At 64.7% G+C, this 56,401-nt stretch carries 52 protein-coding genes (1 of these 52 running past the window's edge); 32 read left to right on the forward strand and 20 right to left on the reverse strand.

Annotated elements, in window-relative coordinates:
- The first annotated feature begins 205 nt into the window (after nt 1–205).
- From E8F06_RS28485 to E8F06_RS28510, 6 genes are all read left to right on the forward strand, one after another.
- Nucleotides 206–1,357 (forward strand): ABC transporter substrate-binding protein, encoded by a 1,152-nt coding sequence (locus E8F06_RS28485; RefSeq protein WP_280372501.1) that lies wholly within the window; start codon nt 206–208, stop codon nt 1,355–1,357.
- Between the two features lie 119 nt (nt 1,358–1,476).
- Nucleotides 1,477–2,514, forward strand: a complete 1,038-nt coding sequence (locus tag E8F06_RS28490; RefSeq protein WP_280372502.1) for a branched-chain amino acid ABC transporter permease — start codon at nt 1,477–1,479, stop codon at nt 2,512–2,514.
- A complete protein-coding gene (locus E8F06_RS28495) occupies nt 2,511–4,310 on the forward strand; it encodes a branched-chain amino acid ABC transporter ATP-binding protein/permease (protein ID WP_280372503.1) in 1,800 nt (599 codons plus the stop codon). Before E8F06_RS28490 ends, E8F06_RS28495 begins: the two co-directional genes overlap by 4 nt.
- Entirely contained in the window at nt 4,310–5,101 is a 792-nt protein-coding gene (locus tag E8F06_RS28500) for an ABC transporter ATP-binding protein (protein ID WP_280372504.1), read from the forward strand. Before E8F06_RS28495 ends, E8F06_RS28500 begins: the two co-directional genes overlap by 1 nt.
- Before the next feature lie 49 nt (nt 5,102–5,150).
- A complete protein-coding gene (locus E8F06_RS28505; protein ID WP_280372505.1) occupies nt 5,151–6,701 on the forward strand; it encodes a methyl-accepting chemotaxis protein in 1,551 nt (516 codons plus the stop codon).
- Between the two features lie 131 nt (nt 6,702–6,832).
- Nucleotides 6,833–7,309 (forward strand): MarR family transcriptional regulator, encoded by a 477-nt coding sequence (locus tag E8F06_RS28510; RefSeq protein ID WP_077523620.1) that lies wholly within the window; start codon nt 6,833–6,835, stop codon nt 7,307–7,309.
- 136 nt (nt 7,310–7,445) lie between these two features.
- Here E8F06_RS28510 and E8F06_RS28515 read toward each other — a convergent pair whose 3' ends face one another.
- The 5 genes from E8F06_RS28515 to zwf all read right to left on the reverse strand — a co-directional run bounded on the left by E8F06_RS28515 (nt 7,446) and on the right by zwf (nt 13,167).
- The gene (locus E8F06_RS28515) at nt 7,446–8,264 is read right to left on the reverse strand and encodes a shikimate 5-dehydrogenase (protein WP_280372506.1); all 819 of its coding nucleotides are present in this window, start codon (nt 8,262–8,264) and stop codon (nt 7,446–7,448) included.
- Nucleotides 8,265–8,391: 127 nt separating this feature from the next.
- Nucleotides 8,392–10,014 (reverse strand): NADP-dependent glyceraldehyde-3-phosphate dehydrogenase, encoded by a 1,623-nt coding sequence (locus E8F06_RS28520; protein ID WP_280372507.1) that lies wholly within the window; start codon nt 10,012–10,014, stop codon nt 8,392–8,394.
- A 277-nt stretch (nt 10,015–10,291) separates the two neighbouring features.
- Nucleotides 10,292–10,981: a bifunctional 4-hydroxy-2-oxoglutarate aldolase/2-dehydro-3-deoxy-phosphogluconate aldolase gene (locus E8F06_RS28525; protein WP_280372508.1), complete on the reverse strand. Its 690-nt coding sequence runs from the start codon at nt 10,979–10,981 to the stop codon at nt 10,292–10,294.
- Nucleotides 10,982–10,997: 16 nt separating this feature from the next.
- The gene (pgl, locus tag E8F06_RS28530) at nt 10,998–11,711 is read right to left on the reverse strand and encodes a 6-phosphogluconolactonase (RefSeq protein ID WP_280372509.1); all 714 of its coding nucleotides are present in this window, start codon (nt 11,709–11,711) and stop codon (nt 10,998–11,000) included.
- Nucleotides 11,698–13,167: a glucose-6-phosphate dehydrogenase gene (gene zwf, locus E8F06_RS28535; protein WP_280372510.1), complete on the reverse strand. Its 1,470-nt coding sequence runs from the start codon at nt 13,165–13,167 to the stop codon at nt 11,698–11,700. The genes pgl and zwf overlap by 14 nt, the downstream gene beginning before the upstream one ends.
- A 182-nt stretch (nt 13,168–13,349) precedes the next feature.
- Here zwf and E8F06_RS28540 point away from each other — a divergent pair, with 182 nt between their 5' ends.
- Complete coding sequence (locus E8F06_RS28540; protein ID WP_190827877.1) at nt 13,350–14,210, forward strand: MurR/RpiR family transcriptional regulator; 861 nt, start codon at nt 13,350–13,352, stop codon at nt 14,208–14,210.
- Nucleotides 14,211–14,320: 110 nt separating this feature from the next.
- Here the strand turns inward: E8F06_RS28540 and E8F06_RS28545 are convergent, their stop codons facing one another.
- From E8F06_RS28545 to edd, 10 genes are all read right to left on the reverse strand, one after another.
- Nucleotides 14,321–15,208, reverse strand: a complete 888-nt coding sequence (locus E8F06_RS28545) for a D-hexose-6-phosphate mutarotase (RefSeq protein ID WP_280372511.1) — start codon at nt 15,206–15,208, stop codon at nt 14,321–14,323.
- Entirely contained in the window at nt 15,208–16,341 is a 1,134-nt protein-coding gene (locus E8F06_RS28550) for a carbohydrate porin (protein ID WP_280372642.1), read from the reverse strand. The genes E8F06_RS28545 and E8F06_RS28550 overlap by 1 nt, the downstream gene beginning before the upstream one ends.
- Before the next feature lie 210 nt (nt 16,342–16,551).
- Entirely contained in the window at nt 16,552–17,700 is a 1,149-nt protein-coding gene (gene ugpC, locus E8F06_RS28555) for a sn-glycerol-3-phosphate ABC transporter ATP-binding protein UgpC (protein ID WP_280372512.1), read from the reverse strand.
- 23 nt (nt 17,701–17,723) lie between these two features.
- Nucleotides 17,724–18,569, reverse strand: coding sequence for a carbohydrate ABC transporter permease (locus E8F06_RS28560; RefSeq protein WP_280372513.1), 846 nt, complete (start codon nt 18,567–18,569; stop codon nt 17,724–17,726).
- Nucleotides 18,562–19,470 (reverse strand): sugar ABC transporter permease, encoded by a 909-nt coding sequence (locus E8F06_RS28565; RefSeq protein ID WP_280372514.1) that lies wholly within the window; start codon nt 19,468–19,470, stop codon nt 18,562–18,564. The genes E8F06_RS28560 and E8F06_RS28565 overlap by 8 nt, the downstream gene beginning before the upstream one ends.
- A gap of 150 nt (nt 19,471–19,620) precedes the next feature.
- Nucleotides 19,621–20,874, reverse strand: a complete 1,254-nt coding sequence (locus E8F06_RS28570) for an ABC transporter substrate-binding protein (RefSeq protein WP_280372515.1) — start codon at nt 20,872–20,874, stop codon at nt 19,621–19,623.
- A gap of 278 nt (nt 20,875–21,152) precedes the next feature.
- Entirely contained in the window at nt 21,153–22,592 is a 1,440-nt protein-coding gene (locus E8F06_RS28575; protein WP_280372516.1) for an ATP-binding protein, read from the reverse strand.
- Nucleotides 22,585–23,316 (reverse strand): response regulator, encoded by a 732-nt coding sequence (locus E8F06_RS28580; RefSeq protein ID WP_280372517.1) that lies wholly within the window; start codon nt 23,314–23,316, stop codon nt 22,585–22,587. The genes E8F06_RS28575 and E8F06_RS28580 overlap by 8 nt, the downstream gene beginning before the upstream one ends.
- A 133-nt stretch (nt 23,317–23,449) precedes the next feature.
- Nucleotides 23,450–24,403: a glucokinase gene (locus tag E8F06_RS28585; protein ID WP_280372518.1), complete on the reverse strand. Its 954-nt coding sequence runs from the start codon at nt 24,401–24,403 to the stop codon at nt 23,450–23,452.
- Nucleotides 24,400–26,226: a phosphogluconate dehydratase gene (edd, locus tag E8F06_RS28590; protein ID WP_280372519.1), complete on the reverse strand. Its 1,827-nt coding sequence runs from the start codon at nt 26,224–26,226 to the stop codon at nt 24,400–24,402. Before edd ends, E8F06_RS28585 begins: the two co-directional genes overlap by 4 nt.
- Before the next feature lie 362 nt (nt 26,227–26,588).
- Between edd and E8F06_RS28595 the strand changes: the two genes are divergently transcribed.
- The 3 genes from E8F06_RS28595 to E8F06_RS28605 all read left to right on the forward strand — a co-directional run bounded on the left by E8F06_RS28595 (nt 26,589) and on the right by E8F06_RS28605 (nt 27,735).
- Entirely contained in the window at nt 26,589–26,717 is a 129-nt protein-coding gene (locus E8F06_RS28595; RefSeq protein ID WP_256873349.1) for a hypothetical protein, read from the forward strand.
- 63 nt (nt 26,718–26,780) lie between these two features.
- Nucleotides 26,781–27,206, forward strand: a complete 426-nt coding sequence (locus E8F06_RS28600) for an organic hydroperoxide resistance protein (protein WP_151132280.1) — start codon at nt 26,781–26,783, stop codon at nt 27,204–27,206.
- Between the two features lie 211 nt (nt 27,207–27,417).
- Complete coding sequence (locus E8F06_RS28605) at nt 27,418–27,735, forward strand: heavy metal-binding domain-containing protein (RefSeq protein WP_280372520.1); 318 nt, start codon at nt 27,418–27,420, stop codon at nt 27,733–27,735.
- A gap of 1 nt (nt 27,736) precedes the next feature.
- Here E8F06_RS28605 and E8F06_RS28610 read toward each other — a convergent pair whose 3' ends face one another.
- The 3 genes from E8F06_RS28610 to E8F06_RS28620 all read right to left on the reverse strand — a co-directional run bounded on the left by E8F06_RS28610 (nt 27,737) and on the right by E8F06_RS28620 (nt 31,624).
- Entirely contained in the window at nt 27,737–29,209 is a 1,473-nt protein-coding gene (locus E8F06_RS28610; protein ID WP_280372521.1) for a lytic transglycosylase F, read from the reverse strand.
- 33 nt (nt 29,210–29,242) lie between these two features.
- Nucleotides 29,243–30,067, reverse strand: coding sequence for a polyphosphate kinase 2 (gene ppk2 / locus E8F06_RS28615; RefSeq protein WP_280372522.1), 825 nt, complete (start codon nt 30,065–30,067; stop codon nt 29,243–29,245).
- A 159-nt stretch (nt 30,068–30,226) separates the two neighbouring features.
- The gene (locus E8F06_RS28620; RefSeq protein ID WP_280372523.1) at nt 30,227–31,624 is read right to left on the reverse strand and encodes a cytosine permease; all 1,398 of its coding nucleotides are present in this window, start codon (nt 31,622–31,624) and stop codon (nt 30,227–30,229) included.
- A 349-nt stretch (nt 31,625–31,973) separates the two neighbouring features.
- Between E8F06_RS28620 and E8F06_RS28625 the strand changes: the two genes are divergently transcribed.
- From E8F06_RS28625 to E8F06_RS28680, 12 genes are all read left to right on the forward strand, one after another.
- Nucleotides 31,974–32,459 carry a flavin reductase family protein gene (locus E8F06_RS28625; protein WP_179059335.1) on the forward strand — a complete coding sequence of 162 codons (486 nt, stop codon included), beginning with the start codon at nt 31,974–31,976 and terminating at the stop codon, nt 32,457–32,459.
- A 703-nt stretch (nt 32,460–33,162) separates the two neighbouring features.
- Entirely contained in the window at nt 33,163–34,206 is a 1,044-nt protein-coding gene (locus tag E8F06_RS28630; RefSeq protein ID WP_280372524.1) for an LLM class flavin-dependent oxidoreductase, read from the forward strand.
- A 68-nt stretch (nt 34,207–34,274) separates the two neighbouring features.
- The gene (locus tag E8F06_RS28635; protein WP_280372525.1) at nt 34,275–34,433 is read left to right on the forward strand and encodes a hypothetical protein; all 159 of its coding nucleotides are present in this window, start codon (nt 34,275–34,277) and stop codon (nt 34,431–34,433) included.
- 125 nt (nt 34,434–34,558) lie between these two features.
- The gene (locus tag E8F06_RS28640; RefSeq protein WP_280372526.1) at nt 34,559–35,245 is read left to right on the forward strand and encodes an isochorismatase family cysteine hydrolase; all 687 of its coding nucleotides are present in this window, start codon (nt 34,559–34,561) and stop codon (nt 35,243–35,245) included.
- Nucleotides 35,246–35,250: 5 nt separating this feature from the next.
- Nucleotides 35,251–36,606, forward strand: coding sequence for a cytosine permease (locus E8F06_RS28645; protein WP_280372527.1), 1,356 nt, complete (start codon nt 35,251–35,253; stop codon nt 36,604–36,606).
- 462 nt (nt 36,607–37,068) lie between these two features.
- Complete coding sequence (locus E8F06_RS28650) at nt 37,069–37,659, forward strand: amino acid synthesis family protein (protein WP_280372528.1); 591 nt, start codon at nt 37,069–37,071, stop codon at nt 37,657–37,659.
- 26 nt (nt 37,660–37,685) lie between these two features.
- Nucleotides 37,686–38,519: an alpha/beta fold hydrolase gene (locus E8F06_RS28655; RefSeq protein ID WP_280372529.1), complete on the forward strand. Its 834-nt coding sequence runs from the start codon at nt 37,686–37,688 to the stop codon at nt 38,517–38,519.
- Entirely contained in the window at nt 38,516–39,997 is a 1,482-nt protein-coding gene (locus tag E8F06_RS28660) for an aldehyde dehydrogenase (RefSeq protein ID WP_280372530.1), read from the forward strand. The genes E8F06_RS28655 and E8F06_RS28660 overlap by 4 nt, the downstream gene beginning before the upstream one ends.
- Nucleotides 39,998–40,009: 12 nt before the next feature.
- A complete protein-coding gene (locus E8F06_RS28665) occupies nt 40,010–40,495 on the forward strand; it encodes a flavin reductase family protein (RefSeq protein WP_280372531.1) in 486 nt (161 codons plus the stop codon).
- Between the two features lie 112 nt (nt 40,496–40,607).
- Nucleotides 40,608–40,997: a carboxymuconolactone decarboxylase family protein gene (locus tag E8F06_RS28670; RefSeq protein WP_280372532.1), complete on the forward strand. Its 390-nt coding sequence runs from the start codon at nt 40,608–40,610 to the stop codon at nt 40,995–40,997.
- A gap of 81 nt (nt 40,998–41,078) precedes the next feature.
- The gene (locus E8F06_RS28675) at nt 41,079–41,831 is read left to right on the forward strand and encodes a GntR family transcriptional regulator (protein WP_280372533.1); all 753 of its coding nucleotides are present in this window, start codon (nt 41,079–41,081) and stop codon (nt 41,829–41,831) included.
- A 4-nt stretch (nt 41,832–41,835) separates the two neighbouring features.
- The gene (locus E8F06_RS28680) at nt 41,836–42,399 is read left to right on the forward strand and encodes an NUDIX hydrolase (protein WP_280372534.1); all 564 of its coding nucleotides are present in this window, start codon (nt 41,836–41,838) and stop codon (nt 42,397–42,399) included.
- Nucleotides 42,400–42,491: 92 nt separating this feature from the next.
- Here the strand turns inward: E8F06_RS28680 and E8F06_RS28685 are convergent, their stop codons facing one another.
- The gene (locus E8F06_RS28685) at nt 42,492–42,785 is read right to left on the reverse strand and encodes a DUF1330 domain-containing protein (RefSeq protein WP_280372535.1); all 294 of its coding nucleotides are present in this window, start codon (nt 42,783–42,785) and stop codon (nt 42,492–42,494) included.
- Nucleotides 42,786–42,865: 80 nt separating this feature from the next.
- On the opposite strand from E8F06_RS28685, the gene ribBA reads away from it, so the two are divergent.
- The 7 genes from ribBA to E8F06_RS28720 all read left to right on the forward strand — a co-directional run bounded on the left by ribBA (nt 42,866) and on the right by E8F06_RS28720 (nt 52,880).
- Nucleotides 42,866–43,975 (forward strand): bifunctional 3,4-dihydroxy-2-butanone-4-phosphate synthase/GTP cyclohydrolase II, encoded by a 1,110-nt coding sequence (ribBA, locus tag E8F06_RS28690; RefSeq protein WP_280372536.1) that lies wholly within the window; start codon nt 42,866–42,868, stop codon nt 43,973–43,975.
- A 656-nt stretch (nt 43,976–44,631) separates the two neighbouring features.
- Complete coding sequence (locus E8F06_RS28695) at nt 44,632–45,657, forward strand: polyamine ABC transporter substrate-binding protein (protein WP_280372537.1); 1,026 nt, start codon at nt 44,632–44,634, stop codon at nt 45,655–45,657.
- On the forward strand, nt 45,642–46,601 hold the full coding sequence (locus E8F06_RS28700) for an ABC transporter permease (RefSeq protein WP_280372538.1): 960 nt from the start codon (nt 45,642–45,644) through the stop codon (nt 46,599–46,601). Before E8F06_RS28695 ends, E8F06_RS28700 begins: the two co-directional genes overlap by 16 nt.
- Nucleotides 46,602–46,604: 3 nt before the next feature.
- Nucleotides 46,605–47,414: an ABC transporter permease gene (locus tag E8F06_RS28705; protein WP_280372539.1), complete on the forward strand. Its 810-nt coding sequence runs from the start codon at nt 46,605–46,607 to the stop codon at nt 47,412–47,414.
- Between the two features lie 17 nt (nt 47,415–47,431).
- The gene (locus E8F06_RS28710) at nt 47,432–48,580 is read left to right on the forward strand and encodes an ABC transporter ATP-binding protein (RefSeq protein WP_280372540.1); all 1,149 of its coding nucleotides are present in this window, start codon (nt 47,432–47,434) and stop codon (nt 48,578–48,580) included.
- A 550-nt stretch (nt 48,581–49,130) separates the two neighbouring features.
- A complete protein-coding gene (locus E8F06_RS28715) occupies nt 49,131–51,860 on the forward strand; it encodes a multicopper oxidase domain-containing protein (RefSeq protein ID WP_280372643.1) in 2,730 nt (909 codons plus the stop codon).
- Between the two features lie 48 nt (nt 51,861–51,908).
- Nucleotides 51,909–52,880: an SCO family protein gene (locus E8F06_RS28720; RefSeq protein WP_280372541.1), complete on the forward strand. Its 972-nt coding sequence runs from the start codon at nt 51,909–51,911 to the stop codon at nt 52,878–52,880.
- A 604-nt stretch (nt 52,881–53,484) separates the two neighbouring features.
- Here the strand turns inward: E8F06_RS28720 and E8F06_RS28725 are convergent.
- Entirely contained in the window at nt 53,485–54,453 is a 969-nt protein-coding gene (locus E8F06_RS28725; protein ID WP_280372542.1) for a LysR family transcriptional regulator, read from the reverse strand.
- Between the two features lie 158 nt (nt 54,454–54,611).
- On the opposite strand from E8F06_RS28725, the gene E8F06_RS28730 reads away from it, so the two are divergent.
- From E8F06_RS28730 to E8F06_RS28740, 3 genes are all read left to right on the forward strand, one after another.
- Entirely contained in the window at nt 54,612–55,256 is a 645-nt protein-coding gene (locus E8F06_RS28730) for a hydrolase (protein WP_280372543.1), read from the forward strand.
- 65 nt (nt 55,257–55,321) lie between these two features.
- Nucleotides 55,322–55,879 (forward strand): antibiotic biosynthesis monooxygenase, encoded by a 558-nt coding sequence (locus E8F06_RS28735; RefSeq protein ID WP_280372544.1) that lies wholly within the window; start codon nt 55,322–55,324, stop codon nt 55,877–55,879.
- Between the two features lie 154 nt (nt 55,880–56,033).
- On the forward strand, nt 56,034–56,401 hold the start of the coding sequence (locus E8F06_RS28740) for an amidohydrolase (protein WP_280372644.1). It continues 1,471 nt past the right edge of the window; only the first 368 of its 1,839 coding nucleotides appear in the window; it begins with the start codon at nt 56,034–56,036; its stop codon lies beyond the right edge, outside the window.

The following is a 56,401-nucleotide window of genomic DNA, read 5'->3' on the forward strand; positions in this document are numbered from 1 at the left end:
CGGCACTGCACCGCCATGGCGCAGGTTTTTCTGGCACGGGAGCTGCAATTTCGCTTCCCGCCGAGCGGGATACCCGCCGGTAGCGCCACAAGGCGCCAGAACAACAAAAGGGCGGCAAGCCATCCGCACATCCATGCCCTTCGGGACCTGGAGCACCCTGCGGACCACTGCCCCTCGAATAGCCTTGCAACCCTCGGAGAACGTCATGCTCTTCAAACAAGCCATGTCCACCCTGCTTCTCAGCGCCGCCGTCCTGGCCAATGTCCAGGCCGAAGTGAAAGTCGGTGTCATTACCTCCTCCACCGGGCCCCTCGCCCTGGTCGGGCTTCCCCAGAAGAACTCGACGCCGCTGCTGCCTACCCAGGCCGGCGACCAGAAGGTCACCTACATCCCCCTGGATGACGGCAGCGATCCCACCGCTACCGTGAAGGCGCTGAAGAAACTGATCAGCGAAGAAAACGTCGATGCCATCATCGGCCCAAGCGGCTCGCCCAACGCCATGGGCGTGATCCAGTTCGTCGCCGAAGCCGGTGTGCCGCTGCTGGCGCCGGTAGGTACCGCTTCGGTGGTGCTGCCGATGAACGAGCAGAAGAAGTGGGTGTTCAAGACCACCCAGAACGATGACCTGATCGCCAAGGCCCTGGTGGAGGACATGGGCGCACGCGGCGTGAAGACCCTGGGCTTCATCGGCACCGCCGATCCTTACGGCGAGAACTGGTCCAAGGTGATGGGCGCGCTGGCCGCCGAGCACGGCATCAAGTTGGTGGCCAACGAGCGCTTCCAGCGCCAGGACACCTCCGTCACCGGTCAGAGCCTGAAACTACTGGCCTCTCGCCCTGACGCCGTACTGGTCGCCGCGCCGGGTAGTGCTGCGGTGCTACCGCAGACCACCCTGTTCGACCAGGGCTATCGTGGCCAGATGTACCAGACCCACGGTGCCGCCCTGCCGGACTTCCTCAAGCTCGGTGGCAAGAAGGTGGAAGGCACCATCCTCGCCGCCAGCCTGATGCTGGTGCTGGACGAGATCCCCGACAACCATCCCTCCAAGCAGGTCGCCGGTGAGTACGTGGCCGCCTACGAGAAGTTGAACGGCAGCAAGCCGGCCACCTTCGGCGCCAATACCTACGACGCCGGCCTGCTGCTGCAGAAGGCCATTCCGCAAGCTGCCGCCAAGGCCCAGCCGGGCACCCCGGAGTTCCGCGCCGCCCTGCGTGACGCACTGGAGGCGAGCCACGAGCTGCCCGCCACCCAGGGCGTCTACAACATGACCCCGGAAGACCACAGCGGTTTCGACGAACGCGGCCGTGAGCTGATCCAGGTGAAGAACGGCACCTGGACCCTGCTCGGCCGCAACTGATCGCCGTATGCCCCGCGCCGCTCCGTAGGGTGGCGCTTCAGCCCACCTCCGCCTGGTGGGCTGAAGCCCACCCTACCGGGCCTGCCGGGGTTATCCACCCCGCAACATGAGTTCCCACCATGAATCTCCAGATAGCCCTGCTGCTCGGCCAGGACGGCATCACCAACGGCGCCATCTATGCGCTGCTGGCCCTGTCGCTCCTGCTGGTCTTCACCGTCACGCGCATCCTGCTGATCCCCCAGGGTGAGTTCGTTACCTACGGCGCCCTGGCCATGGCCAGCCTGCAGGCCGGTCAGCCCACTGCGCTGGTGTGGCTGCTGCTCGGCCTGACCTTGGCGGACTGCGCCATGGACCTGTTTGACGCGACCCGCGCCAGCCGCGGCTTCCGCTTCCCGAAACGGATAATTCCCAAGCTCGTCTATGCCCTGGCCATGGTCGGCCTGGTCCGCAACCTGCCACTGGCCGAACTGCCCATGGCGATCCAGGCACTGCTCACGCTGGCTCTGGTCGTACCTCTCGGCCCGCAGCTCTATCGCCTGGTGTTCCAGCCGATTGCCTCGGCGAGTTCGCTGGTGCTGCTGATCGTCTCCATCGCCGTGCACGTGGCCATGGTCGGCATCGGCCTGCTGATGTTCGGCCCCGAAGGCGCGCGCACGGCGCCCTTCTCCGAAGCCGGCCTCACCCTCGGCCCCGTGACCTTCAACAGCCAGACCCTGTGGGTGATAGCCGTGTCCCTCGCGCTGATCATCAGCCTGTTCCTGTTCTTCGAACGCAGCCTCTACGGCAAGGCCCTGCGCGCCACGGCGGTGAACCGCCTGGGTGCGCGACTGATGGGCATCTCGCCGACGCTCGCGGGCAAGGCCACCTTCGCCCTGGCCACTTTCATCGGCGCACTGTCGGGCATCCTCATCGCCCCCATCACCACCCTCTACTTCGACTCGGGCTTCGTCATCAGCCTCAAGGGTTTCGTCGGCGCCATCATCGGCGGCCTGGTGAGCTACCCGGTGGCCGCCCTCGGCGCGCTGGGCGTGGGCCTGATCGAGGCGTTCTCGATGTTCTGGGCCAGCACCTACAAGGAAATCATCGTCTTCACGCTGATCATCCCCTTCCTGCTCTGGCGCTCCCTCACCAGCCGTCACGTGGAGGACGATGAATGAAACCGCGTTACCTGATCCTCGCCCTGGTGGCCGTGCTCGGCGTTGCGCCGCTGGTGCTGCCGCCCTACTACGTCACCCTGCTCAACTACATCGGCCTCTACACGCTGGTGGTGCTCGGCCTGGTGCTGCTCACCGGCGTCGGCGGCATGACCAGCTTCGGCCAGGCCGCCTTCGTTGGCCTGGGCGCCTACACCAGTGCCTACCTGACCACGGTGCAGGACCTGCCGGGCTGGCTGGCCTGGGCCAGCGCATCGCCCTGGCTCACCCTGCTGGTGGGCCTGGTGCTCACCGGTGCGGTGGCCCTGCTGCTGGGCGCGCTGACCCTGAAGCTTTCCGGGCATTACCTGCCGCTCGGCACCATCGCCTGGGGCCTGTCGCTGTACTACCTGTTCGGCACCGTCGAATCCCTCGGTGGCCACACCGGTGTCAGCGGCCTGCCGTCCATCTCCCTGTTCGGCTGGGAGCTGAACAAGGGCGAGGAGATCTATTACCTGATCTGGGCCGTGATGCTCTGCGCCATGCTGATCACCCAGAACCTCCTGGACTCCCGCGAAGGCCGCGCCATCCGTGCCCTCAAGGGCGGCCAGCTGATGGCCGAATCCATGGGTGTGAACACCTTCCGCGCAAAGATGGTGATCTTCCTCATCTCCGCCCTGTTCGCCGCCGTCTCCGGCTGGCTCTACGCCCACACCCAGCGCTTCGTGAACCCCACCCCCTTCGGCCTGCACATGGGCATCGATTACCTGTTCATGGCGCTGATCGGCGGCGTGGCCAGTGTCTGGGGTGCGCTGCTCGGCGCCGGCGTGCTGACCATGCTCAAGCAGTGGCTGCAGGACCTGCTGCCGCAGCTGCTGGGCAGCACCGGCAACTACGAGGTGATCGTTTTCGGCATCGTCATTGTGCTGCTGATGCAGCGCGCGCCGGGCGGTCTCTGGCCGCTGCTGCTGCGCCTGGTGCCGGATGCCTGGAAACCGCGCAAAGCCGCCCGCGATCTGGACGACGCAGCCGAACTGCCGCGCCGCGAGCTACCGACAGCCGGCGAAGTGCTGCTGGAAGCCCGCAACGTCACCCGACGTTTCGGTGGCCTGGTGGCCAACAACGAGATGAACCTGGATGTGCGCGCCGGGGAAATCCTCGCCCTGATCGGCCCTAACGGTGCCGGCAAGAGCACCCTGTTCAACCAGCTGTCGGGCGTGGACACCCCCACCTCGGGCGACGTGCTGTTCCGTGGCCAGCGCATCAACGGTATCCCGTCGCGCGCGATCGCCCGCATGGGCATGAGCCGCACCTTCCAGCATGTGAAGCTGCTGCCGGAAATGAGCGTGCTGGAGAACGTCGCCATCGGCGCGCACCTGCGTGGCCACAAGGGCGTGCTCAGTGCAGCCCTGCGCCTGGACCGCAGCGAGGAGGCCGAACTGCTCGCCGAAGCCCGCCGCCAGCTGGAACGGGTCGGCCTGGGTGACTACCTGCACGTGGAGGCCGGCAGCCTGGCCCTGGGTCAGCAGCGCATCCTCGAAATCGCCCGCGCCCTGTGCGCCAACCCCTGCCTGCTGCTGCTCGACGAGCCGGCCGCCGGCCTGCGCCACAAGGAGAAGGAAGCCCTCGGCGTGCTTCTCAGCCGTCTGCGCAGCGAGGGCATGGCGATCCTCCTGGTGGAACACGACATGGATTTCGTCATGGGCCTGGTGGACCGGGTCGTGGTGATGGAATTCGGCCAGCGCATCGCCTACGGCCTGCCAGCCGACGTACAGAAAGACCCGGCGGTGCTGGAAGCCTATCTCGGAGGTGCTGAGTGATGAACATGCCGATTCAAGACCTGAAGCAACCGGAAAACCTCGCCACCAACCCGGTGCTGGAAGTCAGGGACCTGAGCGTCGCCTACGGCAAGGTGGAAGCCCTGTCCAACGCCAGCCTGCGGGTCGGCCAGGGGCAGATCGTCACCGTGATCGGCCCCAACGGCGCCGGAAAGACCACCCTGCTCTCCGCCATCATGGGCGTGCTCGGCTCCCGTGGCCGGGTCGCCTTCGACGGCAGCCTGGAGGCGGTGCCGGAAGTGGAAGTGATGGTGTCGCGCGGACTCGGCCTGGTGCCGGAGAAGCGCGAGCTGTTCGGCAGCATGACGGTGGCCGACAACCTGCTGCTGGGCGCCTTCCAGCGCCACCGCAGCGGCAAGCGCGACCATGGCGAAACGCTGAAGGAGGTCTACGACCTGTTCCCGCGCCTGTGGGAACGCCGCGACCAGCTGGCCGCCACCCTCTCCGGTGGCGAGCGGCAGATGCTCGCCGTGGGTCGCGCGCTGATGGCCAAGCCCAAGCTGCTGATGCTCGACGAACCCAGCCTGGGCCTTGCGCCGCTGATCACCCGCGAGATCTTCCGCATCATCACCACCCTGCGCCAGCAGGGGGTTTCCATCCTGCTGGTGGAACAGAACGCCCGCGCCGCCCTGCGTGTGGCCGACTACGCCTACGTGCTGGAGACCGGCCAGATCGCCATGCAGGGCCCCGCCGCGCAACTGGCCGATGACCCGCGCGTGATCGAGGCCTACCTGGGCCTGGCCAGCAAGCACCAGGAGATGCTCGCCAGCTGACGATGCTTAGGCCCGGCCGCAAGGCCGGGCCCCGTCCACGGAGGACAACATGGAACCATCCCCCGCCCCGGTTTTCGCGGAACCCCCGATTTCCCGCCTCGATCCGGAAGGCCGCCTGCTGCACTGCAACGACGCCTACCTGGACATGTGCGGCTACCGCCGCGAGGCGTTGCTGCATCAGCCCTTCAGCAGCATCAACCACCCCGGCATGCCCGCCGTGGTCATCGAACGCATGTGGCGGACCCTGCGCGCCGGCATGCCGTGGAACGGTCCGCTGATGGGCCGCCATCAGGAAGGCGGTGTGTTCTGGAGCGACCTCTACGTGGTGCCGCTGTTCGAGGGCGGCCAGCTGGTAGCGCTCGGCACCGTCTATCACCCCATGGACCGCGCCAGCTGCCTGCGCGCCGACGCCCTTTATGCGCGCCTGCGCCAGGGCAAGCCGGCCGAGCCCACCGCGACACGGGCGCTGCGCCTGCTGGGCGAACACAGTGTCGCCGCACTGACTGCCCTGGGGCTGGCCGGCGCGACCCTGGCCGGACAACTGGATGCCGGGCTCAGCCTGGCCCTGCTCGGTGGGCTTGGTGCCATCAGCCTGCAGGCCGCCCATGTGCGCCAACGCGGCGTGACCCAGGGCCTGGCGAGTTATCCACAGGTCTATAGCGACCCGCTGCTGGCACCGGCCTACAGCCCGCGCGGCGGTGCTGATGCCCTGCTGGACATGGCCATGGGCAACCTGCAACTGCGTCTGCGCACGGTGATGGCGCGCATCCATATCAACGGCGACATCCTGCGCAGCCGCGCCGGAGAGTCCTCGGTCCTGGTGGCCAGCGAGGCCGGTCAACTGGAGCGCCAGCTGGAAGAAACCGAGCAGTCGGCGGCGGCCATCCAGCAGATGAGCAGCACCATCCAGGAGCTGTCGCGCAACCTCCAGCACAGCGCCGGCGCCACCCAGGCAGTGGACGACCTGGCCCGCGACGGCGAGCGACTGGCCAGCCAGAGCCAGGTGTCGATGCAGGCATTGCGCGGAGCGGTGGAAGACATCGGCCAGGCCGTCGGCCAGCTCGCCGAGTCCATCGATTCCATCAGCGGCATTGCCGACGTGATCCAGAGCATCGCCGAGCAGACCAACCTGCTGGCGCTCAACGCCGCCATCGAGGCCGCCCGCGCCGGCGAGTCCGGCCGGGGCTTCGCGGTGGTGGCGGACGAGGTGCGCACCCTCGCCTCGCGCACCCGCGATTCCACCGAGCAGATCCAGCAGTCCATCGAGCGCTTGCGCAGCGGCAGCGCCCAGGCCCTGGCCACCGCGCAACGGGGTGAACAGGCGGCGCAGCAATCGAGCACGGATGTGGAGCAGGTGCGCGATGCCCTGCGGCGAATCAGCGGCGAGGTCGGCCAGATCAGCGGCATGAGCCTGCAGATGGCCACCGCCATCGAGGAACAGGGCCAGGTGGCCGAGGAGATCAGCCGGCAGATCGCACGGATCGCCGGACTCGCCGAACAGAGCGCCGGCCAGGCCCAGCGCAGCACCCAGATCGGCGAGGAACTGCACCAACTGGCCCACTCCCAGCTCGACCTGGCCCAGCGATTCCTGCACGGCTGAACACGACCGGCTGCCCTCTCGGGAGCCGGCGTTTCCTGATTGGGGTCAAGGTAGCGCCATACGGCTGTCGACAGCCCACGCGCAACGCCCTATAACTCTCCCCCTGTCAGCACGAACCTTGCCCCACTCGCATGAGCACCCCGAAAAAGCGCCTCAACCGATACAACCCCGCCAGCGACGATTTCAAGAAGGAGGAATTCCCCTTCTACTGGATCGCCCGCGTCTATGGCCGCTACAACATGGCCATGGAAAAAACCCTGAAGAAGATCGACCTGGACATCCCGCGCTGGCGCATCCTCTTCATCCTCAAGGAGAACGGCCAGTCGAGCATCTCGGAGATCTCCGAGCACGCCATCGCCAAGCTCTCCACCGTCACCAAGATCGTCTACCGCATGAAAGATGACGGCCTGGTGGACACCGCCCCCTGCAGCAACGACGGCCGCGTCACCCAGGTGACCATCACCGAGAAGGGCCGGCACATGGTGGAAGAGATCCAGGTGAACACCGCGCACATCTTCACCAACAGCTTCAAGGACCTCACCGAAGCCCAGATCGCCAAGCTCAACGGCACGCTGGAAAAGATCTACGCGAATTTGCCGGAGGGTTGATTCCTCCCTTGGCGCACTTCCTGTAGGGGCGAATTCATTCGCCAAGGGGCACGCAGTGCCCCCCCATTGAACCTTGAAGGGCAGACCTTCGGCCTGCTTGGCGATTGAAATCGCCCCTACAAGGTTTGATGCGATCTCAGCGCCGCGCGAACGCCGCCGCCTTCTCGATCAACTCCGCCTCCGGCCGCACGCCGGTGTAGAGCACGAACTGCTCCACCGCCTGCAACACGATCACCTCGGCACCAGTGATCACCGGCTTGCCCAGCTCGCGGGCGAGGCGGATCAGTGGGGTTTCCACCGGCAGCGCCACCACATCGAAAATCCAGTCGGCCGCTTCCACCTGCTCGCGGGTGAAAGCCAGGGCGTCGGCTTCCGGGCCGCCTTCCATGCCCAGCGGGGTGACGTTGACCAGCATCTGTGGTTTCTCGTCGCCCAACTCCGCCCGCCACAGATATCCACAGCCACGAGCCAGCGCCGGGCCGGTTTCCGGGTTGCGGGCGACTATCGTGGCGTGGCGGAAACCACTGTCGCGAAAGGCACTGGCCACGGCCTTGGCCATGCCGCCGCTGCCCCGCACGGCGAAGTGAATGTCGCTCGGCACTGCGTGGCTCGCCAGCAGACTGGCCACGGCGCTGTAATCGGTGTTGTAGCCCTTCAGCCGGCCGTTGTCGGCGACGATGGTGTTCACCGAGTCGATGGCCGAAGCCGAGGCGTCCAGCTCATCCAGCAATGGGATGCAGGCCTCCTTGAACGGCATGGAAACCGCACTACCGCGAATGCCCAGGGCGCGAATGCCGCCGATGGCCGCCGGCAAGTCGGTGGTGGTGAAGGCCTTGTAGACGAAGTCCAGGTCGAGGGCTTCGTAGAGGTAGTTGTGAAAGCGCGTGCCGAAATTGCCGGGGCGACCGGACAGCGACATGCAGAGCCGGGTGTCGCGGCTGATGGGGCGAGGCATTGGAATCTCCGTTTGGCAGCGAGGCCTTTGCTTTCCTGTGGGGGCGAATTCATTCGCTATGCAGACCGCAGGTCTGCATAGCGAATGAATTCGCCCCCACAAGGACAGGCATGGCTCGCGCGGGTCCTCAGAAAATGTAATCCGTGGTCAGGAAGTTCGATTCGCGATTGCGGATGATCTCGCTGACCAGCTCCTTGTTGTCTTCCTGGAACTTGGTCGCCACCAGGGTACGGATGGAGAACACCCGCAGGGCGTCATGTACCGACAGCGTCCCTTCGGCCGAGTTCTTGCGGCCGTTGAACGGGAAGGTGTCCGGGCCGCGCTGGCACTGGGCGTTGATGTTGATGCGCCCCACCTGATTGGCGAAGGCATCCACCAGCCGGCCGACCTGGGCCGAGTCGTTGCCGAACAAGCTGAGCTGCTGGCCGTAGTCGGAATGCAGCACGTAGTCGATCACCTCCTCCACCTCGCGATACGGCACCACCGGAATCAGCGGACCGAACTGCTCTTCGTTGTAGAGGCGCATCGCCGGGCTCACCGGGCTCAGCACAGCGGGATAGAAAAAGCTCTGCCGGTGACTGCCGCCGCCCGCATTGACCACTTTGGCGCCCTTGGCCACGGCGTCTTCCAGCAGCGCATTGAGGTAATCGACCTTGCCCGGCTCAGGCAGGGGCGTAAGGGCCACGCCGTCCTCCCAGGGCATTCCGGGCTTGAGCGCGGCCAGCTTGGCGCAGAACTTGTCGAGGAAGGGTTCGAGCACGTCCTCATGGACGAAGAGGATCTTCAGCGCAGTGCAGCGCTGGCCGTTGAACGACAGGGCGCCGGTGATGGCTTCGCTCACCGCGTTGTCCAGGTCCACCTTGGGCAGGACGATGCCGGGGTTCTTGGCGTCCAGGCCCAGCGCCGCGCGCAGGCGGTGCGGGCGCGGGTGCAGCTTCTTCAGGTCGGCGGCGCCGGAGTGGGTGCCGATGAAGGCGAACACATCCACCTTGCCGCTGGCCATGATGGCGCTGACGGTCTCGCGGCCACGGCCGTAGATGACGTTGATGACGCCAGCCGGGAAGCTGTCGCGGAAGGCTTCCAGTAGCGGCCGGATCAGCAGCACACCGAACTTGGCCGGCTTGAAGACCACGGTGTTGCCCATGATCAGCGCCGGGATCAGGGTGGTGAAGGTTTCGTTCAGCGGGTAGTTGTAAGGCCCCATGCACAGCGCCACGCCCAGTGGCACGCGGCGGATCTGGCCGAGGGTGCCCTGCTCCAGCTCGAAACGGCTGGAGCGGCGATCCAGCTCCTTGAGCGCTTCGATGGTGTCGACGATGTAGTCGCAGGTGCGGTCGAACTCCTTCTCGGAATCCTTGAGGTTCTTGCCGATCTCCCACATCAGCAGCCTGACCACCGCCTCGCGCTGCTCGCGCATGCGGGCGAGGAACTTTTCCACATGCTGGATGCGCTCGGCCACGCGCATGGTCGGCCAGGCACCCTGCCCGTGGTCGTAGGCGGCGACGGCGGCGTCCAAGGCCGCCAACGCGGCATCGGCATCCAGCAGCGGCGTGCTGCCCAGCACCACCTGTTCATCGCCCTTCTCGCCCGCCAGAAACACCGGACTGCGCACGGCCGCCAGCGGGCCCTGCCAACTCAGCAGTTCGCCATTCACCAGGTACTCGCGCTGCTCGATGGGCGCGCCGGGGCGGTAACGCTCGGGAATCTGGTCGGCAGTGGGGAACAGGGCTTCGAGGTTGTTGTTGGTCATTGCGCTTTCCTCAGGATCGGGACCACTGAAAGTCGGTTTTAACGCGGTTTCGTTACTTGGTAAATCGTTTCAGCAAACCGTTTGGCGGAATCTACTTCGCAACCGGGTGCGATATGGGAATGGGCTACGCAGTTACTGGGGTGGGCATGAACCCTGTGGGGGCGAATTCATTCGCAATGGGGCACGCAGTGTCCCCAGGGAGGTTTGAAGGGCAGGCCTGAGGCCTGCATAGCGATTGAAATCGCCCCCACAAAAAGCAGAACGCTCTCTGCCTACATCAGTGCAACAGCTCCAACGCCGCTGCCGTGGCTTCCTGGATGCGCTGCCAGTCGCCGTTGCGGATCCATTCCTTGTCCATCATCCAGGTGCCGCCCACGCACATCACGTTGGGCAGGGCCATGTAGTCGCGCAGGTTGTCGGGATTGACCCCGCCGGTCGGGCAGAAGCGGATGCCCGGGAAAGGGCCACCGAAGGCCTTGAGGGCCTTGATGCCGCCGCAGACTTCCGCCGGGAACAGCTTGAAGCGGCGATAGCCCAGGGCGTAGCCCAGCATGATTTCCGAGGCGCTGCTGATGCCCGGCAGCAACGGCAACGGGCTGTAGACGCCGGCCCGCAGCAGTTCGGCGGTGCAGCCGGGGGTGACGATGAATTGCGAACCGGCGGCTTCGGCCTCGGCGAGCATCCACTCGTCGAGCACGGTGCCGGCGCCGACGCACAGCTCCGGGCGCTGCTCACGCAGGGTGCGGATCGCGGCCAGGCCGTGTTCGGAGCGCAGAGTGATTTCCAGGGTGCGCAGGCCACCGGCGGCCAGGGCATCGGCCAGCGGCAGGGCGTCCTGCTCGCGCTCGATGGTGATCACCGGAAGGATGCGTGCCGCACCGCAGAGAATGTCGATCAGGGCAGCCTTGTCGGCCATGCTCGGCACGGCTTCGCGACTGGTGGCCCGATTGGTGGGGAGGCTGGTCATGGGCGTTCCTTCGGGCTCAGGGGCACCAGTGGATTTCCAGGGGATGGCGGAGGAAAGCGCGGATCGGCATGGCCGACACGTCTTCTCCCGCCAGGGCGGCGGCCAGGGTGGCCAGCTTGGCCTGGCCTTGCACGGCCAGCAGGGTCAGCTGCGCACTGGCCAGCAGCGGCAAGGTCAGGGTGAGGCGCTGGCGCGGCACGCTGGGGGCCTGCATCGGCAGGCAGCGGCGTTCGCAGTCGGAACTCAGCGCCTGTTCGAGGTTCGGGCTGCCGGGGAACAGCGAAGCGGTGTGGCCGTCCTCGCCCATGCCCAGCACCAGCACGTCGATAGCGCCCAGTTCGGCCAGGGCCACATGGGCCAGGCGGGCAGCCTCATCCAGGCTCGGCGCGCTGTGGTAGAGGCCGAGGAAGCGCGCGCTGGCGGCCTCGCCCTTCAACAGATGGTGGCGCACCAGGCCTTCATTGCTGTCGGCGTGGCGGACCGGCACGAAGCGTTCGTCGGCCAGGCTGATGGTGACCCTCGACCAGTCCAGGGTCTGCCCGCAAAGGCGCTCGAAGAAGGTGATCGGGCTGCGCCCGCCGGACACCACCAGCACGGCCGAACCGCGGGCCTCGATGGCCGCGCGCAGGGCGTTGGCAACGGTGATGGCCAGTTCACCGGCCAGTTGTTCGGGGCTACTGAGGCTGAGCCCAGTGACCTGCGTCGGCAGGTCCAGATTAAAGATCGCCATACCAGCTCCTGCCATCACGGGTGATCAATGCAATGGAGGCCGTCGGCCCCCAGGTTCCCGCCGCGTAGGGTCTGGGCGCGTCGCCCTGCTGCCGCCACCCGGCGATCAGCTGGTCGCACCATTTCCAGGCGTATTCGATTTCGTCCTTGCGCACGAAGAGATTCTGGTTGCCCTTCATCACTTCCAGCAGCAGACGCTCGTAGGCGTCTGGAATCCGCGCGCTGCGATAGGTGTTGGAAAAGCTCAGCTGCAGCGGATCGCTGCGCAGCTGCATGCCCTTGTCCAGGCCCTGTTCCTTGGTCATCACCTGCAGGGAAATGCCTTCGTCCGGCTGGAGACGGATGACCAGGCGATTGCTGATCAACGGCCGCTGCTCGGGGGCGAAGATGTAGTGCGGCGGTTCCTTGAAGTGTATGACGATCTGCGAGAGCTTCTGCGGCATGCGCTTACCGGTACGCAGGTAGAAGGGCACGCCGGACCAGCGCCAGTTGCGGATCTCCGCACGCAGGGCGACGAAGGTCTCGGTGTCGCTGTGGGTATTGGCGTGTTCTTCCTCCAGGTAGCCGGCCACCGTCTTGCCGAGGATGTTGCCGGCCACGTACTGGCCACGCACCACCTGCTGCCCGAGATGTTCCGGGGCGATGGGCGCCAGGGCTTTCAGCACTTTCACCTTTTCGTCACGGATGCTGTCGGCGGAGAGGTCGCTGGGCGGGTCCATGGCGATCAGGCAGAGCAGTTGCAGCAGGTGGTTCTGGATCATGTCGCGCAGTTGGCCGGCCTGGTCGAAATAGCCCCAGCGGCCCTCAATGCCCACCTGCTCGGCCACGGTGATTTCCACGTGGGAGATGTGGTGCTGGTTCCACTGCGTCTCGAACAGGCTGTTGGCGAAGCGCAGGGCAATCAGGTTCTGCACCGTCTCCTTGCCCAGGTAGTGGTCGATCCGGTAGGTGCGGTTCTCCGGGAAGTGCGCCGCCACCGCTTCGTTCACCGCGCGGGAGGAATCCAGGTCATGGCCGATGGGTTTTTCCAGCACCACACGGGTGCGCTCGGCCAGTCCCGTGGCCGCGAGCCCCTCGCAGATGGCACCGTACACGGCGGCCGGCGTGGCGAAGTAGGCGATTAGCCTGGCCACCGGCCCCAGCTTGTCGGCCAGGGCCGGGTAGGCATTGGCGTCGAGGAAGTCCATGGCGAGGTAGTCGAGCCGGGCCAGGAAGCGCTGCCTGGCGCCCTCTTCCACCTCACCGGCCGGCACGTAGCGGCGCAGGTGCTCGCCGATCTCGGCGATATGGGTGGCGGGCTCGCCGCTTTCGCGGCCCAGGGCGAGGATGCGCGTATCGGCGGCCAGCAGGCCGGCACGGTCCAGTTGATAGAGCGCGGGGAACAGCTTGCGCAGTGCCAGGTCACCGAGGCCGCCGAACAGGGCCAGGGTGCAGGGTTCGACAGGTTGTGAGGCCATGATATTTGTTCTTCTATCAAACATAAGCTTATGAATACACCCAGTTAGTCGTTACAGCAAGACAAAATGTAGTAATAAAACTACATTTACCAACATACGAGATTACGGTGGCCCAGCCTGGGTGCGCTCAGTACGATAGGCCACCGATTGCAGGCCCCTTCCCAGGAATCCCAATGGACCGCGTGCACAATCTGCTGGAGCAGATCCAGAACCGCCTCGACGAACTCAACAAGGCCGAGCGCAAGGTCGCCGAAGTCATCCTGCGCGACCCGCAGCAGGCCACCCGCTACAGCATCGCGGCCCTGGCCCAGGCGGCTCAGGTCAGCGAGCCGACGGTGAACCGCTTCTGCCGCTCGTTCGGCGTCAACGGCTACCCGGAACTGAAGATGCAGCTGGCGCAAAGCCTGGCCAGCGGTGCCGCCTACGTGAGCCAGGCGGTCGCCGCCGACGATGGTCCCGAGGCCTACACCCGGAAGATCTTCGGCAGCGCCATTGCCTCCCTGGACAGTGCCCTGCAGAGCCTCGACCCGCAATTGATCAGCCGCGCCGTGGACCTGATGATCCAGGCCCGGCAGATCCACTTCTTCGGGCTCGGTGCCTCGGCCTCGGTGGCCCTGGACGCCCAGCACAAGTTCTTCCGCTTCAACCTCGCCGTATCCGCCCATTCCGATGTCCTGATGCAGCGGATGCTGGCCTCGGTGGCCCACACGGGCGACCTCTTCGTGATCATTTCCTACACCGGCCGTACCCGCGAACTGGTGGAAGTGGCGCGCCTGGCGCGACAGAACGGTGCTTCGGTGCTCGGCCTTACCGCCGCAGGTTCGCCGCTGGCCAAAGCCAGCACCCTGAGCCTCGACATCCCGCTGCCGGAAGACACCGACATCTACATGCCGATGACCTCGCGCATCATCCAGCTGACCGTGCTCGACGTGCTCGCCACCGGCATGACCCTGCGCCGCGGCGTCGACTTCCAGCCGCACCTGCGCAAGATCAAGGAAAGCCTCAATGCCAGCCGGTATCCGGCGGATGAGGAGCCGTCCTGACGCCCCCTCACCCCCGGCCCCTCTCCCAGAGGGAGAGGGGAGACAAGCAGCCCGCGCCGGCATCAACCACAGCACGGACAGCCCCCTCTCCCGCTTGCGGGAGAGGGCCCTCATCCAACCCACGCCTTCAAACCCAACCTCGCCTCCTCCCCCGCCACCAGCTCCACGCTGTCTTGTCCACAGGCCGCGCCCTGCACGGAAAGAAACCCCAACCCCTCCGCCCAACTCACTTCGGATAAGGGCCGGCTGCCGGGATGCCAGACCACGGTGTTCGGATTGTTCCCACCGTCGATGCACAAACGTCGCTGCCAACCGGCATCCTGAATCTTCACGCGGCCGCCCTGCCGGAACACCCGGTGACAGCCGTCGATCACGCGCAGTTCGCCCTCCTGCCGACAGGGTTCGCGGCTCAGCAGATCGCGCCCTTCGGCACCGTCCAGCCCGAGCAGGGCGACCCGCGCCACGTCGCTCACCCGCCAGTAGGCGTGCAGCGCATGGCTGAGCACGCAGGGCTCGCTGTCGCGGTGGCGGGTAACCAGTTGCAGGCTCATGCGCTCGCCCAGTTCCGCCTCCAGTTCCACTTGCCAGTCGTGCAGATCGAGGCGCCAGGTCAGACGCACGGCGTTGTCGTCGGCGGCCTTGTGGATAAGTCGCCAATCCGACAACCGCGCCCAACCGTGATGGGGCCAGCCGCCCTCCATGGGGTGCCGGCCGAACCAGGGCCAGCACACCGGTACGCCGCCGCGAATGGCGCCAATGCGCGGCCAGCGCGTCGCGCACCAGAGCAACGGCCGCTCGCCGTGGGGCTGGAAGTGCAGCAACTGGCCGCCCTGGCGACTGAACACCGCCGAGCAGCGCGAGTGCTCCACCAACAGCAGCTCGCGGCCCTGGTGTTCGGCCCAGCGGAATGGCTGCCCGGCCGCCGGACGCAACAGGTCGGCGAAGGGATGGTCGACCCCCTCCCCCGCCTTCACCCGATGCGGCCTGGCGCTGCGCATCACTTCCACCAGTACTCCAGCTGCACACCGAAGTTGGAGCCGTGCAGCGCGTCGCCGAAGGCACCGGTATCGGACAGCGCCGAACCCGCCGCCAGTTCGCTGGCCGCACGCTGGGCCGCTTCGTTCCAGCTGGCGTAGGTGTAATACAGGCGGATTTCCGGGCGTTGCCAGAAGCCGGGACCGGCCGGCGACCAGGTGGGCGCGATGGTGAACTTGGTCAGCTTGCGGGTACCGCCGGGTGCTTCCACCTGGTCCCGGCCAAGCTCGGTGACCAGCTTGAACTGCTCGGTGATGGCATAGACCGGACGCACGCCGACGGAGAGCCAGTTCTGGTCGTCGCCATCCGGGCGCTTGTCCTTCTGGTAGATCACCTCGAACTGGCCACCGAAGCGCGGCGTTACCTGCCAGTCGAAGAACTCCACCACGCGCCAGCTCTGGTTGCTGTTGTCCAGCGTGGGGTCGCCGGTGTAGCCCAGCGCGGTGCCCGGTCCACGGCCGTACTGCAGGGCGAAGGTGTTCACTCCGCCGAGGAATTCCTTCTGCTTGTGCTGCGCTGCCACCGACCAGCCGCTGTGGGCATCGGTGCTGTCGGGCTTGTCGAGGTAGCTGACGCCCAGCTCCACTTCGCCGCCGGGGTTGGTCTGGAAGCCGGCCACGTTGAAGTCGTGGCGGTTGATGTAGGGGTCCTGGAAGACGTTGTCCTTGCGCGAGAACACGTAGCTGTACTTCAGGTCGCCAATGGCCACTTCGTCGAAGCCGAAGCCGGTGGCGCTCTGGTTCCAGTAGTAGTAGTCGGAGATGTGGATATCGTTCCGCTTGTAGAAGCGGCGCCCCGCCCAGAAGGAGCCACCATTGAGCGCCGGCATGTTGCTCCACTCGGCGTACATCTGGTTCATCCGCGTGAAGCCGTGGTCACCGGTAAACTCGGGGGTGTGGCCGTATTCGTTGAACAGCTGCGCCATGCCTTCGACGCTGATCACCGAACCATCATCGAGCTTGGCGAGGTCCTGGCGCAGGTCCAGTTCGATGTATTGCTCGCACTCGTTCCCCAGACGGTATTTGGATTGCGCCCCCGGCAGCTGGAAGCAGGATTGCGTACCACCTTCGCTGGACCCACCGGCGCCGCTGCGCATGTAGCCGGTGAACTCCACCGCCTGCGCAACCCCCGAAAAAACAAATAGCGCGCAGGGCAGTACCCACAAACCTTTGATCGTCGTGCTCATGTCCACTCCAGATTTTTATTGTTGTTGCGATGGATCGCTTCCGTGATGCCCACGTAGGAGCGAGCTCTGCTCGCGAAAAAGCTCGGCTCCGTGCGCCCCCCTCGCGAGCAGAGCTCGCTCCTACAGGCCCTTCAGGCGCGCGACCCTGGCGGGCTCAGTCACGGCCGACTTTCCCGGCACACACAGCCGCTCGCCGCTCTGTGCGTCGAACAGCAGTACCTTGTCGGGCGCAAATTGCAGGTCGAGGGTGTCGCCCACGCGCGCTGGCGAATCGGGCGCCAGGCGGCAGCAGACCTTGGTCTGGTTGATCTCGACGAAGGCCAGGGTGTCCGGCCCGGTGGGCTCCAGCACCTGCACCTGCGCGCGAATCGCCGGCAGGTCGCTGGCACCGACCAGCACCTGCTCCGGGCGGATGCCGAGGATCAGCTCGCGGCCTTCCAGCTCACCGGCCACGTTGCCCAGGGGCAGTTCGCAATGGCCGTCGGCGCTGTCCAGCAGGCCCATCAGCCGACCGTCGCGGCGCTGCAGGCGCAGGGGGATGAAGTTCATCGGCGGCGAGCCCATGAAGCCGGCGACGAAGAGGTTGGCCGGGTCGTTGTAGATCTCTCGCGGGGTGCCGAACTGCTGGATGATGCCGTCCTTCATCACCGCCACCTTGTCGCCCAGGGTCATGGCCTCGATCTGGTCATGAGTGACATAGACGGTGGTGGTCTTCAGCCGCTGGTGCATCAGTTTGATCTCGGTGCGCATCTCCACCCGCAGCTTGGCGTCGAGGTTCGACAGCGGCTCGTCGAACAGGTAGATCTTCGGCCGCCGCGCCAGGGCCCGCCCCATGGCCACGCGCTGCTGCTGGCCACCGGAGAGCTGGCTGGGCTTGCGCTGCAGCAGGTGCTCGATCTGCAGCAGCTTGGCCACGCGGGCGACCTCCGCATCGATCTCGGCCTGGGGCAGCTTGCGGATCTTCAGGCCGAAGGCGATGTTCTCGCGCACGCTCATGGTCGGGTACAGCGCGTAGGACTGGAACACCATGGCGATGTCCCGGTCCTTGGGGCTCATGCCGCTGATGTCCTGGCCGTCGACCATGATCGCGCCGCCGCTGATGCTCTCCAGCCCGGCGATGCAGTTCATCAGGGTGGACTTACCGCAGCCAGAAGGGCCGACGAGGATCAGGAACTCGCCGGAGTCGATGGACAGCTCGATGTTCTTCAGGGTGTCCGCCAGGCCGCTGCCGTAGGACTTGTTCACATTGCGCAGTTCGAGGGTTGCCATGTCACTCTCCAATCTTGAGGGCGTCAGCCCTTGACCGCGCCAGCGGTGAGGCCGCGCAGGAAGTATTTGCCGGCGAATACGTAGACCAGCAGGGTGGGCAGGCCGGCGATCATCGCGGCAGCCATGTCGACGTTGTATTCCTTGACCCCGGTGCTGGTGTTCACCAGGTTGTTCAGGGCCACGGTGATGGGCTGGGTATCGCCGCTGGCGAACACCACGCCGAAGAGGAAGTCGTTCCAGATCTGGGTGAACTGCCAGATCAGGCAGACCATGATGGTCGGCACCGACATCGGCAGCAGGATGCGCCCGAAGATGGTGAAGAACCCCGCCCCATCCAGCCGTGCCGCCCGTACCAGGGCGTCCGGGATGCTCACGTAGAAATTGCGGAAGAACAGCGTGGTGAACGCCAGTCCGTAGACCACGTGCACCAGCACCAGGCCGCCGGTGGTATTGGCCAGGCCGAACTGACCGAGGGTGAAGGACGCTGGCAGCAGCACCACCTGGAACGGCAGGAAGCAGCCGAACAGCAGCAGGCCGAAGAACAGCTGCGAGCCCCGGAAGCGCCACATGGACAACACATAGCCGTTCAGCGCGCCAAGCAGCGTGGAGATGATCACCGCCGGAACCGTGATCTTCACCGAGTTCCAGAAGTAGCCACCGACGCTGGCCCAGGCCTTGGCCCAGCCGATCACCGTGAACACGTCCGGAATCGACAGCAGGTTGCCGGTGCGGATGTCGTCGGGCGTCTTGAAGCTGGTCAGCAGCATCACCACCAGCGGCACCAGGTAGAGAGCACAGGCGAAGAACAGCGTGGCGTGGATGGCCAGGCGGCTGAAACTGAAGGCGGGTTTTCCGGCCAGGCTAGTCATGGCGCTTGTTCCTCAGTTCGGAATACAGGTAGGGCACGAGGATCGCCAGCACCGCGCCCAGCATGAGCATCGCGCTGGCGGCACCGAGGCCCATCTGGCCGCGGGTGAAGGTGTGGGCGTACATGAACATCGCCGGCAGGTCGGAGGCGTAGCCGGGGCCGCCAGCGGTCATGGCAGCGACCAGGTCGAAGCTCTTGATGGCGATGTGGGCGAGGATCATCAGCGCGCTGAAGAACACCGGGCGCAGGCTCGGCAGGACGATGCGCAGGTAGATGGTCGGCAGGCCCGCGCCATCCACCTGGGCGGCGCGGATGATCGACTGGTCCACACCGCGCAGCCCGGCCAGGAACAGCGCCATGACAAAGCCCGAGGACTGCCACACGGCGGCGATCACCAGGCAGTAGACGACGCGGTCCGGGTCCACCAGCCAGTCGAGGCGAAAGCCCTCCCAGCCCCAGTCGCGCAGCAGCTTGTCCAGGCCGAGGCCAGGGTTGAGCAGCCACTTCCAGGCGGTGCCGGTGACGATCATCGACAGCGCCATGGGGTAGAGGTAGACGGTGCGGATGAAACCTTCGCGACGGATGCGCTGGTCCAGCAGCACGGCCAGGAACACCCCGATCACCAGGCTGATGGCGATGAACAGTCCGCCGTAGACCAGCAGGTTGTGGCTGGCCACCCACCAGCGGTCGTTGTCCAGCAGGCGTTCGTACTGCTGCAGCCCGACGAACTTGTAGCTGGGCATGAAGCGCGAGTTGGTGAAGGACAGCAGGAAGGTCCAGAGGATGTAGCCATAGAAGCCGACCAGCACGATCAGCACGCTGGGCGCCAGCACCAGCCGGGGTAGCCAGCGTTGCAGCGCGTCCAGCGGCGAGGCCTTGGCGAAGACTGCGGTTGAGCTCATGGGAGACTCCGTCATAGCGAGTTGCACGGATAACCCCCTCTCCCTTTGGGAGAGGGGTGAAAAGCGGCGCGGCCGGTCCCGAGGCGCAAGCCTGGAGACCTGCACCGGTTTGGAGAGCTGGAAATGGGGCCGCCTACGCGGCCCGACCGCTTACTGCACCGCTTGGATCGCGGCGGCCAGTTGCTGCGCGGCCTTCTTCGGATCGGCGGCGGGGTCGTTGAAGAAGTTGGTGACCACGTCGAACACCGCGCCCTGCACATAGCTGGAGGCGGCCATGCCGTGGGCCAGGCTCGGCTGCAGGCCATCACCCGCTGCGGCTTCCTTGAAGTCCTTCATGGACTGCTGGGCGCAGGCGTCGAAGCTCGACATGTCCTGGTCCAGGCGGACCGGAATGGAGCCCTTGTTCTGGTTGAAGAACTGCTGAAACTGCGGTTCGAGAACGGTGCGCGCCAGGTCGTTCTGCGCCTGGATGTTGGCCTCGTCCTTGAGCTTGAACATGGCCAGGGAGTCGATGTTGTAGGCAAAGCTGCCCTGGGTGCCGGGGAATGGCAGGCACTGGTAGTCCTTGCCCGCCACCTTGCCGGCGGCGGTCCACTCGCTCTTGGCCCAGTCGCCCATGATCTGCATGCCGGCCTTGCCGTTGATGACCAGCCCCGTGGCGCTGTTCCAGTCGCGGCCTGCGGCGTCCGGGTCGACATAGCCGTGCAGCTTCTTCAGCGCGGCGAAGACTTCCACCATCTTGTCGCTGGTGAGCGTGGCCTTGTCCTGCAGGACGAAGGCCTTGTGGTAGCCCTGCGGGCCCAGGATGCTGAGCACCAGGTCCTCGAACACGGTGCCGTCCTGCCAGGGCTGGCCACCGTGGGCGATCGGAATGTAGCCAGCGGCCTTGAGCTTGTCGGCGGCGGCGAAGAATTCATCGAGCGTGGTCGGCGGCGTCGCCCCTGCCTTCTGGAACGCCTCGGGGTTTATCCACAGCCAGTTGACCCGGTGCACATTGACCGGCACGGCCACGTAATGGCCGTCGTACTTCATGATGTTCGCCACCTGCGGGGAGAGCAGCGAATCCCACTTGCCCTCGGCGGAGACGTCGTCCAGTTCGGCCAGCAGGCCCAGCTCGCCCCACTCCTGGATATCCGGCCCCTTGATCTGCGCGGCGGACGGCGGGTTGCCGGACACGGCGCGGGTCTTCAGCACGGTCATGGCCGCCTCGCCACCACCACCGGCAACGGCGAAGTCCTTCCAGGTATGACCTTTCTCTTCGACGAGCTTCTGCAGGGTATCGGCGGCACGCTTCTCGCCACCGGAGGTCCACCAGTGCAGGACTTCCACTTCGCCGGCGAGGGCGGACAGCGGGAACAGGGAGGCGAGGGAAACGACAGCGGCCAGGCGGGAGATGGCATTCATGGATGGGGATACCTTCTTGTTTTTATGACTGTGCAAGTCGGTGCTTGCGCTTGCCTGCAGTCTAACCACGGCCTTCAAGCCCGCGGGTAACAAAGGGATAGTGGATGGTCACGGGGTGGTTACAAATGCCCTTGTAGGTTGGTGCTGAGCCTGCGAAGCCCAACAGGGAGCGCGCAGCGCTCCACAGTTCCATTGGTGGAAACCAGGGGCCGGTTCTGCGAACCGGATGTTGGGCTTCGCTGCGCTCTGCACCAACCTACGAGACTCCCAGCGCTCGATTACCCAGCCTGCCTCGGCAACCACAGCGTCACCCGCAACCCGCCGTCGCGCAGGTTCTTCAGGCTCAGCTCGCCGCCATGGCTGTGGGCAAGGTTGCGCGCGATGCCCAGGCCCAGCCCATACCCCTGCTGATGCCCGGCCAGGCGGAAATGGGGTTCGAACACCTGCTCCAGCTTCTGCTCCGGCACGCCGGGGCCTTCGTCGTCCACATGCAGGACGAAGGCGTCATCGCTGTCCTCGATCAGCAGGTGGGCGCGCTCTCCGTACTTCAGCGCGTTATCCACCAGGTTGCCGATGCAGCGGCGCAGCGCCAGGGGCTTGCCGGGATAGAAGTCGGACGCCTGACCGTCCAGGGTCACTTGTCCGGTACCCAGGTAGGGCTCCACCAGCCCAAGTAACAGATGGTTCAAGTCCACCTGCTCGATGTTCTCGTGGATGTCGGTGTCCTTCACGCACTGCAGCGCGCCTTTGACCAGCAGTTCCAGGTCGTCCAGGTCGCGGCTGAACTTGGCTTGCGCGGCTTCGTCCTCCAGCAGCTCCACCCGCAGGCGCAGGCGGGTAATGGGGGTCCGCAGGTCATGGGAGATGGCGCTGAACAGTTGGCTGCGTTCGTTGAGATAGCGACTGATGCGCTCGCGCATGCTGTTGAAGGCGCGGCTCACGTCCGCCACTTCGCTGCCGCCGGCTTCGGGCAAGGGCTCCACTTCGGCCCCCAGGGACATTTCCCGCGCCGCCCGTGCCAGGCGCTTAAGCGGCCGGCTCTGCCAGTGCACCAGCAGGCCGATGAACAGCAGCAGGAAGCAACTGGTGAGGATGATGAACCACAGCTGCTGGGTCGGCAGGCCCTCGTCTTCCAGGCTGGCGTAGGGCTCGGGCATCAGCGAAGCGAGGTACAGCCACTCGCTGGGCCCGATCTGGATCTGGGTGACCAGGATGGGTGGATTCACCGGTTCCAGGGTCAGCGCGTAATGGGCCCAGGAGCGCGGCAACTCGTCGAGCTTGAGGCCGCTGTTGAAGATGCGCAGGTCATTCGGATTGACGAAATGCAGGGACAGGTCCACCTGCTTGCCCAGCCGTTCGCGCAGCACCGATTCCACCTGCTCCAGCACTGCACGCTTGCGCGGGGTTTCGGGGAGCACGCGCATTTCCAGCGGCTTGTCGTTGAGGGAGACGAAGAAGCGCGTGCCGCCCATGGAGCGCAACTGATCCAGCACCATGGGGCGATAGCCGATCGGCAGCGAACGGATGTAGCTGACGCTGGCGACCATGGATTGCGCCAGGCTGCGGGCGCTGGTGAGCAGGCCTTCCATCTGGCTGGCGCGCAGTTGCGAAACCCAGATGACGCTGGACAGTGCCTGGGCCAGCAGCACCACCAGCAGAGTGAGGAAGAGCATGCGCCCGAGCAGCGAGCGCGGGATCAGGCGCAGGCGGCTAGGCATGATGGTGCGGCGTGACCTGGACCGCCAACAGGTAGCCCGCGCCGCGCACGGTGCGGATCAGCCGCGGCGCCTTGCCGGTATCGCGCAGGCGCTGGCGCAGGCGGCTCACCGCCATGTCGACGATGCGTTCCAGAGGCATCACCTCGCGGCCACGGGTGGCGTTGGCGATGGTGTCGCGGTCGAGGATCTGTTGCGGGTGGTCGAGGAAGAGTTTCAACAAGGCGAAGTCGGCGCCGGAGAGGATCACTTCTTCGCCGTCGAGGTGGAACAGGCGGTGGCTGATCATGTCCAGGCGCCAGTCGTCGAAGGCCAGTACCTCGACCACAGGGCGCTCCTGGCCAAAGCCGACGCGGCGCAGCAAGGCCTTGATCCGCGCCAGCAGCTCGCGGGGGCTGAAGGGTTTGCCCAGGTAATCGTCGGCGCCCAGTTCCAGGCCGATCACCCGGTCGGCTTCGTCAGAGCTGGCGGTGAGCATGATGATGGGCACCTGGGACAGGCGCTGGTGCGCACGCACCCAGCGGCACAGGCTGAAGCCGTCTTCGTCGGGCAGCATCACATCAAGTATCACCAGGTCCGCCGCCTCCTCGGCCATGGCACGGCGGAAGCCCTCGCCATCGGCAACGCTGCGCACCTGGAAGCCGGCACGGCTCAGGTAGGTTTCAAGCAGTTCGCGAATTTCCTGGTCGTCGTCCACCAGGAGAATGGATTTGCCGGATTGGCTCACAGTGGCCGTCCTTTGTTGTTATCGGTTCACTCGATGCCGGACCTGAAAGTAGGGTGGATGTCGCTTTTCACATCCACCATCTCAGCCAGACCCAGCACCCACGGTGGATCGATGAAGCGTGATCCACCCTACGTCAGCACCGCTGCTCAAGGGCCACCCCCGCCCCTTCCAGACCTGGGTACTCGGCCGTCACCAGCCACACCGGAATCCCCTCGAAGTACCCGCTCATGCAGCCCTTGCTGGCGAAGTTGCGGGCGAAGCCGCTCTTCTGGAAGAACGCGGCGAAGCGCGGCACCACGCCGCCGACTATATACACGCCGCCACGGCCGCCGAGGGTCAGCACGTTGTTGCCGGCAACCCGGCCGAGCCAGCCGCAGAACAGCTCCAGCACTTCCTCGGCGAGCGGATCACCCGCCAGTGCCGCCGCGCTGACTTCGGCCGGCGACGCCAGGCGCGGAGCATGGCCGTCCACGGCGCACACGGCACGATAGAGCTGCAGCAGGCCATTGCCGCTCAGCACATTCTCCGCACTGACATGGCCGAGCTGGTCATGGAGCTGCTGCCAGAGCGTCGCCTCGCGCAGGTTGCCCACGGGCAGGTCGACATGACCGCCCTCCCCCGGCAGCGCCTTCCAGCGTCCTTCACCCAGGGGCAGCAGGGTGCCGACGCCGAGGCCGGTGCCCGGCCCGATCACTACCGCCGGGCTGTCCGGGTCGGCAACGCCGGGGCAGATCTGCAGCTTTTCGCGCTCGCGCAGACGGGTCATGCCCAGGGCCATCGCGGAGAAGTCGTTGATCAGCAGCAACTCGTCCACCTGCAGGGTGCGGCAGAACGCCGAGCGACTCAGCCGCCAGTGATTGTTGGTGAAGCGGAAATGCTCGCCACTCACCGGCCCTGCCACCGCCAGACAGACAGCGCCCAGGCTGCCCACCGCCAGGCCAAGGCCGGCGAGGTAGTGACCGATGGCCTGCTCGGGACCTGCGAAGTCGGCGGTGGCCAGCACCCGTACCGACTCCAGTTTCTCGTCGCGCCAGAGCGCGAAGCGCGCGTTGGTACCACCGATATCCCCAACCAGCGCCAGCTTCACTTCAGGCTCTCCAGGTTGCGGGTGAAGGCGCTGGCACCCTGCTCCGCCGTACTGAAGGACTCGCGCATGAAGGCGAAGAGCTCGCGGCCGGTGCCGACGTTGGGTTCAAGGTCCCATTGCGCCGGTTCACGGGCATCGAATTCTGCGGCGTCCACCAGCACTTCCAGGGTGCCGGTGGTGCCGTCCACGCGCACCAGGTCGCCGTCGCGCACCCGTGCCAGCGGCCCGCCGTCAAAGGCTTCCGGGCAGACGTGAATGGCCGCGGGAATCTTGCCCGAGGCGCCGGACATGCGCCCATCAGTGACCAGGGCCACCTTGAAGCCACGATCCTGCAGCACGCCGAGGAAGGGGGTCATCTTGTGCAGCTCGGGCATGCCATTGCTGCGCGGGCCCTGGAAGCGCATCACGGCCACCAGGTCGCGCTCCAGCTCGCCGGCCTTGAAGGCATCGGCCAGGGTCTGCTGGTCATGGAAGACACGCGCCGGCGCTTCCACCACCTGATGCTCGGGGGCCACGGCGGATACCTTCATCACGCCACGCCCCAGGTTGCCCTTCATCACCCGCAAACCGCCCTCCGGCGAGAAGGGCCGCGCCACCGGGCGCAGGATGCTTTCGTCGAGGCTCGCTGCCGGACCGTCGCGCCAGACCAGCTTGCCGTCGTCGAGGAAAGGCTCGCGGGTGTAGTGCCGCAGGCCACGGCCCATGACGGTATTGACGTCCTCATGGAGCAGCCCGGCGTCGAGCAGCTCGCGCACCAGGAAGGCCACGCCGCCGGCGGCCTGGAAGTGATTGATGTCGGCCTTGCCGTTGGGATAGACGTGGGCCAGGGTCGGCACCACTTCGGAGAGGTCGGCCATGTCCTGCCAGGTGAGCTGGATACCCGCCGCCTGGGCGATGGCCGGCATGTGCAGGGTGTGGTTGGTGGAACCGCCGGTGGCGTGCAGGGCGACGATCGAGTTGATCAGCACGCGCTCGTCGACGATCTCGCCGATGGGCAGGAACTGCCCACTCTGCCGGGTCAGGCGCGTGACCTGGTGCGCCGCCTCCACGTTCAGCGCCTCGCGCAACGGGGTGTTCGGATTGACGAAGGATGCGCCCGGCAAGTGCAGGCCCATCACTTCCATGAGCATCTGGTTGGTGTTGGCGGTGCCGTAGAAGGTGCAGGTGCCGGGGCTGTGGTAGGCCTTCATTTCCGACTCCAGCAGCTCGTCACGGCTGGCCTTGCCTTCGGCATAGCGCTGACGCACCTCGGCCTTTTCCTTGTTGGAAAGACCGGAAGGCATGGGGCCGGCGGGAACGAAGATCGACGGCAGGTGGCCGAAGCGCAGCGCACCCATCATCAGGCCGGGGACGATCTTGTCGCAGATGCCGAGGAACAGCGCGGCATCGAACATGTTGTGGGAAAGCGCCACGGCGGTAGACATGGCGATCACCTCGCGGCTGGCGATGCCCAGCTCCATGCCCGGCTCGCCCTGGGTGACGCCGTCGCACATGGCCGGCACGCCACCGGCTACCTGCCCCACCGAGCCGATGTCGCGCAGGGCCTGGCGAATCTTTTCCGGGTAGTTCTCGTAGGGCTGGTGGGCCGAGAGCATGTCGTTATAGGCGGTGACAATGGCCACGTTGGCCGAATCCATCAGGCGCAGGCGCTGTTTGTCGCCACCTCCGCAGCCGGCCACGCCGTGGGCGAAGTTGGCGCACTGCAGCTTGCCGCGCTGGGGCCCGTCACTGGCCGCCTTGTGGATCATCGCCAGGTAGCGCTCGCGAGTTGCGCGGCTGCGCTCCACCAGACGCTCGGTTACCTCAAGTACGCGGGGATGCATGGATTCAGCTCCAGGTAGCGGGTGAATTTGTTTTTATATAAACCACAATACTGCCATTACGATCATAAATTCACTAGAAAACGCAAAATATTTTGTTATTACAACAACAAAATCAAAAGAACCCGCTTCCATTCATATAGACCACCCGGAACGGTGTCGGCACGCAGCATAACCCCGCCCCTGCACCGCCACCTATTCCACTCATGGCGCACTCCAGAGCCTTATGACCAGAACAACAGAGAGCTAGTGTGAAATGCTCTAAGAAATAACTTGCGCGCAAAATAACTCAGCAGTAACTTTTGCCTCACCAACTTACTTATCGCGCAAAACATTAACGAACAAACCAACACCGGAGACTCGCCATGAAAGCCCTGATCACCTTCACCGCCGTCCTCGCGTTCTCCTCCGCCAGCTTCGCCGACACCGGCAAGCCGGACAGCCGCCGCAGCGGCGCGCTGTACCCGGAATGGCTGATCAACCACGACGGCTGATCCACACAACCCGACCACCCACGCACACCACGCACTCCAAACCTGATTGAAAAGGAAACCATCATGAGCATCGAAAACGTTCTGTACCGCGCCTACGCTGAAGCCACCGGCGGCCGTGACGGCCGCGCCATCTCCTCCGACGGTGTACTCGACGTCAGCCTGACCACCCCGCGTGAGCTGGGCGGCGCCGGCGGCGAAGGCACCAACCCCGAGCAACTGTTCGCAGCCGGCTACTCCGCCTGCTTCCTCGGCGCGCTGAAGTTCGTCGCCGCCCGCGACAAGCACAAGCTGCCGGCCGATACCTCCATCGAAGGCATCGTGGGCATCGGCGCCATCCCCACCGGCTTCGGCATCGAAGTGGAACTGCGTATCGACATCCCCGGCCTGGACCGTGAGGAAGCCCGCGCCATCGTGGACAAGGCCCACATCGTGTGCCCGTACTCCAACGCCACCCGCGGCAACATCGACGTGACCCTGACCCTGGTCTGAGTCGCGCAATCGACAAGGGCGGGCATCCCGAAAGGGGGGCCCGCCCTTTTTCGTGTTTGCTGGAATGGGCGCCACTGCTGTAGGGGCGAATTCATTCGCCAAGCAGGCCGAAGGTCTGCCTTACAAGTCCGTGGGGGGGCAGCTACGCTGCCCTTGGCGATTGAAATCGCCCCTACAGCCGGTCTCTATCAACAATGCCAAGGAGCGCAGCATGATCCTTTCCACCACCCCCACCCTCGAAGGCCGTTCCATCCGTGAATACAAGGGCATCGTGGTCGGTGAAGCCATTCTCGGTGCCAACGTGTTCCGCGATCTGTTCGCCGGCATTCGCGACATCATCGGCGGACGCTCCGGTGCCTATGAAAAGGAACTGGCCAAGGCGCGGGAAATCGCTTTCGAGGAACTGTCCGAGCACGCCGAGAAGCTCGGCGCCAACGCGGTGGTCGGCATCGACATCGATTACGAGGTGGTCGGGCAGAACGGCAGCATGCTGATGGTGAGCATCAGCGGCACCGCCGTGGTGATCTGATTCAGCCGCCCGTGGCCCTTCGCACCTGCTTGTCCCGCGCCAGCTTGTAGGCCACGTAGTACTTGTAGATGTTGCCCACGTAGTCGACCGTCTCGCGCCCGACCAGGCGCGCGGCGGCGTGCTCGACGTTGCCGAACAAGATGTTCTTGTCCAGGCCTGATTTCTCCGCCAGGCGGCGGAATTTGCGCAGGTTGCCTGGCCCTGCGTTGTAGGCGGCGAAGGTCATCAGGGTGCGGTTCAGCGGCGTCAGCTCGGAGTCGTTCAGGTACTTGTCGGCCAGCAGCCTCATGTACTTGCTGCCGGCCTCGATGTTGCGGTCAGCGTCCTTGTCGATCTCCGCGATACCCACGCTGGGATCGGCAGCGGTGCTGGGCAGCAGCTGCATCACGCCCACCGCGCCGCGATGGCTGCGCGCCTGCTGGTTGAGCTGGGATTCCTGGTACCCCTGGGCCATCAGCATCAGGTAGTCGAAGTCGTAGGTGCCGGCGTGCTTCTCGAAGAAGCCCACCAGCTCGGCGAAACGCTTCATTTCCTCCTCATCGGTGGCGTCGTAGAGCGCCTTGCTGTTCTTCACATACTTGTTGCGAATCGAATTGCCGAAGGCAGTCCCCAGTTTGTGGCCCTTGGCGAACTGCGCCAGCACCTTGAGCAACTGCGGGCTGCCCTTGCGAACCGCCCAGGCGATTTCGGTGTCGTCACGAATCGGGAAATCCTCGTGTATCACCAGGTCCTGGAGCATGGATTTCCAGGTTTCCGCGATGTAACGATCCACCACCGTGGCGTTCACCAGCCCGGCATTCACCATTTCCAGCAGGTCTTCGGACTCCAGGTTCTCATCGGCGGGTTTGATGGTGATCGGCGCCAGCCCCTTCACCCGGAAGGTCTCGTTGAGCTCGATGAGGTGCTCGTAGTAACTGCTGGACGGCCGCACCATCACTTCCTTGCCGGCCAGGTCTTCCAGGCTGGCGACCTTCATGCTCTTCGGCCCGGTGACCAGCACTTCTCGGATTCCACTGGCGAAGGGAACGGAAAAGTCCACCTGGGCCTGGCGCCGGTGCGTGACAGCCAGGCCACCGGCGGAGATATCCCCAACCCCCTCCAGCAGCTTGGGAATCAGCTCGTCACGGCCGACAGGAATGAACAGTACCCGCCACTGCAGGGACTTGTTCTTGAAGCGGTACTGCTTGTTCAGCCAGTGCTCGAGACCTTTGCCGATCTCGTAGCTGATCCCGCGCTGGCGCCCCCGGTCTACGGCAAAGAAGGTCTTGCTGTAGGGCACCAGGATGCGCACCAGGCGCCGCTCACGCATTCCCTCGAAATCGCCCGTCCAGGCGGAGGGGACGGGCAGCACCATCGAATCCACTTCCGCCTCTTCCGCCGCGCTCAGCTCGACACTGGGCAGGTCCTCCGCCCAGGCTCCCCGTGCCAGCAGGAGCAACGCCAGCACCAGCAGGAGGAAACGCACCGATTTCATGGGAACCGCCTTCGCCGCCCTGGGGCGGCGCGATCAGAAGATCTCCTCGACCTGCCGGAACGGATAGGACGCGGGCTTGTACTTGCCAAGTTTGCCGCGCTTGGGTAGCTCCACCTTCTGGTCGCGGGTCAGGTCCTTGTAGGGGATCTGCTTGAGCAGGTGACTGATGATGTTCAGCCGCACTCGCCGCTTGTCTTCCGAATGCGCCATGTACCAGGGCGCCCAGGACGAATCGGTGGCGGCGAACATTTCATCACGGGCGCGGGTGTAGTCGTCCCAGCGTGCATATGACTTGAGGTCCATGGGCGACAGCTTCCAGATCTTGCGCCCATCGTTGATGCGGTCCTTGAGGCGGCGGGTCTGCTCCTCGGCACTCACCTCCAGCCAGTATTTGACCAGGATGATTCCGGACTCGACCATCATCTTCTCGAACAGCGGCGTGACCGTGAGGAACTTGTGCGCTTGCTCCTCAGAGCAGAAGCCCATGACCCGCTCGACACCGGCGCGGTTGTACCAGCTGCGGTCGAAGATCACGATTTCACCGGCCGCCGGCATATGGGCCAGATAGCGCTGGATGTACATCTGGGATTTTTCCCGCTCGGTGGGAGCCGGCAGCGCCACCACCCGGAACACGCGAGGACTGACCCGCTCGGTGATGGCCTTGATGGTCCCGCCCTTGCCGGCGCCGTCGCGGCCTTCGAAGACGATGCAGACCTTGAGCCCCTGGTCCACGACCCATTGCTGGAGCTTCACCAGCTCTACGTGGAGACGCTTGAGCTCGCTGTCGTACTCCTTGCGACCAAGTTCCACCTGCCCTGCCTTGTCTTCACTGGCAGCCTTTTTCTTGCCTTTCGCCATGACCTGCTCCTTCGTGTGGGAATCCGATCATTACAAGCTAGCTGAGCATTGGCGTCTTGCAGGGCCCAGTAGCAATGCACCGGTCGGTTCCCTGTCCAGAAAGGCAAAACGCCCCGTTCTGCATGGCAGCACGGGGCGTCGGCGACATGGATCAGACGGTCATTCGGCCAGGCTGAGGTCGCCGGCGGGTTCGGTCTTGCTGCGCGTGGCCAGGCAGAAATACAGCGGGCAGGTCACCAGCAGCCCCACCAGCCAGGACAGGTCCACGCCCTCGATGTAGTTGGCCCAGGGGCCAACATAGAGCGCGGTATTGGCGAATGGCAGCTGAACCTGGATGCCGAGGAAATAGGCGGTGATCGCGTGGGGATTGAAGCGCCCGTAGATGCCGCCGTCCGCCTTGAAGATCGAGGCAATGTCGTAGCGGCCGCGCTTGATCAGGTAGAAGTCGATCAGGTTGATCGACGCCCAGGGCACCAGGACCAGCAACAGCGCCAGGATCAGGCCGATGAAGTGGGAAATGAAGTTGGCCGAGGCGCCCAGCGCCATCAGGCAGCTGCTCACCAGCACCACGGCGGACAGGAGCACTCGCACCGGGATGCTGGGCGTCCAGCCACCCGCGAAGGTCTGTATGGAGGTGACGATGGACAGCACCGCGCCGTACAGGTTGAGGGCGTTGTGGCTGATGATGTTTAGCAGGAACAGCAGCATCAGCACCGGACCGAGAACACCGGTGGCCTGCTTGACCGCCGCCATGGCCTCGGTGCCTTCCGGGGTCGCCAGGACTGCCACCGCTCCAAAGCTGAAGGACAGGATGGTGCCCAGGCAGGCGCCGAAGTAGGTGGCCCAGAACGGTTTGGCGATGCCGATGCTGGCCGGCAGGTAGCGCGAGTAGTCAGACACGTAGGGCGAGAAGCTCAGCTGCCAGATGATCCCCAGGCAGATGGTGGCCAGGAAGCCCGACAGGTTGAAGGCGCCGCGGCTGAAGAAGTCCGCCGGCAGCTCGCTGCAGAAAATAGTGATGAATCCGGCCAGCAGCGCGCCGCCCATCACCCAGGTGCCAATGCGATTGAGGGTGTGGATGAAGCGGTAGCCGACCACACCGATGGCTGTCGCGCTGATGGCGCCGATGATGATCGCCGCCGGCAGTGGCACGGCAGGAGCGATGCCATGGATCGACTCGCCGGCCAGGACGATATTGGAAATAAAGAAGCCGAGATAAATCACCGCCGCGAACAGCACGATCAGCAGCGCTCCGTAACGACCGAACTGGCCGCGACTCTGGACCATCTGCGGGATGCCCATCTGCGGCCCCTGGGCCGATGCCAGGGCAATGAAGACACCACCGATCATGTGCCCCAGCACAATGGCCAGCAGGCCCCAGAGCAGGTCGAGGTGGAAGACCTGGACCACCATGGCCCCGGTGACGATCGGCAATGGAGCAATATTGGTGCTGAACCAGAGCGTGAACAGGTCACGGGCCTTGCCGTGGCGTTCGGCGGGTGGCACGTAGTCGACGGTATGGTTCTCGATCAGCGTCTGCTGGGAATTCTCGGACATCGTCTTGCCTTGCTTATTGTCTTTGTAGAAAAGCCACGAAGGGGCGCAATCGGGGGTTGTGCTGACGGCAGCAGCCACCCGAAAACGAACACCATATTATGGTATTCCAAGACTCAGACAAGGCTTTTTTGGACGTCAAACTGTACTGAAAATACGCCTTTGAGTAGCTGAATCGATCCACCATATCTTGGCAATGGCCCGTATTCAGTGGCTTACAGCGAACCTGACAACGTTCGTCGGACGGGGGAAGACGCAGAAAAATTCCACTTGCATTGAAAGTATTACGGTATACCATCAGACACAGATGCGCTGCCGGTCGCAGCCACTTGCTCCCGATAGGTACCCCGAAATGATCGACACCAATGCCTACAAACAAGTCATGGGCTCCTTCCCTTCCGGCGTCACCGTCATCACCACCCTGGATGACGACGGGCAGATCGTCGGGCTGACCGCCAGCGCCTTCAGCTCCCTGTCCATGGACCCGGCCCTGGTGCTGTTCTGCCCCAACTACAGCTCCGATTCCTACCCGGTGCTGATCAAGAGCAAGCGCTTCGCCATCCACCTGCTTTCCGCCGACCAGCGCGACGAGGCTTACGCCTTCGCGAAGAAGGGCAAGGACAAGGCGCAGGGCATCGACTGGACCCTGAGCGAATTGGGCAACCCTATCCTGGCCAATGCCACCGCCATCATCGAATGCGAACTGTGGCGCGAATACGAAGGCGGCGACCACGCCATCCTGGTGGGCGCCGTGAAGAACCTGATCGTTCCCGAGCAGGAAGTGATCCCGATGATCTACTGCCGCGGCAAGATGGGCGCGCTGCAGGCCTTCGCCTGACATCAAGTTGATGTGTGCTTTGAATCCCGCCCCCTAGATTGGGGGCTTTTTTTGCCCGCACATCGAATGCTTCCCCTGTAGGGGCGAATTCATTCGCCAAGCAGGACGCAGTCCTGCCGTAGGTTGGTCCGAGGAACGAGGCCCAACGCCTGTGGGCACTCCGTCCGTTGGGCTTCGCTCTGCGCCAACCTACGGGAAGTTCGTGCCGAACTCGGCCTCCCTCACCCCAGCCCTCTCCCAGCAGCCCGTGCGGACGCTCTTCCTGTGGCGGCGAATTCATTCGCCAAGCAGGACGCAGTCCTGCCGTAGGTTGGCCCGAGGAACGAGGCCCAACGCCTGTGGACACTCCGTCCGCTGGGCTTCGCTCTGCGCCAACCTACGGGAAGTTCGTGCCGAACTCGGCCTCCCTCACCCCAGCCCTTTCCCAACAGCCCGTGCGGACGCTCTTCCTGTGGCGGCGAATTCATTCGCCAAGCAGGACGCATTCCTGCCGTAGGTTGGTCCGAGGAACGAGGCCCAACGCTTGGGGGCACTCGGCGATACCCACGGCAAGGTTGTTCTGGCGGAAAGGCCTTGCAGATATTCCGTATTATGGTATACCAATATCCAGCAAGCCGCCCGGTAGGTCAGAGCCCACTGGCGGAGTCACCCCACCGCAGCGGCCGCTCCGTGGCCACGCAGAAAAAGGTTCGAGGTAAGCGACATGAAATTCTCTTTGTTCGTGCACATGGAGCGCTACGACGAGCAGATCAGCCACCGCCAGCTCTTCGAAGATCTGACCGAGCTGACGCTGATGGCCGAGGCCGGCGGATTCAGCACTGTCTGGATCGGCGAACACCACGCGATGGAATACACCATCTCGCCGAGCCCCATGCCGCTGCTCTCCTACCTCGCCGCCCGCACGACCACCATCCGCCTGGGCGCCGGCACCATCATTGCGCCCTTCTGGCACCCCATCCGCGTAGCCGGTGAATGCGCCCTGCTGGACGTGATCAGCAATGGCCGTATGGAAGTCGGCCTGGCCCGTGGCGCCTACCAGTACGAGTTCGACCGCATGGCCGGCGGCATGCCCGCCACCAGCGGCGGCCAGGCCCTGCGTGAAATGGTTCCGGTGGTGAAGGCCCTGTGGCAGGGCGATGTCGCCCATGACGGCGAAATCTGGAAGTTCCCCACCTCCACCTCTTCGCCACGCCCGATCCAGAAGCCCACCCCGCCGATCTGGATCGCCGCCCGCGACCCGGACTCCCACAACTTCGCCGTGGCCAACGGCTGCAACGTGATGGTCACCCCGCTGATGAAGGGTGACGAGGAAGTGGTGGACCTGAAGAACAAGTTCGAGGCCGCCCTGGCCAACAATCCCGACGTGCCACGCCCGCAACTGATGGTGCTGCGTCACACCCACGTCTACAGCCCCGAAGACAGCGAAGGCTGGAAGGTCGGTGCTGCCGCCATCTCGCGCTTCTATCGCACCTTCGATGCCTGGTTCGGCAACAAGCAGACCCCAGTCAACGGCATCCTGCCGCCGAGCCCGGAAGAGAAGTTCAAGGACCGCCCGGAGTTCGAGCTGGAGAACATCCGCAAGAACACCATGATCGGCACCCCGGAAGAAGTGATCGCGCGCATTCGTCACTACCAGGAACTGGGCGTGGACGAGTTCAGCTTCTGGGCCGACAACAGCCTCTCCCACGCGGAGAAGAAGAAGTCCCTGGAACTCTTCATCAAGCACGTGGTGCCGGCGTTCCGCTGATTTATGCTGCAAGCGGCCGGGTCGGGCGATCCGGCCGCTTTTCACCCATCCACAGGTGGTCGAACGCCATGTACGAGACTGGCATCACCCTCTGCACCCCCAAGCCACTGCCCGGGGCCGCCATGGCCTACCTGCGCGGCAAGTGGACGCCCGCCCATCTCTTCCTCAAGCGCCTGCGCTCCTCCGTCACCGCCAAGCAGAACGGCTTCTGGCAGATAGTCTGCTGACCAACTCTCTCCGCTGAAATTCGCCCGCGTCCGACGTTTCGCAGTCCTGGCGAGGTGCCTCCGTGCACCAGGCTGGCACGTTCCGGCGGCACGCGCTCATGGCCGAACAACAACAAGAGTTGCTCATGAACACAGACAGAGCTTTCCTGGTCATCGACCTGCAGCAGGAGGATGGTTTCCCCCTGCATGGCTTCAATCAAGTTATCCACAACACCGCCCGCCTTCTGGACGCGTCCCGGCATGCAGGCACGCCTGTCATCTACACCCGCCACATCAACGCGACGGACGGCAGCGACCTGCCACCGGGCGAACCACTGGATGCCACCGGGCGCCCGCTCAGCTACCGCGCCGGCACCCAGCAGGTGGAAATCATCGAGCGCCTGGCACCCGTACCGGGCGACCGTGTGATCGATAAACCGCGCTACAGCGCCTTCCACCGCACCGACCTTGACCAGCAGTTGCGCCAACTCGGCGTGCGCCGACTGGCAATCAGCGGCGTGCTCACCGACGCCTGCGTGCTGGCCACGGCACTCGACGCCTTCGCCCTGGGTTACGGCGTCGATCTCATCGCCGACGCCTGCACCAGCACCACGGAAGCCGCCCACAATGCCGCCCTGCTGATCATGGCCAACTGGGTCTACGCCATCGAACTCTTCTCCACCGAGCAGTTCCTGAAGGCACTGAATGCTGAAGCGCACCACTCCTGCCGCCCCACCGAGCCGGACCAGTTCGCCCATCGCCCCGACCAGTTCGTCGCCACCATCGCCCGCCTGCAGACCGAACTCGGCCTGCCGCGCCGTGAACAGGAGTGATCGCCATGCACGTTGAGAAAAGAAGCATCGATTTCATCCCCGAGAGCGAGCGCCATGGCAAGCCAGGCTCACTGTTCACCATCTGGTTCGGCGCCAACATGAACATCACCACCATCGCCTCCGGCGTGCTGCCGGTGGTCATCGGCCTGAACCTGTTCTGGAGCGCCGTGGCGATCATCCTCGGCTCACTGATCGGCGCCATCTTCATGGCCTCGCATTCGGCCCAAGGGCCGAAGCTGGGCATCCCGCAGATGATCCAGAGCCGTGCCCAGTTCGGCGTGATCGGCGCCGTGCTGCCGCTGCTGTTCGTGATGCTCATCTACCTCGGCTTCTTCGTCAGCAATACCCTGCTGGCGGCCCAGGCCATCGAGTCGGTGAGCCCGCTCGGCAGCGAGGCCAACATCTACCTGATCGGGGCGCTGTGCTTCGTGGTGGCGCTTTATGGCTACCGGCTGATCCATCGCCTGCAGAAGGTGCTGTCATTGCTGTCGGTGCTGGTCTTCCTGGTCGCCACCGCGCTGGCCCTGGGCCTGCCGATTCCCGATGGACAGTGGTCGGCGGCGGGCTTCTCGCTGTCGAAGTTCATGGTGGCGGTGAGCATCGCGGTGACCTGGCAGTTGTCCTACGCCCCCTATGTCGCCGACTACTCGCGCTACCTGCCGAGCAACACGCCGATGTCGCGGGTGTTCTGGTTCAGCTATGCCGGCACCGTGGCCGGCGGCGCCTGGATGATGATCCTCGGCGCCATGCTGAGCGTGGCCATCGATGGCTTCTCCGATAACGTCGGCAGCCACCTCGCTCTGCTGTTCGGCACAGCCGCCCTGCCGCTGTTCGCCTTCATCCTCTACGGCCAGGTGGCGATCAACGTGTTCAACCTCTACGGCGCCTTCATGTCCACTGTCACGGTGATCGAGCCCTTCGCCCGCCTGCGGGTGACGCCGCGTGTGCGTGGCCTGTTCATGCTGGCCATCAGCGTGATCGCCACGGCGCTGTGCACCATCAGCCAGGAAGACTTCATCAGCTACTTCCTGAACTTCATCTTCTTCATGAGCTACTTCCTCATCCCATGGACCGCCATCAACCTGGTGGACTACTACTGCCTGAGGAAAGGCGACTACTGCGTGGCGGATATCTTCGACCTGGACGGCCGCTACGGCCGGGTCAACCTGGTGGCTTGCGGCAGCTTCGTGCTGGCCATCCTGCTGGAGATTCCGTTCATGAACACCTCCCTTTACGTCGGCCCTATCGCCAACGTTCTGGACGGTGTCGACCTGGCCTGGGTGGTAGGGCTGGTGGTGCCGGCGCTCACTTACTACTGGGTGATGCGACGTAGTCTCGCGCGCGATCTGCAGCTTTTGTAACCCGATTCATTCGGAGGCCGGCCGTAGGTTGGTCCGAGGAACGAGGCCCAACGTCCGGGGAAACTCCGTCCGTTGGGCTTCGCGTAGCTCAGACGCAACCTACAAAAGCGCTCTTCTCCTTGTGGGGGCGAATTCATTCGCGAAGGGGCGCGCAGCGGCCCCCGAAAAATCTCTCGGCCGGACCTACGGTCCGGTTAGCGAATGAATTCGCCCCCACATCTAAATCTCCCAACGACGTCTTGGCTTATATCGCCACGGAATCTCGTATTACGGTATTCCATGTTTTCCCGTATCCTTCGCGGCCCTTCTACCGCCCCCATGGCGCGGCGTTCCTGGCCTTCCTCCTTCTCCAGATGACCTTCCGTCGCCGACCCCCACCCTCTTCCGGTGGCTGGCTCTTGCATATTCAATATTATGGTATACCATCAGACAGCAAGAGACTTCCCAACCCAGGAGAGCCCAATGAGCTTCGAAATTCGCAAGATCGTCAGCTACGTGGAAGAGACCTTCATCGAAGGCGGCAAGGCCACTGACAAGCCCGTGACAATGGTGGGTCTGGCCGTGGTGATGAAGAACCCGTGGCTCGGCCGTGGCTTCGTCGAAGACCTCAAGCCCGAAATCCGGGCCAACTGCTCCGATCTGGGCGCCATGATGGTCGAGCGCCTGACCGCCGCCATCGGCGGTGCCGCGAAGATCGAAGCCTATGGCAAGGCCGCTGTGGTCGGTGCCGACGGTGAGATCGAGCACGCGTCCGCCGTTATCCACACCCTGCGTTTCGGCAACCACTACCGCCAGGCAGTGAACGCCAAGAGCTACCTGAGCTTCACCAACAAGCGCGGCGGCCCGGGCACGTCTATCCAGATCCCGATGATGCACAAGGACGACGAGGGCCTGCGTTCCCACTACATCACCCTTGAAATGCAGATCGAAGACGCACCGCGTGCCGACGAAATCGTCGTCGTGCTGGGCGCCGCCGACGGTGGCCGCCTGCACCCGCGTATCGGCAACCGCTACATCGATCTGGAAGAGCTGGCTGCCGAGCAGGCCCAGTAATCCCAAGGCTTGTGCAGGAGCGATCCATGATTCGGCTCACCGCTGAACGCACACCGGCCGGCACCAGTTATCTGGCGACCGGCCAAGGCCACCCCGTGGTGCTGATCCACGGTGTCGGCCTGAACAAGGAAATGTGGGGCGGCCAGATCGTTGGCCTGGCCCCGCAGTTCCAGGTCATCGCCTACGACATGCTCGGCCACGGCGCCAGCCCGCGTCCGGAATCGGGCACCGGGCTGGTGGGTTATGCCGAGCAGCTGCGCGAACTGCTGGAGCACCTGAAGCTGGAGCGGGCCACCGTGATCGGCTTCTCCATGGGTGGACTGGTGGCGCGGGCATTCGCCCTGCACCACCCGCAGCAGATTGAAGGGCTGGTGATCCTCAACAGCGTGTTCAACCGCAGCGCCGAACAGCGCGCCGGGGTGATCGAACGCACGCGCCAGGCCGCCGAACACGGCCCGGACGCCAACGCCGAAGCGGCCCTGTCGCGCTGGTTCAGCCGCGAGTACCAGGCAGCCAACCCGGCGCAGATCGCCGCCATTCGCCAGACCCTTGCCAGCAACGATCCGCAGGGCTATCTGACTACCTATGAGCTGTTCGCCACCCAGGACATGTACCGCGTCGACGACCTGGGCAGCATCCAGGTTCCGACCCTGGTCGCCACCGGCGAACTGGACCCTGGCTCGACGCCCGAGATGGCCCGGCAACTGGCCGAGCGCATTCCCCGCGCCCAGGTAGTGGTGCTCGAAGAGCAACGGCACATGATGCCGGTGGAGTCGCCGCGTCTGGTCAACCAGATGCTGCTGGATTTCCTCCAGCAGGCGCAGACCTTACAGAACCAAGCAAAGGGGATCGTCGCATGACGCTCGCACGCTTCCAGATGTGCATCGACGGCCAGTGGGTCGATGCGCTGTCCGGCAAGACCTTCGAAAGCCTCAACCCGGCGCTCGCCGCGCCCTGGGCGGAACTGCCCGATGCCGACGAGGCGGATGTCGAGCGTGCCGTACAGGCGGCCCAGAAGGCTTTCGAAAACCCGGCCTGGCGCGGCCTTTCCGCCACCGCGCGGGGCAAACTGCTGCGCCGCCTGGGTGACCTGATCGCCGAGAACAAGGAACACCTGGCCCAGCTGGAAAGCCGCGACAACGGCAAGCTGATCCGCGAAACCCGCGGCCAGGTCGGCTACCTGCCGGAATTCTTCCACTACACCGCCGGCCTCGCGGACAAGCTGGAAGGCGGCACCCTGCCGCTGGATAAGCCCGAGCTGTTCGCCTACACCGTGCACGAGCCACTGGGCGTGGTCGCCGGGATCATCCCGTGGAACAGCCCGCTCTACCTGACCGCGATCAAACTGGCCCCTGCCCTGGCGGCCGGCAACACCATCGTCCTCAAGCCTTCCGAGCACGCCTCGGCGACGATCCTCGAGCTGGCGCGCCTGGCCCTTGAAGCCGGCATCCCGGCGGGTGTGGTCAACGTGGTCACCGGCTTCGGCCCGAGCACCGGCGCGGCGCTAACCCGCCATCCGCTGGTACGCAAGATCGCCTTCACCGGCGGCGCCGCCACCGCGCGCCACGTGGTGCGCAGCAGTGCGGAGAACTTCGCCAAGCTGTCGCTGGAACTGGGCGGCAAGTCGCCCAACATCATCTTCGCCGACGCCGACCTGGACAGCGCCATCAACGGCGCCGTGGCCGGCATCTACGCCGCCTCAGGGCAGAGCTGCGTGGCCGGCTCGCGCCTGCTGGTGCAGGACGAGATCTACGACGAATTCGTCGAACGCCTGGTGGCCCGCGCCCAGCGCATCCGCATCGGCAACCCGCAGGACGACAGCAGCGAGATGGGCCCCATGGCCACCGCGCAGCAGCTCGCCGTGGTGGAAGGCCTGGTGGCCGACGCCCTTGCCGAAGGTGCGCGCCTGCGCATGGGCGGCAAGCGTCCGTCGATCGATGCCGAAGGCTGGTACTACGAGCCGACGCTGTTCGAGTGCGACAGCAACTCGATGAAGATCATGCAGGAAGAAGTCTTCGGCCCGGTGGCCTCGGTCATCCGCTTCAAGGACGAGGCAGAAGCCCTGGCCATGGCCAACGACTCCCAGTTCGGCCTCGCTGCCGGCATCTGGACCCGCGACCTGGGCCGCGCCCACCGCATGGCCCGTGACGTGCGTTCCGGGATCATCTGGGTCAACACCTACCGCGCGGTTTCGGCCATGGCGCCCATCGGCGGTTTCCACAACAGCGGCTATGGCCGTGAGAGCGGCATCGATTCGGTGCTGGCCTACACCGAGCTGAAAACGGTGTGGATCAACCTCTCGCAGGCCCCCATGCCCGACCCCTTCGTGATGCGCTGAGAGGGCACCACCATGATCGAACCCGGCATCTACAAAGAAGTGATGGGCTCCTTCCCCTCCGGCGTGACCGTGGTCACCACCCTGGACGCCGAAGGGGACATCGTCGGCATCACCGCCAGCGCCTTCAGTGCCCTGTCCATCGACCCGGCCCTGGTGCTTTTCTGCCCCAACTACGCCTCGGACACTTACCCGATCCTGCGCGACAGCAAGCAGTTCGCCATCCACCTGCTGTGCTCCGACCAGCAGGCCGAGGCCTACGCCTTCGCCAAGAAGGGCAAGGACAAGGCCAAGGGCATCGACTGGCACCTGAGCGAGCTGGGCAACCCGCTGCTCACCAAGGCCACCGCGATCATCGAATGCGAGCTGTGGCGCGAGTACGACGGTGGGGACCACGCAATCATCGTCGGGGCGGTGAAGAACCTGATTTTGCCCAAGGACGAGGTCACGCCCATGGTCTACCACAAGGGCAAGCTGGGCGCCCTGCCGGAGATCGCCTGAGTCACCTTCGGGGCCGCTGTTCGCCACTCTCGACAGCGGCCCTTTTTTATTCCACGGCCCAGGTAGGGTGGGCTTCAGCCCACCGGCCGGACCTGAACAGGGAGCATCCAAGATGAGCAACGACAAGTACGCCAAGGGCCTGGAGATCCGCACCAAGGTCCTGGGCGAGGCCTATGTGAACAAGTCGATCCAGAACGCTGACGACTTCACGCGCCCCCTGCAGGAACTGGTCACGGAGTACTGCTGGGGCCACGTCTGGGGCCGGGACGGCTTATCGCTGAAAGAACGCAGCATGATAAACTTGGCCATGATTTCGGCACTCAACCGCCCTCACGAATTGAAGCTTCACGTTCGCGGCGCCCTGCGTAACGGCCTGTCCCGCGAGCAGATCCGCGAAATCCTCCTGCAAGTCGGCATCTATTGCGGCGTGCCGGCAGCGGTGGACAGCTTCCGCATCGCTCGCGAAGCCTTCGCCGAAGCTGATTCCGAGGCCCAGGGTTGATTGCCGGCGCCACCCGATGATGGAGCACCCTCTGGTGCTCCATCGTTTTTCCTACGGACAGCCATAACCAGAGCGGACCACATGAAACGCTTGCCCCTCGACGACAGCTTCAAGGTCAATCGCAATCCCGTCACCCTGCGCGAGATCGTCCTCGACAAGCTGCGGGGCGCCATCCTGAACTTCCAGCTTCTACCCGGCGATCGCCTGGTGGAGCGCGACCTCTGCGACCGTCTAGGCGTGAGCCGCACCTCGGTGCGTGAAGCCCTCCGCCACCTGGAGTCCGAAGGCCTGGTGGAGTTCGCCGATGCCAAGGGTCCGCGCGTCGCCATCATCACCCTCGAAGACGCCTGCGACATCTACGAGCTGCGCTGCGTGCTCGAAGGCCTAATCGTCCAGCTCTTCACCCTCAACGCCAAGGCCAAGGACATCCGCGCCCTGGAACGCGCCCTCGACGACAACCGCAAGGCCCTCGAAGAAGGCGAGCTGCAGCAGGTGCTCGAGTCCGTCCAGGGGTTCTACGACGTGCTGCTGGAATGCTCCGGCAACCACATCGCCGCTACCCAGCTGCGTCAGCTGCAGGCACGCATCAGCTACCTGCGCGCCACGTCCGTCTCCCAGGAGAACCGCCGCGGCGCCAGCAACAAGGAAATGGAACGCATCGTCGAAGCCATCAAGAGCGGCGATCCGCTGGCCGCCCACCAGGCTTCGGTGGACCACGTCCGCGCCGCCGCCAAGGTGGCCCTGGACTACCTCAGGTCCAAGCAGGACGAGCCGGGCAAGGTGCGCGAGATCGCCAGCCCCATCGCCCTCAAAGAGCCGCGCATAGGACGCTGACGCCATGCGCGCCCCGCGTTTCTGCCCCCAGTGCGGATCAGGCGACCTGAACCGCCGGCAGCCCGACGGGGACACCCATTCCCGGCTGGTCTGCGGCGACTGCGGCTACATCCATTACGAAAACCCGAAGGTCATTGCCGGCTGCATCATCGAGCAGGACGGCAAGTACCTGCTCTGCCAGCGCGCCATCCCGCCCCGCCCCGGCACCTGGACCCTGCCCGCCGGCTTCATGGAAAACGGCGAGACCACCGAGGAAGCGGCCCTGCGGGAGGTGTGGGAAGAGAGCGGCGTGCGCGCCGAGATCGTCTCGCCCTACTCCATCTTCAGCGTGCCGAAGATCAGCGAGGTCTACATCATCTTCCGCGCCATCGCCCTGGAAGTGACCGGTCAGCACGGGCCCGAGACCCTCGACTACCGCTTCTTCGCCCCTGAGGAGATTCCCTGGGAGAGCATCTACTACCCGGCGATCCGGCAGATTCTCGAGCGCTATATCGAAGAGCGCGAGGCTGGGGTGTATGGGATCTACATGGGGAATGACGATACCGGGAAGATTCACTTCATCCGCTGAAGTCCATGCTCTTGTAGGTTGGTGCAGAGCGAAGCGAAGCCCAACGAGCAGGCCTCGACTCCGCGCGTTGGGCCTCGCAGGCTCGGACCAACCTACGGTTCCACCCCTTCCACGATAATCACCTCCGCCTTCGCCACGCCCCGGCGATATCCACAGGCTTCCTGGTATTCCGCCGAGTGGTAGCAGGCCAGCGCCTGCTCGTAGGAGGTGAACTCGATCACCACGCTACGCTGGGGAGTGGTGCGCCCTTCCATCGCCTGTGAACGGCCGCCGCGGGCCAGCAACTTGCCGCCGTATTGAGCGAACGCCGCGGGAGCCCGGCGGGTGTATTCGCTGTAGCGCTCCGGGTCCGTCACATCGACGTGGGCGATCCAGTAAGCCTTCATGCTGACCTCTGCTGTTCCGGTTAAATTGGTATTATGGTATACCAGATTACTTTCTATTTTATCCAGCCAGGTGTCACGCCATGCCGTTCAACCGCATCGAAGAAATCATCGAAGACTACCGCCAGGGCAAGATGGTCCTGCTGGTGGACGACGAAGACCGTGAGAACGAGGGCGACCTGCTCCTGGCCGCAGAGAAATGCACCCCCGAGGCGATCAACTTCATGGCCCGCGAAGCCCGTGGCCTGATCTGCCTGACCCTGACCGACGAACACTGCGAACGCCTTGGCCTGGAGCAGATGGTTCCGGCCAATGGCAGCGCCTTCGCCACCGCCTTCACCGTGTCCATCGAAGCCGCCACGGGCGTGACCACCGGCATTTCGGCCGCCGACCGCGCCCATACCGTGCTCACCGCCGTGGCGGCCAATTCCACGGCCGACGACCTAGTGCAACCCGGCCATATCTTCCCCCTGCGCGCGCGCGAAGGCGGCGTGCTGACACGCGCCGGCCACACCGAAGCCGGCTGCGACCTGGCGCGCCTGGCCGGCTTCTCCCCGGCCTCGGTCATCGTCGAAGTGATGAACGACGACGGCACCATGGCCCGCCGCCCGGACTTGGAAGCCTTCGCCGAGAGGTACGGAATCAAGATCGGCACCATCGCCGACCTGATCCACTACCGCCTCAGCACCGAACACACCGTCTCCCGCATCGGCGAGCGGGAACTGGCCACGGTCCACGGCACCTTCCGCCTGGTCACCTATGAAGACCGCATCGAGGGCGGCGTGCACATGGCCATGGTGATGGGCGATATCCACCGCGACGAACCCACCCTGGTGCGAGTGCATGTGATCGACCCACTGCGCGACCTGGTGGGTGCGGAATACACCGGGCCGAAAAACTGGACCCTCTGGGCCGCCCTGGAAAAGGTGGCCGAGGCCGGCCACGGCGTGGTGGTGGTCCTGGCAAACAATGAATCCTCCCAGGCCCTGCTCGAACGCGTGCCGCAACTCACCCAACCGCGCCGGCAGTTCAGCCGCTCGCAGTCGCGCATCTACTCCGAAGTGGGCACCGGCGCGCAGATCCTCCAGGACCTGGGTGTGGGCAAACTGCGCCACCTCGGGCCACCACTGAAATACGCTGGCCTCACCGGGTATGACCTGGAAGTGGTGGAGACGTTGCCGTTCGAGGGTTAACGCCCCTCTCGGAAACCCTGCCTCTTCCTGTGCGAATTCATTCGCGAAGCAGGCCGAAGGGCTGCCCTTCCAGATCAACACCTAGCCAAACACAACTTCCCTCACCCCTGCCCTCTCCCAGAGGGAGAGGGCGTTGTCCGTGCAGGGAATTTATCGCCAAGCAGGCCGCAGGGCTGCCCTCTCCCCCGGCCCCTCTCCCTGAAGAGGAGAGGGGTGACTCCCGGCTCACCCACAGCACAGTCCTGTGGGGGCGAATTCATTCGCTGAGCAGGCCGAAGGACTGCCTTACAAGCTCAACTCCGAGCGAAGTGTGACATCCCTCACCCCTAGCCCCTCTCCCAAAGGGAGAGGGGAACTCGCGCCTGCAACTTCACGGCGGGGCACATCCCTGTAGGGGCGAATTCATTCGCCAAGGGCGGCGAAGCTGCCCCCAGCGCCCGGTGAAATGCCCTCCCCAACCACTCGTCACCCACTCCATCGCGGAGGACTTGCAGAAAGCTTGGAATACCATAATATGACATTCCGTAGGCCGAGATAATTCGGGACTGCCTCCCACCTCGACCGCCCTTGAATCCCCCCAGTGGGGTCCTGCTCCTGATAAGCGGGTAGAAAGCGAAGCCCGCTTGCGTACAAACACAACAATGAGGGCAAGCAAGATGGTGTTCAAAAAACGTGCAACCGCGGTACTCGCCGCAGCATTCCTGGCCGCGACCAGCACCGCTGCCCTCGCCGCCGACAACCTCAGTTTCGTGAGCTGGGGCGGCACGACCCAGGATGCGCAGAAACAGGCCTGGGCCGAGCCCTTCAGCGAAGCCAGCGGCATCCATGTGGTCCAGGACGGTCCCACCGACTACGGCAAGCTGAAAGCCATGGTCGAAAGCGGCAACGTTCAGTGGGACGTGGTAGACGTCGAGGCCGACTTCGCCCTACGCGCCGCTGCCGAGGGCCTGCTGGAACCCCTGGACTTCAAGGTGATCCAGCGCGACAAGATCGACCCGCGCTTCGTTTCCGACCACGGTGTCGGCTCCTTCTTCTTCTCCTTCGTGCTCGGCTACAACCAGGGCAAGGTCGGCGGCAAGACTCCGCAGGACTGGACCGCCCTGTTCGACACCGCCAACTACCCGGGCAAGCGCGCCCTCTACAAGTGGCCAAGCCCCGGCGTGCTGGAGCTGGCCCTGCTGGCTGACGGCGTGCCCGCCGACAAGCTCTATCCGCTGGACCTGGACCGCGCCTTCAAGAAGCTCGACACCATCAAGCAGGACATCGTCTGGTGGGGCGGTGGCGCCCAATCCCAGCAGTTGCTGGCCTCCGGCGAAGCGACCCTCGGCCAATTCTGGAACGGCCGCGTCTACGCCCTGCAGCAGGACGGCGCGCCGGTGGGCGTGAGCTGGAAGCAGAACCTGGTCATGGCCGACTTCCTGGTCATCCCGAAAGGCGCCAAGAACAAGGACGCGGCCATGAAGTTCCTGGCCAACGCCAGCAGCGCCAAGGGCCAGGCCGACTTCGCCAACCTCACCGCTTACGCCCCGGTGAACGTCGACAGCGTGGGCCAGCTCAAGGGCGATCTCGCCCCCAATCTGCCCACCGCCTACGCTAAGGATCAGATCACCCTCGATTACGCGTACTGGGCCAAGAACGGCCAGGAAATCGCCGCTCGGTGGAACGAATGGCTGGTCAAGTGAAGATGGCTGCCATTCAGCCCGGCTCGCAGGCCAAAGCCACCGGAGGCGCATCCCGCGCCTCCCGTGGCACCGACTCCAAGGCTGCGCCGATGAAACAAGACAACCAGGCCGCGCTGCGCTGGCGCGGCGCCCGCAACCTGATCCCGGCCCTGCTCTTCCTCGGTCTGTTCTTCCTCGCGCCGCTGATTGGTCTACTCCTGCGCGGCGTCCTGGAGCCCACTCCGGGGCTCGGCAACTATGAGCAGTTGTTCGCCAACTCGGCCTATACCCGGGTGCTGTTCAACACCTTCGCCGTCGGCGGCCTGGTGACCCTGATCAGCCTGCTGCTGGGGTTCCCCCTGGCCTGGGTGATCACCCTGGTGCCCCGTGGCTGGGGCCGCTGGTTGCTGAATATCGTCCTGCTGTCGATGTGGACCAGCCTGCTGGCGCGCACCTACTCCTGGCTGGTGCTGCTGCAGGGGTCTGGCGTGATCAACAAGGTGCTGATGGCGATCGGCATCATCGACCAACCCCTGGAGATGGTGCACAACCTCACCGGCGTGGTGATCGGCATGAGCTACATCATGATCCCGTTCATCGTGTTGCCGCTGCAGGCCACCATGTCCGCCATCGACCCGATGGTGCTGCAAGCCGGCTCCATCTGCGGCGCCAGCCCCTGGACCAACTTCTTCAAGGTGTTCCTGCCGCTGTGCCGTCCGGGCCTGTTCTCCGGTGGCCTGATGGTCTTCGTCATGTCGCTGGGTTACTACGTCACCCCGGCCCTGCTGGGTGGGGCGCAGAACATGATGCTGCCGGAGTTCATCGTCCAGCAGGTGCAGTCCTTCCTCAATTGGGGCCTGGCCAGCGCCGCCGCCGCGTTGCTGATCGTCATCACCCTGGCGCTGTTCTACGTCTACCTGAAGCTGCAACCGGAATCTCCGGTGGCTTCCAGTACTGCGAGGTAAGCCATGCTGCTGTCACCCAATGCCATGGGCCTGCGCCTGCGCATCGGCCTCTACCTCACCACGGGGATGATCGCAGCCTTCCTGCTGCTGCCGATCCTGTTCATCGTGCTGCTGTCCTTCGGCTCCTCCCAGTGGCTGGTGTTCCCGCCGCCGGGCTGGACGCTGAAGTGGTACGACCAGTTCTTCTCCAACGCCGAGTGGATGGAGTCGGCCCTGGCCAGCCTCAAGGTGGCCGTGCTGACCACTTTCTGCTCCGTGGCCCTGGGCCTGCCGACCGCCTTCGCCCTGGTGCGCGGCAGGTTCCCCGGCCGGGAGTTCCTCTACGGCCTGTTCACCCTGCCGATGATCGTGCCGCTGGTGATCATCGCGGTGGCCGTGTACGCCCTGTTCCTCAAGCTGGGCTACACCGGGACGCTGTTCTCCTTCGTGGTCAGCCACGTGATCGTCGCACTGCCCTTCACCATCATCTCGATCATCAACTCGTTGAAACTGTTCGATCAGTCCATCGAGGACGCCGCGGTGATCTGCGGTGCCTCGCGGCTGCAGGCAGTATTCAAGGTGACCTTCCCGGGGATTCGCCCCGGCATGATGGCCGGCGCCCTATTCGCCTTCCTGGTCTCCTGGGATGAAGTGGTGCTGAGCGTGATGATGGCCAGCCCGACCCTGCAGACCCTGCCCGTGAAAATGTGGACCACCCTGCGCCAGGACCTGACCCCGGTGATCGCCGTCGCCTCGACGCTGCTGATCGGTCTGTCCGTACTGGTCATGGTGATCGCCGCCGTGCTGCGCCGGCGCAACCCTGCAAGCGCCTGAGCGCCGAGGTAAAGACAATGAGTGCCGTGATCCAAGACACCCGCGAAAACAAGACCCTGGTCAGTCTGCGAAACCTGAACAAGCACTACGGCGACTTCGCCGCTGTGGATAACATCAACCTGGACATCCAGGACGGCGAGTTCCTCACCTTCCTCGGCTCCAGCGGCTCGGGCAAGAGCACCACCCTGTCCATGCTGGCCGGCTTCGAGACGCCCAGCTCCGGGGAAATTCTGGTGGACGGCAAGTCCCTGGTGAACGTGCCGCCGCACAAGCGCGACATCGGCATGGTGTTCCAGCGCTACTCGCTGTTCCCGCACCTCAACGTGCGCGACAACATCGGTTTCCCCCTGGACATTCGCAAGCAGGCGGCCGGTGAACGCGAGCGCCGCGTCGAGTCCATGCTCAAGCTGGTGCAGCTGGAGAAGTTCGCCCAGCGTCGCCCGGCCCAGCTTTCCGGCGGCCAGCAGCAGCGCGTGGCCATTGCCCGGGCCCTGGTGTACGAACCGCGCATCCTGCTGATGGACGAACCCCTGGGCGCCCTGGACAAGAAGCTGCGCGAAGACCTGCAGGACGAGCTGCGCCACCTGCACCGTCGCCTCGGCATCACCATCGTCTACGTAACCCACGACCAGGAAGAAGCCATGCGCCTGTCCCAGCGCATCGCCATCTTCAGCCACGGCCGCATCGTCGGCCTGGGCAGCGGTTACGACCTCTACCAGGACCCGCCGAACGCCTTCGTGGCGTCGTTCCTCGGCAACTCCAACTTCCTCAAGGTGAAGGCCCAGGGCAACGCCGTGGCCAGCTTCGAGAACCAGCCGCTGGCCATCCGCCCCACCGCTGGCCTGAAGAACGAGCAGGAACTGGTGTTGATGGTGCGTCCGGAAAAGGCCCAGGTACTGACCCCGGAACAGGCCGCCGTGGAGCCCCTGGCCGCTGGCTGGAACCAGATCCAGGCCAAGGTTACGGAAACCGTGTTCCTCGGCGAGTGCCTGACCTGCAGCGTGATCACCGCGGGCGGCACCTGCCTGACCCTGAAGGAACTCTCCGGCGCCACCGCGCCTCTGCAACCGGGTGCGCAAGTCATGGTGCGCTGGGCCGCAGCGGACGCCTGCGTCTACACCGAGTGGAACGAAAGCGACCTGGCCAAGGGCGCCGGGGCGCATTGAGGAAAAAATTCGAGCATCCCTCATTCGTGACGGATGCTCGAATCCATCGGAGGGTGCGCGCGGCGCACCCTACTCGGAAACCTGCAAGTGCGATTCGCTCTTGCAAAGTTTCCCGAAGCCCCGCCGGAATCCCGTCGCTGCCAAAAACCGACGCCAAATGATCTCCCTATTGAATCTTCAAATGCCCTGAAACCCCCAATTTTGGGGGTCTACCGCTTGTGCCGACCTTTTGACCACTCGCCAAACGAGATTCATTCGACTCATTGACACACCTTGTTACAAAGAAAAGGATTACCCCCGAGGCCTGCGTGCCACTACAGCCTCGCACCCGATGTCGCGTGCCGCGGCGCGGCCGTTTTACAACAGCATCGCCGACGACCTCCGCCCCACCCCGTGCCTCTATCCGGTGGCCCGACTCCTCTTTTCGGTGTGTTCCTCTCTCTTCGATAGCGAGGTGGGTATGTCTGCCCGGAATACGCGTGCGATCTCGAAAGCCCTGAACAGGGTGCCGAAGATCTTCAAATCCTCCGGTTTCTTCCTTGGTGCGCTGATGGCGCTGGATCTCTACGCCGCGGTCGCCGTTCCCCTGGACCTGTTCGGGCCACCGCCGGCGGACGACCCGTCGCACTTCACGGGCCCACCGAAGAACCCTCAGGCGGCCCTGGATGCACTGGAAACCGCCGCACCGGCCAACTCCGGCGCCATCGAACTGCCCAACGGCGTGATCGGCGACCGCGATGCCACCCGCGTCGACAACGTGCTGCCACCGGCACGGCAGACCTCGTTCAACTACCCCACCAACGGCAAGCCGAGCCCGCTGTACGGCGCCCAGCCCTTCACCCAGCAGATGATGCTGTTCGAAGTGTTCGGCCTGGAGAAACTCGACCCCACCTCGCCGCAGCAATCCATCTCCTTCCCCGAACCGAGCATTGGTTCGGCCCCCGAGCAGGACCCGGGCGACGCCTCGCGCAGCGGCCCGTCCGGTGAAGACCTCGATGCCTTCCTCGGCCAACCGGGTCTGTCGCCCTTCCCGACCCAGTACGCCGACACCCTGGACCGCAATCCCTGGAGCACGGAGATCGAGGATTTCCTGCATCGGCAGATAGCCGGCTCCGCTGAGGGCCGCCCGCCAGGCATGGGCTGGTCGCATCAGCGCTGGAACGAGTTCTACCCGCAAGTGGAGATCAAGACGGCCCAGGCCGGAGCCCGAGTCAATGGAGGTGTGCGCGACCAGTATCAACGCCACGGCTACAACGAAGGTGAGTTCGGCCCCGGCGGCCTCTACTACAACACCGCCGGCCTGCCCTTCACCAACGGCACCACGCGCGGCATCCAGCCACGCTTCCACCCCAACATGCCGGTGCAGGACCACAACGCCCTGTGGACCTTCGATGGCACCTTCCCGCCCAAGCTGATGATGGTCCGCTATGGCCAGCCGATCCTGTTCCGCCACTACAACGCGCTGCCGATCGACCCGGCAGCCAACCGTGGTTTCGGCCTGCACACCATCACCACCCATGAACACAACGGCCACACGCCGGCCGAGAGCGATGGCTACGCCAACGCCTTCTTCTTCCCCGGCCAGTTCTACGACTACCGCTGGCCGATCCAACTGGCCGGCTACGACACCATCAACACCACCGCCAGCGACCCGCGCGCAGCGTTCCCCTGCGACGACGGCGAAACGCTGTGGGTGAACGACGCCCATCCGGGCCTGAAGACCTGCCAGAACGGCCGGATCCAGATTCGCGGCGACTGGCGCGAAACCATGAGCACCCACTGGTTCCACGACCACATGCTCGATTTCACCGCGCAGAACGTCTACAAGGGCAACGCCGCGATGATGAACTACTACAGCGCGGTGGACCGGGGTAACGAAGCCTTCGACGACGGCATCAACCTGCGTTTCCCCAGCGGCACGGCCGAATCCTGGGGCAACCGCGACTACGACGTGAATCTGCTCGTCGCCGACAAGGCCTGGGATCAGCAGGGCCAGCTCTGGTTCAACCCCTTCAATACCGACGGTTTCCTCGGCGACCAGGTGCTGGTCAACTGGCAGTACAAGCCGTGGTTCGAGGTGCGCGCCCGCAGCTACCGCTTCCGCATCCTCAACGGCTCGGTATCGCGTTACCTGAAGCTGGCCGTTGTGCGTGAAATCAAGGGCACCGGCGGCGAGTTCCAGGGGCCCAAGGGCTCGGGCGTCTCCTATGCGCGGGTGCCGTTCCACATGATCGCCAACGACGGCAACATCATGGAACACGCCGTGCCCTTCGACGGCACGCTGGACCTGGACCATGACGGCAACCTCAAGGATCACTTCGGCGTCCTGCCCATCCAGGGCATCGCCGAGCGTTACGACATCATCGTCAACTTCGCCAAGAGCGGGATCAAAGCCGGGGACAAGCTGTACTTCGTCAACGTCCTCGAACATGAAACCGGCAAGGGCGCCAAGCAGGAGATCGCCCTCGCCGACATCCTCTCCGAGAAGTACAAGGCGGTGATCAAGCAGACCAGCAACGGCCCCGCCTGGGACAAGGGCGACCCGGGCGTCGGCAAGTTCCTCCAACTGCGGGTGCAGGCCTACAGCGGCCAGGACCTGGCGATGAACCCGGCCGACTACGAGCCGGCCAAGCCGGGCAAGGCCGAAGGCAAGGTGATGATCCCGCTGACCCTGCACGCCGATAACCCCAACGATCGCCAACTGCTGAGCTTGGCGCGTCACCGCAGCTTCGAGTTCGGCCGCTCCAACGGCACCGACGAAACCCCCTGGACCATCAAGACCGACGGCGGCCAGGGCTTCAACATGGACCCGCGGCGCATCTCTGCCGCCCCACGACTGGCCAATGGCCCAACGCCGGCCGGCTACAGCGGTGCCGGCACCCTGGAAATCTGGAAGATCAAGAACGGTGGCGGGGGTTGGTCACACCCGGTCCATGTGCACTTCGAGGAAGGCATCGTCCTCAGCCGCGGTGGCCTGCCACCGCCGGAATGGGAGAAGTGGGCGCGCAAGGACGTCTATCGCATCGGCGAAGACAGCGAGAGCCAGCAAAGTGTGGAAATGGCCGTGCACTTCCGCGAGTTCGCCGGGACCTACATGGAGCACTGTCACAACACCCAGCATGAGGACAACTCCATGCTGCTGCGCTGGGACATCGAGCACCCCGGCCAGGTCCAGCTGATGCCCACGCCCCTGCCCAGTTGGGATGGCGTGAGCTATGTGGACTCGGTCGCCCTGCCCACTTTCCGTACCGGCGACGGCACCGGCCAGACCAGCCGCTAACCCCAAGCGGGACGGGGCCGGCGCGGCCCCGTCCCAGGGAGAGAGCCCATGCGCATTCCAGGCATCCACTGGCTGGCCCTCACCCTGCTGGCACTGGCCACCGCCTGTGCCGGCTTCTGGCTGGCGCCGGCCGGCCGGCCCGTCGCAGCCGCCCCCTGGGGCCGCGACTACTTTCCCAACAGCGAACTGATCGACCAGGACGGCCAGCACCTGCGCTTCTTCGACGACCTGATCGAAGGCAAGGTGGTGGCGATCAACTTCATCTTCACCAGCTGCGGCGATAGCTGCCCGCTGGAAACCGCACGCCTGCGCCAGGTGCAGAAACTGCTGGGCGACCAGGTCGGGCGTGACATCCACTTCTACTCCATCAGCATCGACCCCATTCACGACACGCCGGAAGTGCTCAAGGCCTATGCGACGAAGTTCCAGGTGGCGCCGGGCTGGCAGTTCCTCACCGGCGACTACGACGAGATCACCCGGCTGCGGGAAAAGCTCGGCCTGCTGGTGCCAGGGGATGATCCGGGCAACCTCAAGCAGCACAACCTGAGCCTGGTGGTGGGCAACCAGGCCACCGGCGAATGGATGAAGGTTTCGCCCTTCGAAAACCCCTATATCCTCGCCGACAAGCTGGGCAACGGCCTGCAGAACTGGAGCAAGGCCGATCCCACCAGCCGCAACTACGCGGATGCCCCGGTCATCCGTCCACCCTCCAGCGGCGAGCAGGTATTCCGCACCCGCTGCAGCGCCTGCCACACCCTCGGCCCGCAGGACGGCGAACTGGGCGGATTGCGCAGCGTCGGCCCCGACCTGCTCGGCGTGACCCGCCAACGCGACCGCCAATGGCTGGCCCGCTGGCTCAAGGAACCCGACCGCATGCTCGCCGAGCAAGACCCGCTGGCGACGAGCCTCTTCCAGCAATACAACAAAGTCGCCATGCCCAACCTGCGACTGGGCGAGCAGGACATCCAGGCACTGATGCGGTACATGGACGATGAGACATTGCGGCAGGTGAAACGGTGACGGTTACCTACGGTGGACATCCATAACTTGTGGGGGCGAATTCATTCGCTATGGGCAACACCGTTGCCCCCTGCAATTCCGATGGGCAGCCCTTCGGCCTGCTCAGCGATTGAAATCGCCCCCACAGGAGAAGGCGCCGCACATCCTCTGTAGGGGCGAATTCATTCGCTAAGGGCAACACCGTTGCCCCCTGCAATCCCATTGGGCAGACCTTCGGCCTGCTCAGCGATTGAAATCGCCCCCACAGGAAAAGCGCATCGCGCCCTGCACCTATCCCCCAGCAGGCACCCATACCCTGTGGGGGCGAATTCATTCGCCGAGGGCAACACCGTTGCCCCTGCAATCCCGATGGGCAGCCCTTCGGCCTGCTCAGCGATTGAAATCGCCCCCACAGGAAAAGCGCATCGCTCCCTGCACCTATCCCACAGCAGGCACCCATACCCTGTGGGGGCGAATTCATTCGCTATGGGCAACACCGTTGCCCCCTGCAATCCCGATGGGCAGACCTTCGGCCTGCTCAGCGATTGAAATCGCCCCCACAGGAAAAGCGCATCGAGCCCTGCACCTATCCCACAGCAGGCACCCATCCCCTGTGGGGGCGAATTTATTCGCTATGGGCAACACCGTTGCCCCCTGCAATCCCATTGGGCAGACCTTCGGCCTGCTTGGCGATTGAAATCGCCCCTACAGCCCTGCTCATCTCCTCCACCAGGAAATCGATGAAGGCTCGGGTCTTCTGTGGCATGCGGCGGGCCGAGGGGTAGACGGCGTTGATGCTGATGGGCGGCGCCTGCCATTTGCACAGCACCGCCACCAGCCGGCCGGCGGCCAGGGCTTCGTCGACGATGAAGCTCGGCAATAGGGCGATGCCCATACCAGCCTCGGCCACCTGGGCGAGGAAGTCGCCGTTGTTGGCCTGGAGCGGACCGTTCAACTGCACCCGCCGGGTCTCCTCGCCGTTGCTCAACGCCAGGCTGACACCACTCTGCAGATAGCCGTAGCCAAGGAACGCGTGATTGGCGAGGTCCTCCGGCGACTGCGGCATGCCGGCCTTTTCCAGGTAAGCGGGCGAGGCCACCAGATAGCGCGGCGCCGGGGCGATGGTGCGCGCCACCATGGACGAGTCCGCCAGGCTGGCGATGCGGATGGTCACGTCAAAGCCGCCGCGCACCGGGTCCACCTGCTGGTCGCTGAGCACCAGCTGCAGCTCGATCTGCGGGTGCCGTTCATGGAACAGCGAAATCAGCGGTCCGAGCTTGCGCAGGCCGAAGGACATGGGCGCGTTCACCCGCAGCACGCCACGCAACTCCCCTACCCCATCCCGAGCCCGCTGCTCGGCCTCGTCGAGGGCCGCCAGCAGGTCCCGCGCCGACTCGAAGTAGTCCGTTCCCGCCTCCGTCAGGTGCAGGCTGCGCGTCGTGCGTACCAGCAACTGCACGCCGATGGCCTCTTCCAGCGCCTGCACCTGCTTGCTCACGGTGGAGCGCGGCAGGTCCAGCGCCCGTGCCGCCGCGGCAAAGCCATTGCTGCGCACAGTTTCGATAAAGGCGCGCATGCACTCGACCCTGTCCATCAATGTCTCCAATTCAGAATCAATGAAGTTCAATTATGCCGAATTGTTTCTCTCAATGGGCGAGCACAAAATTCATCCCACGTCGGAACCAAACAGCCTTCACGGAGAAGGCACCGGCCAGGAAGCAATCAAACAACTCACGCTCCAGGAGAAATGCCATGTCTATCCGCGAACTGCTGAACCCGACCAACTCCGCCCTGATCCTGATCGACCACCAGCCGCAAATGGCCTTCGGCGTGCAGTCCATCGACCGCCAGCAACTGAAGAACAACACCGTGGGCCTGGCCAAGAGCGCCAAGATCTTCAACGTCCCGACCATCCTCACCAGCGTCGAAACCGAAAGCTTCAGCGGCTACATCTGGCCGGAACTGCTAAGCGTGTTCCCGGATCAGCAGCCCATCGAACGCACCTCGATGAACTCCTGGGAAGACGAGAAATTCGTCGCCGCCGTGAAAGCCACCGGCCGCAAGAAACTGATCATCGCCGCCCTGTGGACCGAAGTCTGCCTGACCTTCCCTGCCCTGGAAGCTATGGATGCCGGCTACGAGGTGTACATCGTCACCGACGCTTCCGGCGGCACCTCCCAGGAAGCCCATGACATGGCGGTACAGCGCATGATCCAGGCTGGCGCCATTCCGGTGACCTGGCAGCAGGTCCTGCTCGAGTACCAGCGCGACTGGTCGAAGCGCGAAAGCTACGACGCGGTGATGGACCTGGTGCGCGAACACAGCGGTGCCTACGGCATGGGCGTGGACTACGCCTACACCATGGTGCACAAAGCGCCCCAGCGTCAGGTGAAGTAAGCCACAAGGCCGGAGGCGACCAACGCCTCCGGCCTTCTTCCACGCCTTGCACGGAGCACCTCGCCATGACCACCGACGATATCGTCACGCTGCTGATCCGCCACCGGGTCAAGGAAGGCCGGGAACAGGAATACGAAGGCTGGCTGCGCCGCATCATCGGCATCGCCAAGGGATACCCCGGCCACCTCGGCATCGATGTGGTGCGGGATCGCAAAGACGGCTTGCACCTGTTCACCTGCGTCCTGCGCTTCGCCAGCACGGCCCAGCTCCAGGCCTGGCTGGACTCCACCGAGCGCCGTCTGCTGATCGAGGAAGTCAGTCACCTGCTGGCCGATGGCGACCAGGTGGAAATCAATCCCGAGCGGGAATTCTGGTTCACCCCAATACCGGCCGACGTGCCGCAGCCACCACGCTGGAAACAGGCCTGCATCACTTTCCTGGTCATCCTGCCGCTGGCCTTGCTGGTGCCGCTGCTCTGGCAGCCGCTGTTCAAGCTGCAACCCTGGCTCGGGAGTTACGTGGCGAGCAACGTGGTGATTACCGCCAGCATCGTGCTGCTGGTTGTCTATCTTTTCATGCCGCCGGTGACACGTTTTTTCGCCGGTTGGCTGAACCAACGTTGAGCCCAAGGAGGGTTCCATGAGCGAAGACCCAACCAGCAACAGCCGCCGTCAGTTCCTCGCCGCCAGCAGCGTGCTCGGCGCCGCCGGCGCGCTCTGGTCCGCACTGCCCTTCGCCGGCGCCGCAGGCGTCGCCCATGCCACCTCAGGGGGTTCCATGTCCGCTGACCTGATTCTGTTCAACGGCCGCTTCCACACGGTCGACCGCGAGAAACCCAACGCCAGCGCCGTGGCCATCAAGGACGGCCGCTTCCTCGCCGTCGGCACCGATGCCGAAGCCATGGCCCTGCGCGGCGACGCCACCCAGGTCATCGACCTCAAGCAGCGCACCGTCATCCCCGGCCTCAACGACTCGCACCTGCACCTGATCCGGGGTGGCCTCAACTACAACCTCGAACTGCGCTGGGAAGGCGTGCCCTCCCTGGCCGATGCCCTGCGCATGCTGAAGGACCAGGCCGAGCGAACCCCCAGCCCGCAGTGGGTGCGGGTGGTCGGTGGCTGGAACGAATTCCAGTTCGCCGAGAA

The organism is Pseudomonas sp. BN411, from assembly GCF_029871235.1.
In the GTDB taxonomy this organism is placed as follows: Bacteria; Pseudomonadota; Gammaproteobacteria; order Pseudomonadales; family Pseudomonadaceae; genus Metapseudomonas.

Excerpts from the sequence above, each read along its gene's own strand:
- E8F06_RS28485 (WP_280372501.1), top strand. The coding sequence starts at position 206 with ATGCTCTTCAAACAAGCCATGTCCACCCTGCTTCTCAGCGCCGCCGTC.
- E8F06_RS28490 (WP_280372502.1), top strand. The coding sequence starts at position 1,477 with ATGAATCTCCAGATAGCCCTGCTGCTCGGCCAGGACGGCATCACCAAC.
- E8F06_RS28495 (WP_280372503.1), top strand. The coding sequence starts at position 2,511 with ATGAAACCGCGTTACCTGATCCTCGCCCTGGTGGCCGTGCTCGGCGTT.
- E8F06_RS28500 (WP_280372504.1), top strand. The coding sequence starts at position 4,310 with ATGAACATGCCGATTCAAGACCTGAAGCAACCGGAAAACCTCGCCACC.
- E8F06_RS28505 (WP_280372505.1), top strand. The coding sequence starts at position 5,151 with ATGGAACCATCCCCCGCCCCGGTTTTCGCGGAACCCCCGATTTCCCGC.
- E8F06_RS28510 (WP_077523620.1), top strand. The coding sequence starts at position 6,833 with ATGAGCACCCCGAAAAAGCGCCTCAACCGATACAACCCCGCCAGCGAC.
- E8F06_RS28515 (WP_280372506.1), bottom strand. The coding sequence starts at position 8,264 with ATGCCTCGCCCCATCAGCCGCGACACCCGGCTCTGCATGTCGCTGTCC.
- E8F06_RS28520 (WP_280372507.1), bottom strand. The coding sequence starts at position 10,014 with ATGACCAACAACAACCTCGAAGCCCTGTTCCCCACTGCCGACCAGATT.
- E8F06_RS28525 (WP_280372508.1), bottom strand. The coding sequence starts at position 10,981 with ATGACCAGCCTCCCCACCAATCGGGCCACCAGTCGCGAAGCCGTGCCG.
- pgl (WP_280372509.1), bottom strand. The coding sequence starts at position 11,711 with ATGGCGATCTTTAATCTGGACCTGCCGACGCAGGTCACTGGGCTCAGC.
- zwf (WP_280372510.1), bottom strand. The coding sequence starts at position 13,167 with ATGGCCTCACAACCTGTCGAACCCTGCACCCTGGCCCTGTTCGGCGGC.
- E8F06_RS28545 (WP_280372511.1), bottom strand. The coding sequence starts at position 15,208 with ATGCGCAGCGCCAGGCCGCATCGGGTGAAGGCGGGGGAGGGGGTCGAC.
- E8F06_RS28550 (WP_280372642.1), bottom strand. The coding sequence starts at position 16,341 with ATGCGCAGCGGCGCCGGTGGGTCCAGCGAAGGTGGTACGCAATCCTGC.
- ugpC (WP_280372512.1), bottom strand. The coding sequence starts at position 17,700 with ATGGCAACCCTCGAACTGCGCAATGTGAACAAGTCCTACGGCAGCGGC.
- E8F06_RS28560 (WP_280372513.1), bottom strand. The coding sequence starts at position 18,569 with ATGACTAGCCTGGCCGGAAAACCCGCCTTCAGTTTCAGCCGCCTGGCC.
- E8F06_RS28565 (WP_280372514.1), bottom strand. The coding sequence starts at position 19,470 with ATGAGCTCAACCGCAGTCTTCGCCAAGGCCTCGCCGCTGGACGCGCTG.
- E8F06_RS28570 (WP_280372515.1), bottom strand. The coding sequence starts at position 20,874 with ATGAATGCCATCTCCCGCCTGGCCGCTGTCGTTTCCCTCGCCTCCCTG.
- E8F06_RS28575 (WP_280372516.1), bottom strand. The coding sequence starts at position 22,592 with ATGCCTAGCCGCCTGCGCCTGATCCCGCGCTCGCTGCTCGGGCGCATG.
- edd (WP_280372519.1), bottom strand. The coding sequence starts at position 26,226 with ATGCATCCCCGCGTACTTGAGGTAACCGAGCGTCTGGTGGAGCGCAGC.
- E8F06_RS28595 (WP_256873349.1), top strand. The coding sequence starts at position 26,589 with ATGAAAGCCCTGATCACCTTCACCGCCGTCCTCGCGTTCTCCTCCGCC.
- E8F06_RS28600 (WP_151132280.1), top strand. The coding sequence starts at position 26,781 with ATGAGCATCGAAAACGTTCTGTACCGCGCCTACGCTGAAGCCACCGGC.
- E8F06_RS28605 (WP_280372520.1), top strand. The coding sequence starts at position 27,418 with ATGATCCTTTCCACCACCCCCACCCTCGAAGGCCGTTCCATCCGTGAA.
- E8F06_RS28610 (WP_280372521.1), bottom strand. The coding sequence starts at position 29,209 with ATGAAATCGGTGCGTTTCCTCCTGCTGGTGCTGGCGTTGCTCCTGCTG.
- ppk2 (WP_280372522.1), bottom strand. The coding sequence starts at position 30,067 with ATGGCGAAAGGCAAGAAAAAGGCTGCCAGTGAAGACAAGGCAGGGCAG.
- E8F06_RS28620 (WP_280372523.1), bottom strand. The coding sequence starts at position 31,624 with ATGTCCGAGAATTCCCAGCAGACGCTGATCGAGAACCATACCGTCGAC.
- E8F06_RS28625 (WP_179059335.1), top strand. The coding sequence starts at position 31,974 with ATGATCGACACCAATGCCTACAAACAAGTCATGGGCTCCTTCCCTTCC.
- E8F06_RS28630 (WP_280372524.1), top strand. The coding sequence starts at position 33,163 with ATGAAATTCTCTTTGTTCGTGCACATGGAGCGCTACGACGAGCAGATC.
- E8F06_RS28635 (WP_280372525.1), top strand. The coding sequence starts at position 34,275 with ATGTACGAGACTGGCATCACCCTCTGCACCCCCAAGCCACTGCCCGGG.
- E8F06_RS28640 (WP_280372526.1), top strand. The coding sequence starts at position 34,559 with ATGAACACAGACAGAGCTTTCCTGGTCATCGACCTGCAGCAGGAGGAT.
- E8F06_RS28645 (WP_280372527.1), top strand. The coding sequence starts at position 35,251 with ATGCACGTTGAGAAAAGAAGCATCGATTTCATCCCCGAGAGCGAGCGC.
- E8F06_RS28650 (WP_280372528.1), top strand. The coding sequence starts at position 37,069 with ATGAGCTTCGAAATTCGCAAGATCGTCAGCTACGTGGAAGAGACCTTC.
- E8F06_RS28655 (WP_280372529.1), top strand. The coding sequence starts at position 37,686 with ATGATTCGGCTCACCGCTGAACGCACACCGGCCGGCACCAGTTATCTG.
- E8F06_RS28660 (WP_280372530.1), top strand. The coding sequence starts at position 38,516 with ATGACGCTCGCACGCTTCCAGATGTGCATCGACGGCCAGTGGGTCGAT.
- E8F06_RS28665 (WP_280372531.1), top strand. The coding sequence starts at position 40,010 with ATGATCGAACCCGGCATCTACAAAGAAGTGATGGGCTCCTTCCCCTCC.
- E8F06_RS28670 (WP_280372532.1), top strand. The coding sequence starts at position 40,608 with ATGAGCAACGACAAGTACGCCAAGGGCCTGGAGATCCGCACCAAGGTC.
- E8F06_RS28675 (WP_280372533.1), top strand. The coding sequence starts at position 41,079 with ATGAAACGCTTGCCCCTCGACGACAGCTTCAAGGTCAATCGCAATCCC.
- E8F06_RS28680 (WP_280372534.1), top strand. The coding sequence starts at position 41,836 with ATGCGCGCCCCGCGTTTCTGCCCCCAGTGCGGATCAGGCGACCTGAAC.
- E8F06_RS28685 (WP_280372535.1), bottom strand. The coding sequence starts at position 42,785 with ATGAAGGCTTACTGGATCGCCCACGTCGATGTGACGGACCCGGAGCGC.
- ribBA (WP_280372536.1), top strand. The coding sequence starts at position 42,866 with ATGCCGTTCAACCGCATCGAAGAAATCATCGAAGACTACCGCCAGGGC.
- E8F06_RS28695 (WP_280372537.1), top strand. The coding sequence starts at position 44,632 with ATGGTGTTCAAAAAACGTGCAACCGCGGTACTCGCCGCAGCATTCCTG.
- E8F06_RS28700 (WP_280372538.1), top strand. The coding sequence starts at position 45,642 with ATGGCTGGTCAAGTGAAGATGGCTGCCATTCAGCCCGGCTCGCAGGCC.
- E8F06_RS28705 (WP_280372539.1), top strand. The coding sequence starts at position 46,605 with ATGCTGCTGTCACCCAATGCCATGGGCCTGCGCCTGCGCATCGGCCTC.
- E8F06_RS28710 (WP_280372540.1), top strand. The coding sequence starts at position 47,432 with ATGAGTGCCGTGATCCAAGACACCCGCGAAAACAAGACCCTGGTCAGT.
- E8F06_RS28715 (WP_280372643.1), top strand. The coding sequence starts at position 49,131 with ATGGCGCTGGATCTCTACGCCGCGGTCGCCGTTCCCCTGGACCTGTTC.
- E8F06_RS28720 (WP_280372541.1), top strand. The coding sequence starts at position 51,909 with ATGCGCATTCCAGGCATCCACTGGCTGGCCCTCACCCTGCTGGCACTG.
- E8F06_RS28725 (WP_280372542.1), bottom strand. The coding sequence starts at position 54,453 with ATGGACAGGGTCGAGTGCATGCGCGCCTTTATCGAAACTGTGCGCAGC.
- E8F06_RS28730 (WP_280372543.1), top strand. The coding sequence starts at position 54,612 with ATGTCTATCCGCGAACTGCTGAACCCGACCAACTCCGCCCTGATCCTG.
- E8F06_RS28735 (WP_280372544.1), top strand. The coding sequence starts at position 55,322 with ATGACCACCGACGATATCGTCACGCTGCTGATCCGCCACCGGGTCAAG.